Annotated in this window: 49 protein-coding genes and 2 pseudogenes (1 of these 51 cut by a window edge); 23 read left to right on the top strand and 28 right to left on the bottom strand. The window is 64.7% G+C overall.

Annotation, left to right across the window (positions count from 1 at the left end; all coding sequences use genetic code 11):
• A protein-coding gene (locus tag IVB29_RS32680) for a tripartite tricarboxylate transporter substrate binding protein (protein WP_247507522.1) crosses the window boundary here: on the top strand, window positions 1–221 show its end. It extends 814 nt beyond the left edge of the window; the window shows 221 of its 1035 coding nt (coding positions 815–1035); the start codon falls outside the window, past its left edge; it ends in the stop codon at window positions 219–221.
• Between the two features lie 145 nt (window positions 222–366).
• On the opposite strand, the gene IVB29_RS32675 is transcribed toward IVB29_RS32680, so the two are convergent.
• The 3 genes from IVB29_RS32675 to IVB29_RS32665 form a co-directional block, all read right to left on the bottom strand.
• A complete protein-coding gene (locus IVB29_RS32675; protein WP_247507521.1) occupies window positions 367–1956 on the bottom strand; it encodes a winged helix-turn-helix domain-containing protein in 1590 nt (529 codons plus the stop codon).
• Window positions 1957–2275: 319 nt separating this feature from the next.
• Window positions 2276–3352, bottom strand: coding sequence for a M48 family metallopeptidase (locus IVB29_RS32670; protein ID WP_247507520.1), 1077 nt, complete (start codon window positions 3350–3352; stop codon window positions 2276–2278).
• Between the two features lie 25 nt (window positions 3353–3377).
• The gene (locus tag IVB29_RS32665; protein ID WP_256466929.1) at window positions 3378–3776 is read right to left on the bottom strand and encodes a DUF2846 domain-containing protein; all 399 of its coding nucleotides are present in this window, start codon (window positions 3774–3776) and stop codon (window positions 3378–3380) included.
• Between the two features lie 259 nt (window positions 3777–4035).
• On the opposite strand from IVB29_RS32665, the gene IVB29_RS32660 reads away from it, so the two are divergent.
• Window positions 4036–5355 carry an aminotransferase class V-fold PLP-dependent enzyme gene (locus tag IVB29_RS32660; RefSeq protein ID WP_247507518.1) on the top strand — a complete coding sequence of 440 codons (1320 nt, stop codon included), beginning with the start codon at window positions 4036–4038 and terminating at the stop codon, window positions 5353–5355.
• A gap of 60 nt (window positions 5356–5415) precedes the next feature.
• Here IVB29_RS32660 and IVB29_RS32655 read toward each other — a convergent pair whose 3' ends face one another.
• On the bottom strand, window positions 5416–6711 hold the full coding sequence (locus IVB29_RS32655) for an MFS transporter (protein WP_247507517.1): 1296 nt from the start codon (window positions 6709–6711) through the stop codon (window positions 5416–5418).
• A gap of 86 nt (window positions 6712–6797) precedes the next feature.
• Here IVB29_RS32655 and IVB29_RS32650 point away from each other — a divergent pair, with 86 nt between their 5' ends.
• Window positions 6798–7394, top strand: coding sequence for a TetR/AcrR family transcriptional regulator (locus IVB29_RS32650; protein ID WP_247507516.1), 597 nt, complete (start codon window positions 6798–6800; stop codon window positions 7392–7394).
• 54 nt (window positions 7395–7448) lie between these two features.
• Here the strand turns inward: IVB29_RS32650 and IVB29_RS32645 are convergent, their stop codons facing one another.
• Window positions 7449–9743, bottom strand: a complete 2295-nt coding sequence (locus IVB29_RS32645; protein WP_247507515.1) for an MHYT domain-containing protein — start codon at window positions 9741–9743, stop codon at window positions 7449–7451.
• Between the two features lie 371 nt (window positions 9744–10114).
• Complete coding sequence (locus IVB29_RS32640) at window positions 10115–10252, bottom strand: hypothetical protein (RefSeq protein ID WP_247507514.1); 138 nt, start codon at window positions 10250–10252, stop codon at window positions 10115–10117.
• Between the two features lie 115 nt (window positions 10253–10367).
• Here IVB29_RS32640 and IVB29_RS32635 point away from each other — a divergent pair, with 115 nt between their 5' ends.
• Entirely contained in the window at window positions 10368–10784 is a 417-nt protein-coding gene (locus tag IVB29_RS32635; RefSeq protein ID WP_247507513.1) for a hypothetical protein, read from the top strand.
• Between the two features lie 26 nt (window positions 10785–10810).
• On the opposite strand, the gene IVB29_RS32630 is transcribed toward IVB29_RS32635, so the two are convergent.
• Window positions 10811–11833 carry an LLM class flavin-dependent oxidoreductase gene (locus tag IVB29_RS32630; protein WP_247507512.1) on the bottom strand — a complete coding sequence of 341 codons (1023 nt, stop codon included), beginning with the start codon at window positions 11831–11833 and terminating at the stop codon, window positions 10811–10813.
• 5 nt (window positions 11834–11838) lie between these two features.
• Window positions 11839–12792, bottom strand: coding sequence for a LysR family transcriptional regulator (locus tag IVB29_RS32625; protein ID WP_247507511.1), 954 nt, complete (start codon window positions 12790–12792; stop codon window positions 11839–11841).
• Between the two features lie 119 nt (window positions 12793–12911).
• Here IVB29_RS32625 and styA point away from each other — a divergent pair, with 119 nt between their 5' ends.
• Complete coding sequence (styA, locus tag IVB29_RS32620; RefSeq protein ID WP_247507510.1) at window positions 12912–14162, top strand: styrene monooxygenase subunit StyA; 1251 nt, start codon at window positions 12912–12914, stop codon at window positions 14160–14162.
• A 6-nt stretch (window positions 14163–14168) separates the two neighbouring features.
• Entirely contained in the window at window positions 14169–14672 is a 504-nt protein-coding gene (gene styB / locus IVB29_RS32615) for a styrene monooxygenase NADH-dependent flavin reductase subunit StyB (RefSeq protein WP_247507509.1), read from the top strand.
• An 18-nt stretch (window positions 14673–14690) separates the two neighbouring features.
• On the opposite strand, the gene IVB29_RS32610 is transcribed toward styB, so the two are convergent.
• From IVB29_RS32610 to IVB29_RS32590, 5 genes and pseudogenes are all read right to left on the bottom strand, one after another.
• Complete coding sequence (locus IVB29_RS32610) at window positions 14691–15332, bottom strand: class I SAM-dependent methyltransferase (RefSeq protein ID WP_247507508.1); 642 nt, start codon at window positions 15330–15332, stop codon at window positions 14691–14693.
• A 61-nt stretch (window positions 15333–15393) separates the two neighbouring features.
• The gene (locus IVB29_RS32605; protein WP_247507507.1) at window positions 15394–15852 is read right to left on the bottom strand and encodes an Rrf2 family transcriptional regulator; all 459 of its coding nucleotides are present in this window, start codon (window positions 15850–15852) and stop codon (window positions 15394–15396) included.
• Window positions 15853–16071: 219 nt separating this feature from the next.
• Complete coding sequence (locus tag IVB29_RS32600; protein ID WP_247507506.1) at window positions 16072–16449, bottom strand: Rid family hydrolase; 378 nt, start codon at window positions 16447–16449, stop codon at window positions 16072–16074.
• A 487-nt stretch (window positions 16450–16936) separates the two neighbouring features.
• A complete protein-coding gene (locus tag IVB29_RS32595) occupies window positions 16937–18958 on the bottom strand; it encodes a YgiQ family radical SAM protein (protein ID WP_247507505.1) in 2022 nt (673 codons plus the stop codon).
• Between the two features lie 96 nt (window positions 18959–19054).
• Window positions 19055–19501: pseudogene (locus IVB29_RS32590) on the bottom strand (3-keto-5-aminohexanoate cleavage protein); the annotation flags it as partial.
• A gap of 168 nt (window positions 19502–19669) precedes the next feature.
• Between IVB29_RS32590 and IVB29_RS32585 the strand changes: the two are divergent.
• Together IVB29_RS32585 and IVB29_RS32580 are read left to right on the top strand one after the other, a co-directional pair.
• Window positions 19670–19960, top strand: a complete 291-nt coding sequence (locus IVB29_RS32585) for a hypothetical protein (RefSeq protein WP_247507503.1) — start codon at window positions 19670–19672, stop codon at window positions 19958–19960.
• A gap of 194 nt (window positions 19961–20154) precedes the next feature.
• A complete protein-coding gene (locus IVB29_RS32580; RefSeq protein WP_247507502.1) occupies window positions 20155–20319 on the top strand; it encodes a hypothetical protein in 165 nt (54 codons plus the stop codon).
• 6 nt (window positions 20320–20325) lie between these two features.
• On the opposite strand, the gene IVB29_RS32575 is transcribed toward IVB29_RS32580, so the two are convergent.
• Both IVB29_RS32575 and IVB29_RS32570 read right to left on the bottom strand, forming a co-directional pair.
• Window positions 20326–20991, bottom strand: a complete 666-nt coding sequence (locus IVB29_RS32575; protein WP_247507501.1) for a GntR family transcriptional regulator — start codon at window positions 20989–20991, stop codon at window positions 20326–20328.
• An 8-nt stretch (window positions 20992–20999) separates the two neighbouring features.
• Entirely contained in the window at window positions 21000–22412 is a 1413-nt protein-coding gene (locus IVB29_RS32570; RefSeq protein ID WP_247507500.1) for an FAD-binding oxidoreductase, read from the bottom strand.
• Window positions 22413–22591: 179 nt separating this feature from the next.
• On the opposite strand from IVB29_RS32570, the gene IVB29_RS32565 reads away from it, so the two are divergent.
• Window positions 22592–23476, top strand: coding sequence for a dihydrodipicolinate synthase family protein (locus IVB29_RS32565; RefSeq protein WP_247507499.1), 885 nt, complete (start codon window positions 22592–22594; stop codon window positions 23474–23476).
• 9 nt (window positions 23477–23485) lie between these two features.
• Here IVB29_RS32565 and IVB29_RS32560 read toward each other — a convergent pair whose 3' ends face one another.
• Genes IVB29_RS32560 through IVB29_RS32545 form a run of 4 tightly spaced genes read right to left on the bottom strand, consistent with a single transcriptional unit; the run spans window position 23486 to window position 26127 of the window.
• Window positions 23486–24715: an MFS transporter gene (locus IVB29_RS32560; protein ID WP_247507498.1), complete on the bottom strand. Its 1230-nt coding sequence runs from the start codon at window positions 24713–24715 to the stop codon at window positions 23486–23488.
• Entirely contained in the window at window positions 24712–25041 is a 330-nt protein-coding gene (locus IVB29_RS32555) for a hypothetical protein (protein WP_247507497.1), read from the bottom strand. Before IVB29_RS32555 ends, IVB29_RS32560 begins: the two co-directional genes overlap by 4 nt.
• On the bottom strand, window positions 25038–25619 hold the full coding sequence (locus IVB29_RS32550) for an isochorismatase family protein (protein WP_247507692.1): 582 nt from the start codon (window positions 25617–25619) through the stop codon (window positions 25038–25040). Before IVB29_RS32550 ends, IVB29_RS32555 begins: the two co-directional genes overlap by 4 nt.
• Before the next feature lie 55 nt (window positions 25620–25674).
• Window positions 25675–26127, bottom strand: a complete 453-nt coding sequence (locus IVB29_RS32545; protein WP_247507496.1) for a MarR family transcriptional regulator — start codon at window positions 26125–26127, stop codon at window positions 25675–25677.
• Window positions 26128–26551: 424 nt separating this feature from the next.
• On the opposite strand from IVB29_RS32545, the gene IVB29_RS32540 reads away from it, so the two are divergent.
• From IVB29_RS32540 to IVB29_RS32510, 7 genes are all read left to right on the top strand, one after another.
• Window positions 26552–28882, top strand: coding sequence for a TonB-dependent siderophore receptor (locus IVB29_RS32540; RefSeq protein WP_247507495.1), 2331 nt, complete (start codon window positions 26552–26554; stop codon window positions 28880–28882).
• A gap of 2 nt (window positions 28883–28884) precedes the next feature.
• A complete protein-coding gene (locus tag IVB29_RS32535; protein ID WP_247507494.1) occupies window positions 28885–29907 on the top strand; it encodes an extracellular solute-binding protein in 1023 nt (340 codons plus the stop codon).
• Complete coding sequence (locus tag IVB29_RS32530) at window positions 29900–31093, top strand: PepSY-associated TM helix domain-containing protein (protein WP_247507493.1); 1194 nt, start codon at window positions 29900–29902, stop codon at window positions 31091–31093. Before IVB29_RS32535 ends, IVB29_RS32530 begins: the two co-directional genes overlap by 8 nt.
• 74 nt (window positions 31094–31167) lie before the next feature.
• Window positions 31168–32400 carry a rhodanese-like domain-containing protein gene (locus IVB29_RS32525; protein WP_247507492.1) on the top strand — a complete coding sequence of 411 codons (1233 nt, stop codon included), beginning with the start codon at window positions 31168–31170 and terminating at the stop codon, window positions 32398–32400.
• Window positions 32401–32499: 99 nt separating this feature from the next.
• Window positions 32500–33744 (top strand): phosphoglycerate dehydrogenase, encoded by a 1245-nt coding sequence (serA, locus tag IVB29_RS32520; protein ID WP_247507491.1) that lies wholly within the window; start codon window positions 32500–32502, stop codon window positions 33742–33744.
• 110 nt (window positions 33745–33854) lie between these two features.
• Complete coding sequence (locus tag IVB29_RS32515; protein WP_247507490.1) at window positions 33855–34874, top strand: patatin-like phospholipase family protein; 1020 nt, start codon at window positions 33855–33857, stop codon at window positions 34872–34874.
• A gap of 3 nt (window positions 34875–34877) precedes the next feature.
• Complete coding sequence (locus tag IVB29_RS32510) at window positions 34878–36332, top strand: GntP family permease (RefSeq protein WP_247507489.1); 1455 nt, start codon at window positions 34878–34880, stop codon at window positions 36330–36332.
• An 18-nt stretch (window positions 36333–36350) separates the two neighbouring features.
• On the opposite strand, the gene IVB29_RS32505 is transcribed toward IVB29_RS32510, so the two are convergent.
• The 4 genes from IVB29_RS32505 to IVB29_RS32490 all read right to left on the bottom strand — a co-directional run bounded on the left by IVB29_RS32505 (window position 36351) and on the right by IVB29_RS32490 (window position 40827).
• Complete coding sequence (locus IVB29_RS32505) at window positions 36351–37460, bottom strand: hypothetical protein (RefSeq protein WP_247507488.1); 1110 nt, start codon at window positions 37458–37460, stop codon at window positions 36351–36353.
• Window positions 37460–38116 carry a 5-bromo-4-chloroindolyl phosphate hydrolysis family protein gene (locus IVB29_RS32500; RefSeq protein ID WP_247507487.1) on the bottom strand — a complete coding sequence of 219 codons (657 nt, stop codon included), beginning with the start codon at window positions 38114–38116 and terminating at the stop codon, window positions 37460–37462. The genes IVB29_RS32505 and IVB29_RS32500 overlap by 1 nt, the downstream gene beginning before the upstream one ends.
• Window positions 38117–39706 carry a VWA domain-containing protein gene (locus IVB29_RS32495; RefSeq protein ID WP_247507486.1) on the bottom strand — a complete coding sequence of 530 codons (1590 nt, stop codon included), beginning with the start codon at window positions 39704–39706 and terminating at the stop codon, window positions 38117–38119.
• Between the two features lie 65 nt (window positions 39707–39771).
• Entirely contained in the window at window positions 39772–40827 is a 1056-nt protein-coding gene (locus IVB29_RS32490; RefSeq protein ID WP_247507485.1) for a toxic anion resistance protein, read from the bottom strand.
• 297 nt (window positions 40828–41124) lie between these two features.
• Here IVB29_RS32490 and IVB29_RS32485 point away from each other — a divergent pair, with 297 nt between their 5' ends.
• Window positions 41125–42783 (top strand): tannase/feruloyl esterase family alpha/beta hydrolase, encoded by a 1659-nt coding sequence (locus IVB29_RS32485; protein WP_247507484.1) that lies wholly within the window; start codon window positions 41125–41127, stop codon window positions 42781–42783.
• A gap of 25 nt (window positions 42784–42808) precedes the next feature.
• Here the strand turns inward: IVB29_RS32485 and IVB29_RS32480 are convergent, their stop codons facing one another.
• The 4 genes and pseudogenes from IVB29_RS32480 to IVB29_RS32465 form a co-directional block, all read right to left on the bottom strand.
• The gene (locus tag IVB29_RS32480) at window positions 42809–44071 is read right to left on the bottom strand and encodes an AAA family ATPase (protein WP_247507691.1); all 1263 of its coding nucleotides are present in this window, start codon (window positions 44069–44071) and stop codon (window positions 42809–42811) included.
• A 261-nt stretch (window positions 44072–44332) separates the two neighbouring features.
• A pseudogene (locus tag IVB29_RS32475) lies at window positions 44333–44449 on the bottom strand (ATP-dependent Clp protease adaptor ClpS); the annotation flags it as partial.
• A 189-nt stretch (window positions 44450–44638) separates the two neighbouring features.
• Window positions 44639–46252, bottom strand: a complete 1614-nt coding sequence (locus IVB29_RS32470; RefSeq protein WP_256466925.1) for a DHA2 family efflux MFS transporter permease subunit — start codon at window positions 46250–46252, stop codon at window positions 44639–44641.
• Window positions 46200–47447 (bottom strand): HlyD family secretion protein, encoded by a 1248-nt coding sequence (locus IVB29_RS32465; RefSeq protein ID WP_247507483.1) that lies wholly within the window; start codon window positions 47445–47447, stop codon window positions 46200–46202. The genes IVB29_RS32470 and IVB29_RS32465 overlap by 53 nt, the downstream gene beginning before the upstream one ends.
• Before the next feature lie 91 nt (window positions 47448–47538).
• Here IVB29_RS32465 and IVB29_RS32460 point away from each other — a divergent pair, with 91 nt between their 5' ends.
• From IVB29_RS32460 to IVB29_RS32440, 5 genes are all read left to right on the top strand, one after another.
• Entirely contained in the window at window positions 47539–48213 is a 675-nt protein-coding gene (locus IVB29_RS32460) for a TetR/AcrR family transcriptional regulator (protein ID WP_247507482.1), read from the top strand.
• Between the two features lie 45 nt (window positions 48214–48258).
• Window positions 48259–48741 (top strand): MarR family winged helix-turn-helix transcriptional regulator, encoded by a 483-nt coding sequence (locus tag IVB29_RS32455; protein ID WP_247507481.1) that lies wholly within the window; start codon window positions 48259–48261, stop codon window positions 48739–48741.
• Window positions 48738–49508, top strand: a complete 771-nt coding sequence (locus IVB29_RS32450; protein WP_247507480.1) for an enoyl-CoA hydratase — start codon at window positions 48738–48740, stop codon at window positions 49506–49508. The genes IVB29_RS32455 and IVB29_RS32450 overlap by 4 nt, the downstream gene beginning before the upstream one ends.
• Before the next feature lie 132 nt (window positions 49509–49640).
• Window positions 49641–51722, top strand: a complete 2082-nt coding sequence (locus tag IVB29_RS32445; RefSeq protein ID WP_247507479.1) for a methyl-accepting chemotaxis protein — start codon at window positions 49641–49643, stop codon at window positions 51720–51722.
• A 123-nt stretch (window positions 51723–51845) separates the two neighbouring features.
• The gene (locus IVB29_RS32440) at window positions 51846–52784 is read left to right on the top strand and encodes a dihydrodipicolinate synthase family protein (RefSeq protein WP_247507478.1); all 939 of its coding nucleotides are present in this window, start codon (window positions 51846–51848) and stop codon (window positions 52782–52784) included.
• A gap of 243 nt (window positions 52785–53027) precedes the next feature.
• Here the strand turns inward: IVB29_RS32440 and IVB29_RS32435 are convergent, their stop codons facing one another.
• The gene (locus tag IVB29_RS32435; RefSeq protein ID WP_247507477.1) at window positions 53028–54623 is read right to left on the bottom strand and encodes an ABC transporter substrate-binding protein; all 1596 of its coding nucleotides are present in this window, start codon (window positions 54621–54623) and stop codon (window positions 53028–53030) included.
• 199 nt (window positions 54624–54822) lie between these two features.
• Between IVB29_RS32435 and IVB29_RS32430 the strand changes: the two genes are divergently transcribed.
• A complete protein-coding gene (locus tag IVB29_RS32430) occupies window positions 54823–56478 on the top strand; it encodes an ABC transporter substrate-binding protein (protein WP_247507476.1) in 1656 nt (551 codons plus the stop codon).
• Window positions 56479–56604 lie beyond the last annotated feature (126 nt).

Below are 56604 nucleotides of genomic sequence, written 5' to 3'. Positions count from 1 at the left end.
GGTACGGATTGTACGCTCCGGCCAAAACGCCAGCGCCCGTGATTGCACGCCTGAATCAGGCGGTCGCAAAGGCCGTTCAGTCCGGTGGTTTCAAGCAACTGGAGGCAAACGAAGGCCTCATCATGGTTGGCGGCGCTCCGGAACAGCTCGATCGCTATGTCGGGCAGGAGGAGGAACGCTGGCGCAAGCTGGTCAAGGACGCGAACATCGAGGTGCAGTAAGCTTCCGCTCGGCGATATCTTCCCCGTCAGCCTCAAGGCGATGGCTGCAATAGCACGACAAGCGGGTTTCGACCTTGAACACGCTGTTGTCGGTCAAGCGGCCGCCGGTGACGAATCCCTGCCTCTGATGGCCGGCCGGTGCGGATCACTCAGGCAGTCCGGCGCGCCGCAATCCTTCGCCGTAGCGCCAGGCATCGTCCGCACGGCGGTAGGGACCGTAGATCGCCTCCAAATTGGACACGCGTTCATCGGGATTGATCTGGAGCAGCCGGGCCACGGCCTTTCGCGCGGACTCCAGATTTCCGGTGAACGCATCCGCGGATGCACCGATGCGCAGCGCTGGCAACAGCTTTGGCGTGCCGCGCAGGGCCGCATTGGCCCAGGTCGAGGCCTCGGTGTAGCGGCCGGCGAAGAAATGGGCGTGCGCGGTTGCCACCTGCATCAGCGGCATCAGCGGATCGACCGGGCTGAGGCGCATCGCGTACATCAGATGTCCGACTGCGGCTTCGGGCTCGCCCATCCAGCTCTTGATGAAGCCGGCGAAATAGGACGCCCACATCATGTTGGGGTTGACTTGGAGCGCCTGCTCGATGCAAGCGGCGCCGGTGTCGAGATCGCGGACGACATAGGCGAGCGCCCCGGCGCTGGTTGCCAGCGCCAGCGCGTCGTCGCTGCCGAGGCGGATCGCATTCCGCGCCAGCCGGTCGGTCTCGGCAATGTCGCGCGCGAGATCGTCGGTCGGCCACCGGTTGGTCCGGTCCTTGACGTAGCAATAGGCGGCCATGCCGTAGGCGGACGCGAATTCCGGATCGAGCGCGATCGCGCGCCGAAACATCTGCAAGGCTTCGACATTGGCCTCGCGGATGGTGAAGCGGTAGATCGCCGCGGTGCCGCGCAGATAATATTCGTAGGCGCCAAGGCTCTCGGTCGGCTTGCGTTTGGCGCGCTCGATCGCGGAATGCTCGAGCTTCGGCACCAGCAGCCCCACCACCTGCCGCGCGATCTGGTCCTGGAGGTCGAAGATGTCCTCGAGCGCACCATCGAACCGGTCGGCCCACAGATGCGCGCCGGTCGCCGCGTCGATCAGCTGGGCCGTGATGCGTACACGGTCGGCCGATTTGCGCACGCTGCCTTCGAGCACGAAGCTGACGCCGAGCTCGCGGCCGATTTGTTTGACGTCGACGGCGCGGCCCTTGTAGGTGAAGCTGGAATTGCGCGCGATCACGAACAGCGAGCGGAAGCGCGACAGCGTCGTGATGATCTCCTCGACGACGCCGTCGGCGAAATAGTCCTGCTCGGGATCGCCGCTCATGTTCTGGAACGCCAGCACCGCGACCGCCGGTTGCGGCGGAAGCGGAAGCGCCTCTGTCGCCGCGCCAAACACCGGCGATACCGGCTCCGCCGCCACGGAATCCTGCGCACCGGCGCTCAGCGGACCTGCAAACCGGTAGCCGTATTTGGGCAAGGTCTCGATCCAGCGCTCGCCGCCTGCTTCTTCACTGAAGACGCGGCGCAATGCCGCGACCTGGACCGGAAGATTGCTCTCCTCGACGATGAGGCCGGCCCAGGCCTGTTTGATCAGCGCGTCCTTTGAGACCGGTATTCCCGCGCGCTCCACCAGCACGCGCAGCACGGCGATCGCGCGTTGGCCGAGCGCGACGGGCGCGCTGCCGCGAAAAAGAAGCGCAGCGTCAGCATCCAGCCGAAACGGACCGATGAAGTAACTCGTGGCCATGGCGCGATGCTTAAGAACTTTTTCAGAACGACACCATGATTTTCGGTGTGGCCGGGCCGAGATATGAACGCCCTGATTGCAGGCAACCCTCGCTGGCTGGATTCCGGTCGTAGAATCAAGCAGGTGCGACACGCCGTCCAGCCTCGTGCCGGACACGCGCTCGCATCGAGATATCCGGCGCGCGGGCAAATCTACGGCGTCGGTGGAAAAGACATGGTTGACCGGCTGGTCTGCCTCAGGGACCTTTGAAGGCGAGTTCTCGAACGTGACGCGCGGCTAAGCCGGCAAGGGCGTGGTGAACTACCAGTGGTAACGGCGCTCACCTGCCGACGGTGACCCAGGCCTGCGCCTTCTTCCGCCAATCCTCGTCGAAGCGGGCGACGATGTCGTTTGCCGCATCCGGCGAGAGAAGCCCGTCGATGGCTGATGTCTTGATCTCATCGATATCAGGGACGCCGGCGTATCCGAGATTGGCAAGCCGCTTGGCAAATGGCGGATGCGTTGCGTTCTGATCGTGCTCGCGCGTTAGACCGGCGAGTGCGGCTGCGCTCATCGGCTCCGGCGCCCTGATGTTCCCAAGCTGCTTGAAGACACGCTCGAACGGCGGGCGTGGCGCGTTGATGGCGCCCAGCATCTCCTTTTCCAGAGGGACGTAGACGAGATCGGTGAGGCGCGTGCCGCAAGCTTCCATCAGCACTAGGGCGCGCGCCATCCCGGCGCGTCCAACCTGTTCGGCTGCGCCCAGATCGGCGTGGAGCTCGTTCTGCCGTGACAGCGCGCGATATTCCCTGTCGAGCCATTCGATCATGGAGTGGAGCACGGCCCTCGCGATGCGTCCGGTAATGGTCCAGTCCGGATTGGCGTAGAAGAGCACGTTCTCGGACGCCGCGATGAAATCCGCAAGATTGACGCTTCCAGAAGTGTGCCGGAGCCGGGCATGGGCCACCTCATGGGCGATGATCGCGCGAAGGGCGGGCTCATCCAGGATGATCAGCAACGGCAGGCCGACGGTCATGGTGACGTGCCGCCCGAACAGCCCGGCATACCGGTTGACCTCGCCGATCGACGCGTTGAAATCGGTGTTGATCAGCAAACTGCGGTTCGATCGGATAAAGCTTGGGTCGAGCTCCGTCCACGCCGCCCACAGGCCCGGGGCGGCCTCCTCGTTCGCTTCGAAGCTCCGGTGCTTGCGCGAGGGCAGAAACAGAAGACCGATCGCGAGCGCCATTGCGGCTGTGAAAATGGCGAACACGATCGGCGCCGTGGCCAGCGTCGCGATGGCGTAGCGATCGAGCGCCGTCAACCAAATGGCCAGGATCACGCAGGCCAGCGCCGCGACCGGGAGGACGGCGTAGCGACCGAGACGCAGGATGATGTTCAGAACAAGGCGTGTCATCCGCGCGTTGGCGGATCGATTCGAATCACGCCTTGCCGCATGAGCCGCTGCTCTGATGCAGGCTGGCGACGTCGGCGCGGCCCTGGCCTTCGGTGACCTGGATCAGCGTGATCGCGCCGGGCGTCACGATTCCCATCTGCGGCTGGGCAGAGAGATAGGTCGTGCTGCCGGCGCGCAGATCGACGCCGACCTTCTCGCTGCCTTGCCCGAACAGATTGCTGCTCAGCGGCAGATTGTTGACGGCGACCTCGTGGCGGCCCGGAGGCAGATCGCACGACAAGAACCCCGCGGCCTGGCTGCCGCCAATCACGCGTCCGTCGACGGCGTAGTTGGGCATGACCGCAAATCCCAGGGCCGACGAGCGATAGACCACTAGGCGTGCCGTATTCGACTTGACGTTATCAGTCAGTGCCGTGCTGCCCATTGGACCCGATGCGCAGCCCGCAAGCAACGCGGCCACGACGACGACCCCCACACCCAAACGCATTCTCGCCCCACAATTCCAACTGTCCCCACGGCATCATTGGCCGGGGTGGTGGTTGAAGTCAATCGCGACCGCAGGTCGTGGTCGGTCCAGGCGCCGAGGTCACCGCCGAAACATAGTCGATCATCGAACTGTCACCGCTCCGTCATTCGCGCTCTATTGATCGCTGCTCCTTTCGCCGCGCATCGTGGAGACTGATATGCATCTGACTGAGACACTAACGTCCGACCGCCGGTCGATCCTGAAGGGTCTTGCGGCCGCAGCCGTCGCATCGCTGGCGACGCCGGCCATCGCGGCCGAAGCCCTGCCGCCGCAGCCGACCGGAACAGCGGCGGCCATCGCTACCGACAAGGCCTATTGGACGGCCGTGAAGGGCCTCTATGCGGTGACGCCCGATGTCGTCAATTTCGAGAACGGCTATTGGGGCATCATGCCTGAGCCGGTGAGGCGCGAGTTCATCCGCCAGTCCGACATGATCAATTATCAGAACACCTACTATGCGCGACAGCGCGCGGGGGCGGATTTCGAGGCTGTGCGCGCCAAGGTGGCGGAGGCGGTTGGTGCTGCGCCCGACGAGATCGCGCTCACCCGCGGCGCGACCGAAGCGCTGCAACTCCTCATCGGCGGCTACAACAGGCTGAAGCCCGGCGACGGCGTGCTCTATGCCGACCTCGACTATGATTCGATGCAGTATGCAATGAACGCGCTGAAGGGCCGCCGTGGCGTCGAGGTGGTCAAGTTCGATGTCCCGGAACCCGCCACCCGCCAGGCGGTGCTCGACGCCTATGCCCGCGCTATCGAAGCCAATCCCAAGACGAGGCTCCTGCTCCTGACCCATGTCAGCCATCGCACCGGCTTCGTCATGCCGATCGCCGACATCGCCCGCATGGCGAAGGCCAAGGGCATCGATACCATCGTCGACGCCGCTCATTCCTGGGGCCAGATGGACTTCAAGGTCGGTGAGCTCGAGGCCGATTTCGTCGGCTTCAATCTGCACAAATGGATCGGCGCGCCACTCGGGGTGGGCTTTCTCTACATCAGGAAGGATCGCCTCGCCGACATCGACCGCGACATGGGCGACGAGGACTTTGCCGAGACCGACATCCGCTCGCGGGTGCATACCGGCACGGTCAATTTCGCGACGGTGCTGACCGTGCCCACGGCCGTGGTGCTGCATCAGCAGATCGGCGCGGCAGCGAAGCAGGCCCGCCTGCGCTATTTGCGCGACTATTGGGTGAGCCGCGCCCGTGGATTCAAGGACATCGAGATCCTGACGCCGGACGAAGTCGGCTCGTACGGCGCGATCACGTCCTTCCGCCTCGCCGGCAAGACCAGCAAGGCCGACAACGACGCGACCGTGGTGAAGCTCCGGGACAGCCACAAGGTGATGACGGTGCGCCGCGCCGGGGTCGCCAAGGGCCAGTGCATCCGCGTGACGCCGGCGCTGTTCACCGATGAGGCCGATCTCGACCGTCTTGTCGAGGCGCTGGCCGTCGTCACGGGGACGAAGACCGGATAAGCCGTGCGATGACCGATTCCGGGGCAGCCGATTGGCGTGCCCCGGAACCGATGCGTCCGCTCACGCCGTGGCGAGCGCAGGCTCTACCGGCCGCCGGCCGATCATCAGCGACAGCACGGCTGCGACGAGGCCGGTCGCGCCTGCGATCATGAAGGCTTGCAGATAGTCACCCTGCGACGAGCGCATGAAGCCGGCGAAGAAGGCGGCACAGGCAGCCCCGAGCTGATGGCCCGCGACCACCCAGCCGAAGATCAGCGGCGCGTTCTTGTCGCCGAAGGTCTCGTTGGCGATGCGCACGGTCGGCGGCACGGTGGCGATCCAGTCGAGCCCGTAGAACGCCGCGAAGACCGTCAGGCTGACCAGGGAGAAATCCGAGTAGGGCAGGTAGATCAGCGACAGCCCGCGCAGGCCGTAATAGAAGAACAGCAGCTTGCGCGGATCGAAACGGTCGGTGAGCCAGCCCGACAGCGTCGTGCCGAACAGGTCGAAGAATCCCATCAGCGCGAGCAGGCTCGCGGCCTGCACCTCGAAAATGCCGTGGTCGCCGCAGAACGCGATCAGATGTGTGCCGACGAGGCCATTGGTGGTGAAGCCGCAGATGAAGAAGGTCGCGAACAGGAACCAGAAGGTCGGCGTCTTCGAAGCGCGCGCAAGGTTGCTGAGCGCGGCGACGAACGGGTTGCCCTGCCCCGGGCTAGCGGGCTGGTCGTCATGCGTGCTGCCATAGGAGCGCTGGCCGATCGACGCGGGCCGCTCCGGCACCAGAAGATAAATCAGCGGAATCAGCGCCGCGCAGCAGGCGGCCACCGTCAACACGACCGGTTTCCAGCCGCCCCATTCGACCAGTGCCGCAAGGCCCGGCATGAAGACGAGCGTGCCGGTCGCGGTGCTCGCCGTCAAAAGTCCCATGACGAGGCCGCGATTGGTGGTGAACCAGCGATTGACGATGGTGGCGCCGAGCACGTTGGCAACCGCGCCCGAGCCGATGCCGGAGAGCAGCCCCCAGGTCATGAACAATTGCCACGGCGCGGTCATGAAATAGCTCGCAGCGGTCGAGGCCGACATCAGCGCCAGCGCGCCCAGCACGGTCCGGCGGATGCCGAAGCGCTGCATCACGGCGGCGGCGAACGGGCCTGCGAGGCCATAGAGGAAGATGCCGATTGCGGCCGAGGACGAGACCAGGCTGACGTCCCAGCCGAAGGATTTCTGCAGCGGCAGCATCAGCACGCCCGGCGTCGAGCGCAGGCCCGCGGACGCCAGCAGCGCCAGGAAGATCACGGCGACGACCACGAAGGCGTAGCTCTGGCCGAATGGCCGCCGGGAGACGGCGGTGGATTGAATAGGAGCTGGGGGCATGTTACTTACCGGTACGTATTGCGATGCGGCATTAGTACGTACCGGTCAGTAACATTGTCAAGCCTATCTGGAAGGCAGCGGAGCCGATGAAGAAAAAAGTCCAAACGCCCGCGCAGGCGCCGCTCCGGGCCGCCGACCGGATTCGCGCCTCCGCAAGCGAGCTGTTCTACCGCGAGGGCATCCGCGCCGTCGGCGTCGACGAGGTCGTGGACCGCGCCGGTGTGACCAAGCCCAGCCTCTATCGCAGCTTCGCCTCCAAGGACGATCTCGCCGCCGCCTATTTGCGCGACTACGATGTGAGTTTCTGGGAGAACTTTGAGCGCCCTGGCGGCAAAACTTACAGCAACGCGCGCGACCACGTGCTCGCCTATATCAGCCAGCTGTCAGCGCGTGCTGTAGCCAAGGGCTATCGCGGCTGCGGCCTCAGCAATGCCACGGTGGAATATCCGTCGCGCGACAATCCGGCCCGCCAGGTCGCCGAAGCCCACAAGAAGGTGTTCCGCAAGCGCCTGCGCGAACTCGCAGCCGGCATGGGGGCGCGTCAACCGAACCTGCTCGGCGACGCGCTGCTGCTGCTGGTTGAGGGCATCTACGTCACGGGCCAGCAGTCGGAGGACGGGCCGGCGCAGTCGGCGCTCGCAGCGGCGAAGATGTTGATCGATGCGGGTGTGAAGGCGGGGTGAGGGGGGCCATCGCTGTTCTGTTCGTGCGCGGGCGCGCCACGCATCATTCGGCAGTCACGCGCTCTTCGGCCGAAACGCGACGATAGATCCGGTTGGCTCTTCTTCATGCATCGCGGCCTGGACGGCCTTCGCAAGCGCAGCCTGGTCGAAAGGCTTTGGTAAACGCGGCAGGCTGGATTGCGTGTCGCTGGGAATGTCCGCATATCCCGAGCTCAGGAGGATGACCGTCCCAGGGCGCTCCGCGGCGACAGCGCTTGCAAGCTGCAATCCAGTCATGCCGGGCATGGCATAGTCGGTGACAACCAGGTCGATGGTCCGCGTGCGGCGGAGCAAATCCAGCGCCTCCTCGCCCGAGCGCGCCTCGAGCACCGTGTGCCCAAGATCCTCCAGCATCACGGCCGTGTTCTCGAGCACCAGGAGGTCGTCGTCGACGACGAGCACGGCAAGCTGCCGGCTGGCCCGAGATACGGGTGCGGGAGCTTCCGCGCGCAGGTCCGGCACCGCGGTTTCTTCGGCGATCGGCAGCCAGATGTCTGCCGTCGTACCCTCGCCAGGACGGCTCTTCAAGACGAGCCTGCCGCCAGACTGCTCGGCAAGTCCGTGGACCATTGACAGACCGAGCCCGGTGCCTTTGCCGACGCCCTTGGTCGTAAAGAACGGCTCCTGAGCGTGCTTGAGGGTCTGATCGTCCATGCCGCAGCCGCTGTCGCTCACCGAGAGCGCAACGTAGCCGTTCGACGGAGGGCCGCCGCCGTCCCGTTCCTCGCGAGCCGCGATGGTAATCAGGCCACCGTCCGGCATCGCATCACGCGCGTTGACCGCCAGGTTGAGGACAGCCAGTTCGAGCTGGTTCGCATCGACCTTCACCTTCGGCAGGTCCATCGGAAACAACGTCTCGACCCGGATTCCGGCCTCGAATTTCAACAGTGACGCCATGCCATGCACCAGCTCGCGGACATCGACGACTGCCGGCCTGAGATCCTGTTTGCGCGCGAAAGCAAGCATCCGCTGGGTCAGGGAGGCACCCCGCTGCGCGCCTTGCATCGCGTTGTCCACCAGGCGCTGGATCCTCGGATCGCCCGGCGGCAGGCGCTTCTTCAAAAGCTCGAGGCTGCCGAGAACGGCCGCGAGCAAATTGTTGAAATCGTGGGCCACGCCGCCGGTCAGCTGGCCGATGGTCTCCATCTTCTGCGACATCGTCAGTGCTTCGCGCGCCCGATCCAGCGCTTCCTGCGCCCGTCTCCTTTCGCTGACATCGCGCACGATCTTGGCAAAGCCCGTGATTGCGCCGCTGTCGTTCCGGACCGAGACGATGGTTGCCTCCGCCCAGAACCGGCTGCCGTCCTTGCGCACGCGCCAGCCTTCGATGGCGCATTTGCCGTCGCGTTCGGCTTCGGCGAGCGCGCGGGCCGGGGCTCCGGCCGCACAATCCTCCTCGGTATGAAAGATCGTGTAGCTCGTTCCGACCACGTCATCGCCATAGCCCATCAGCCGGCGCGCGCCGAGATTCCAGTTGCCGACGCGCCCATCCGGATCGAGCATGAAGATCGCGTGGTCGGCGATGCCCTCCACCAGGAGCCGAAAGCGTTCTTCGCTGCGCCTCAGTGCGCCCGCCTCGCGCTGGGCGCGCTCCGCGGACGCCCTGTCATAGACCGCCGCGGCGATCCCGATGCTCAGGATCAGGATGGTGATGCCGGCGAGCACGAAGGCGAGTGGCGCTTGGCCGACGCCGACATGTTCCGCCCGCCCTGCCATCGGGTCCGCCGGCAGGAACATGGCGCCTTCCATCGCGGCGTAGTGCATGCCGGAGATCGCAAGGCCCATCACGAATCCGGCGAACAGCCGCTGGACCGCGCTGGTGTTGCGAAAAGCGAGCCACAGCGCCACCACCGAGGCGCTGATCGCGATCGCGATCGAGAGCACGACCCACCGGAGATCGTACGCCAGGAAGGCCGCCATTCGCATCGCGGCCATGCCGGTATAGTGCATGCCGGCGATACCAAGTCCCATAGCAAAGCCTGATGCAAGCAGGGCCTGCTTGCGTCGTCCGACGACGGCAAAGGCCGCGGCGGCGACGACAATGGGAATGACAAGCGAGAGCAGGGTCGGGAATGGATCGTACGAGATCTCGATTCCGGCCAGGTTGAAGGCCAGCATGCCGACAAAATGCATCGACCAGATGCCGCCGCCCATGGCAATCGCAGCGGCTGCGAGCCAGGACCGGCGAGCCCTTCCCGAAGCTGCACGCATCCGGGTCGCCAGGTCCAGCGCCGTATAGGAAGCGAGTGCCGCGATCAAAACCGAGAGCGCGACCAGAACGGGATCGTGAAGAGCCGTATGATGATGCATTTCGACTGACGCTAGCCGAACTTGCAGTCGCGTTCGCGGTCCCGCAAATTGTCCTCCCCCGACGGCGCCGACTTCATCCTCGGCACCAGGATTGTTCCCGCCAGACGTGACCGCGCCGATGACGGCCGCGGCATCTGCACGCTTCGTCAGTCGAGAATCAGTTGAGAACAATACCGGCCGACAGCCTGCAACGTAAAGATGGCAGCAAGTCGGCCGGCTCCCGCACAAGGTGCATGACGGGTGAACATGCAGGTTAGCGCCGTCCGGGTGCTGGAACGACGTGCGTGAAGCTGGCTATCCGGCAAGGGTGTCGTGAAGTATCCGCGGTGACGGCTCCCGCGATGTCATGCCGACACTGCGCAAACGCCAGGTCAGGCCGCCGATAACCGCAGGCGAGCCCTGAGCAATTCAGCGGCGATCTCGAATTCCGGAGCGAGCGCGTCATACTCGGCCTCGACCTTTGGGTCGGCCAGAAGGCGAGCCTTGAGCTTCTCGAACGGGATTGTCATGTGATCTCCTTGGCCTCGGCCGACCTATTTTATCAGATTTCGGTGTGGTTTACATTTCCAGCACCGCTGCCTCGCGCAAGGAGACGGACGCGTGCTCGAACATGTTCTCAGATTCATGACGCTCGGGACGGTCATCGTCGGCATGACGGCGATCTACGTAGCGCTCCACACCAACAACCGGCGTCTGGGCGCGGACATCTTCCTGCGATATTCCGACCGGGTCTCCGACCTGCGGCGCCGCCTGCCGGTCGCGGTGTTCCTCGAACAAGGGGCCGATGGCGGCCTCGAGGTGACGGCGGACGAGCGGCGGGCCGTGCATGAAATCATCCACGCGATCTTCGAGCTCTACGAGCTGAAGGTGCACGGCTTTTTCCCGGCGGAGATCTGGAAGATCAGGGAGCCCGATATCGAAAGGCTGCTGTCGCTGCCGGTGTTCCAGCAGGAGCTCGCAAGCCTTGAAGGCCGATATACCAAACACCCGCGTTTAGTGGCCTGGCTTGACAAGATCAGAGGTCAGCAAGAGCTGGCCTGACCTGCGCAACGGGTCAGGCGATTGCCTCACCGCCACCCCAGCGCCGGCGCGATATGCTTCAGGATCGCTTCGATCGCATGCGCGCAGTAATCGACACCGAGCTGGTTCGGGATCGTCAGCAGCAGCGTATCCGCCTCCGCAATCGCCTCGTCCTGCCGCAACTGCTCGATCAGTGCATCCGGCTCGGCCGCATAGCTTCGCCCGAAGATCGCGCGCGTACGCGGGTCGATGAAGCCGATCTGGTCTTCGCCGCCGCGCTCGCCGCCGAAATAGGCGCGGTCGCGATCGTCCATCAGCGCAAAAATGCTCCGGCTGACGGAGACGCGGGGCTCACGGCTGTGGCCGGCGTCCTTCCACGCGGCGCGATAGCCGCGGATCTGGGCAGCCTGCTGCACGTGAAAAGCTTCGCCGGTCTCGTCGTTTTTCAGCGTCGAGCTCTGCAAATTCATGCCGTGCTTCGCCGCCCACACCGCGGTCGCGTTCGAGCCGGCGCCCCACCAGATCCGTTCGCGCAGGCCCGGGGCATGCGGCTCGAGCCGCAGCAGTCCCGGCGGGTTTGGAAACATCGGCTGCGGATTGGGTTTTGCAAAACCTTCGCCGCGGAGCAGGTCGAGGAAGACCTCGGCATGGCGCCGCCCCATGTCGGCATCACTCTGGCCCTCGGCCGGCTGGTAACCGAAATAGCGCCAGCCATCGATCACCTGCTCGGGCGAGCCGCGGCTGATGCCGAGTTGGAGCCGTCCGCCGGCGATGAGGTCGGCGCTGCTTGCGTCCTCCAGCATGTAGAGCGGGTTCTCGTAGCGCATGTCGATCACGGCCGTGCCGATCTCGATTGTGCTGGTCCTGGCGCCGACGGCGGCGAGCAGCGGGAAGGGCGAGGCGAGCTGGCGCGCGAAATGATGCACGCGGAAATAGGCGCCGTCCGCCCCCAACTGCTCAGCCGCAATCGCAAGCTCGATGGATTGCAGCAGCGTATCCGCGGCCGAGCGGGTCTGCGACTGCGGCGAGGGCGTCCAGTGCCCGAACGAGAGGAATCCGATCTTTTTCATGAGCGTCATTTAATGATGGCGGGGACGGCGTCAACCGCCTGCGCTGGCGGTGCGGGTATGCGATGGAGCGGCGCGAAATGTTCAGCGCGTTCGACCAGGAGATCCAGAAAACGTCGCGCGCGCAGCGACATCCAGTGCGTCTCCGGATAGACCGCATGCAGGGGCAGCGCGGCGATGGTGTAGTCCGGCAGCACATGCTCGAGCTCGCCGCTGCGCAGCCCGTCCGCGGCATTCCAGTCGGGCAGGATGGCGATGCCGAGATGCTGCATCGTCGCCTCCTGCATCGCATCGGCATCGTCGACGTGAATCGGTCCGTTGATCGATGCGACGTGGCGGCCATGTTCGGAGTCGAAGACCCATTGCTGCGCCAGCGACATCCGCGAATACACGATGCACTGGTGTGAGGTCAGGTCATCCGGCGTCCGCGGCAGCGGGCGGCCGTGCAGATAAGTGGGCGTCGCAACCAGATGGCGCTGCACGGTCCCGAGCCGGCGGGCGACCAGCGTGCTCGCTTCCAGATGTCCAATCCGCAGCGCAAGCTCGATGCCTTCTTCGACAAGATTGACGAATCGCTCGCTGAAGCGGATGTCGACCCGCACCTCCGGATAATTCCGCACATACTCGGCGATGACAGGCATCATGTAGCGGCGTCCGAACGACGACGGAACGCCGATCCGGAGCGTGCCGGTCGGGCGGGGTGCTGCCTGTTCGACACTCGACCGCGCCATGTCGAAACTGTCGAGAATCTGCCGCGCGAGATCGTAGATGCGGTGCGCTTCCGCCGTCGGCTTCAGCGTGCGTGTCGTCCGCAAGAACAGCTGCGTTCCGAATTCGCTCTCCAGCATCGCGATACGCTTGCTGATGGCGGGCTGGCCGATGCCGAGCTCCTTCGCCGCAGCCGAGAAGCTGCCACCCTCCAGGGTGCGAACGAAAGCACGCAGGCAATCGATCCGGTCCATAATTCATTCCGATCTGGAATAAATTATATCCTATCTATTCCGTAGTGGGCAAGGCGGTGGATCGCTAGGCTCCCTCGAAACAAGCCGTGACAGGGCAGGAAATCAGGGGAGGGCATGACGTGGCACGCAACATCGGAATCGTCGGCGCGGGAATCGCAGGACTGCATCTCGCGCTCTACCTTCAGAAGCATGGCGTGGAGGCCACCATCATCACGGACCGGCCGCCCGAGGATTACAGAAATAGCCGGCTCCTCAACACCGTCGCGCATCACCACGTGACCCTCGCACGCGAAGACTATCTCGGTGTCAATCATTGGACCGATCCGAAGGACTATTATGATTACCACGACCATGTCTTCAATTTTCCGCAGCCGCTGAGCTTTCGCGGCGATTTCTCGAAGCCGAGCCGCGCCGTCGACTACCGGATCTATCTCCCCGCGCTGATGCAGGACTTCATGAAGCGTGGCGGCAGGATCGAATATCGCCGTATTGAAGAACGCGACATCCGTCCGCTGGTCACCCGCTTCGATCTGCTGGTCGTCTCGACCGGCAAGGGGCCGCTGGGCCAGCTCTTCACCTACCGTCCCGAGCACACGCCCTATTCGCAGCCGCAACGGCGGCTCTGTGTCGGGCTCTACACCGGTGTGCGGCAGCCCGATCCCATGAACGTCACGCTCTCGGTCTCACCCGGCCACGGCGAGATGATCGTGATCCCGACCATCACCTTCGGCGGCATCGCCAACGCGCTGCTGATGGAGAACGTGCCCGGCGGCGACATGGAGGAGCTGGCGACGCTCAGCTACGACGACAACCCGAAAAATTTTCTGAAGGTGCTGCTCGGAAAGCTGGAGAAGCATCATCCCACCACCTACGACCGCATCGACACCGCACGCTTCGACCTCGCGCAGCCGCAGGATCTCCTGCAAGGCGGCGTCGTCCCGACTGTGCGCAACACCATGGTCGAATTCGACGACGGAAAATGCGCGATCGCGCTGGGCGACGTCCATGCCATCGTCGATCCCATGATGGGCCAGGGCGCCAATGTCGCCTCCTACGCGGCCTTCGTGCTCGGCGAGGAGATCGTCAGCGCCGAGGCGTGTGATGCGGGCCTGTGCGAGAAGATCGATTTGAAGCGGCAGGACCGCGTACTGGCGGCCTCGCGCTGGACCAATGTGATGCTTCAGCCGCCCACGGAAGCCTTGGGCATGCTGATCGGCGCGATGAGCCAGAATCCAGCATTGGCCAACGAGTTCACCGAGAACTTCAATTACCCGGACCGGCAGTGGGATCGCATCTCCACGCCGCAGCGCATCCAGGCCTGGATCGACCGCATGTCGGCGCCGCCAGAGCCGGTCAGGGCGATTGCGTGAGGATCGATGCGGGCGAGGAATGACATGCCGCGCGCCAATCCCGCATCATTCCGCGAAGCCGCATCGCGCTTTGCAACCGGCGTCGCTGTGCTGACTGCGCTCGACGAGCACGGCCGCGTCTGCGGCATGACCGCGAACAGCTTCGTCACCGTCAGCCTGTCGCCGCCGACCGTGCTGGTCTCCGTCATGCCCGGCCGCATGCACCGCGCGATCTCGGCGACCGGCCGCTACTGTGTCAACGTGCTGCCGGATCACGGAAGGGACCTGTCGCGGCATTTCGCGAGCCAGCCGAACACGGGCGCCAGTCCGGATTACGAGATCGTGGACGGCTTGCCGCGCTTGTCCGACTGCATGGCCTGGTTCGCCTGCGAGGTCACACGACAAATCGATGTCAGCGACCACACGCTGATCATCGCCGAAGTCTCGACCTGCGACTACCGCGACACCACGCCGCTGGTGTTTTTTTCCAGCCGGTATCATCGCGGGGCGGGGGTGCCGGTGGATCGGTGATGCCTGAGCACTTCAGGCCTAGGCCACCCAGCCGCGGAACGTGAAGCCGGCGTAGAACAGGGTCGGGTCGGAGAAGCCTGCGTCGCGCAAGATCACGACGTCCTGTTCTGGTGCAAGAATGCTCAACTGGCCGTCGACCGCCTTTCGCGCGGCGGCCGCCTTGTCGGGCTCGACTCCGGCTGCGGCCAGAAAGGCAGAATACCGCGAGAGCCAAACCGGCCGTTCATCGTCGTCGCCGGGGATGCTGAAATGGGCCGCGACGAACGGCGCGCCGGGATTGAGGCGGCGGCGGATTTCGGACGCTATTCGCAGCCGTTCCTCGACATCGACGAAATGCAGGGTCAACAGGCACGTCGCGCCGTCGAACGGCCCCTCCGGTGCATCGTCGATATAGCCTTGGTGCAGACGCGCGCGCGATGCGAGCGGACCCAGCGTCTCCTTCGCCAGATTCAGCATCGCGGCGGACGGGTCCACGCCATCGAAGGTCCAGCGCGGCCGCGCTTGCGCAAAGGCATTCAGCTCCAGGCCGCCGCCGGCGCCAAGAACGAGTATTCGCGCATCTTCACGCGCACGCTCGCCCAGAAGGATCGCCGCCATGGACAGCATCGAATTGTAGCCGGGAACGAACCGCGGCGGTCCTTCGGTGTATTTCGCCACCATTTGCGGATCGGAGAATGCGCTTTGAACGTTGGTCAACATGTTGTCCTGCTCGTGAATTTCGTCACGCGTGATGCGTGCTCATGCCCTGAAGCTTTCGGGAACCGAGGCGCTTGCGCAGATCGTCGCCCAGCATCGCCAGCGTCACCTCGCCAAAGCGCGCCAGCAGCAACGCCTCTGCATCGCCAAATGCCTGATCGAGGGCGGCGTTGACGGCCTGCTCGACGAGGCAGCCGGGTGCCTCCGTCCGGTTGCCCATGGCCAGAAGCGTGGGACGGCCGAGCGCGATGTAAACGTCGCGCAGCGTCACCTTGGAAAGGTCGCAAGCGAGCGTCCAGCCGCCGCCATGCCCCTTCTCGGAGCGGACATAACCGAGGTCCCGCAGGCCTGCCATGATGCGACGGATCACCACCGGATTGGTGTCCATGGCTTTCGCCAGGGTCTCGGACGTGAAGGAGCCCGGCTGATTCGCCATGTGCAGCAGGACGTGAAGTATGCCGGATAGACGACTGTCGCGTTTCATGTAACTTTATATGTTGCATGATGCCGCGAAGTCAATCACTCTCAAATCAGAGGCCAAGTCATGGCCAGCCCAGTTCGAAAATCTGGAGCGAAAGAGGTCTGCTCTCCGAGATCAAGAATGATCGGTGCCGCAATCGCCGTGAGGTGGAGCACGATCCATTTTTTTTCCGGCGGGTCGAGCCGGCGCGGAACAGCCTGCGCGCAGGACGCGACACCGTGGTCAGTCGTGGATGATCGCCATTGCTTCGATCTCGACCCGTGCGGAAGCTGGCGTGAGGGCGCTGACCTGAACGAGCGTGCTCACGGGACGGATTTGATCGAAGACCTCGGAATGAGCGCGAGCAACATGTTCGGTGTCGGCCAAGTCTAAAACGTACACCACCGTGCGTACGACGTGGTGCATTCCTGCGCCGGTCCTGGCCAGTGCGTCGGCTATGATCGATAGCGCGGCCTTGGCTTGGGTGTAGGCATCGCCGCCGAGCTGCGGCGTGCGGGCCGTCGTACCCGACACAAGGACCTGGTTTCCGACGCGGACGGCGCGCGAGTATCCGTATGTGTCTTCGAAATCGTAACCCGACGAGACGTTCTGTCTTGGCAAGCGAGTGCTCCTGCATGGTTCGGTGGGCGCTCGACATTCATAGCCCACGCTGCGCTGGTCCGCGTCAAAGCGGCGCTCGAGGCTCTATAGATACTTCAGCAAGCGGGACTTCTGCGGGGGCCGCCGAGCGGATCTGCCTCGTAATCCCGCGAGGCCGAGCGGAATAGCTTGCGCGCGGGACGCGGTGTGAAGCCTGAGGATATCGATCTGAGGCGCGGTCGGCCTCCGCGTTACGCAACGCCCAATGATGCCATCATGCGCCTGTTTTGCCCGACGGGTCAACTGCTGTTTCGTAAAAACAGAAAATTAATGGCGTTTGCGAAGGGATCGCGCTTGGAGAAATGCAGAGGCGCGATGACAAATCATCCCAGATCTGGCCGAGCTTTAAGTCTTTGATTTTGCTGCCGCCCGCTACTGTGCATGGGGTTGTTTTCGATATTTTTTTGCAGCGGCTCGAATGCGTCGGACCTCATCCGGCTCTCGCCCGCTACTTCATCACCCGCAGGTTCTTGGTCGTGAACCGCTGCGTCTTGTCGCCGGGGCGCAACGGTCGTCGCGTGCCGGCGGCCTTGCCGGTGCCGGGGGGCTGGTGTGCTGGGACCAACTGGTCGGGGCGGGAGCCGATCAGGTCGGCGCGGCCCATCGCTTTCAGAGCTTCCCGCAGCACCGGCCAATTGTCGGGGTCGTGATAGCGCAGGAACGCCTTGTGCAGCCTTCGCTGGCGCAGCCCCTTGATCGCCTCGACCTTGTCGCTGCCGCCGCGGCGCACGCCGCGCAAGGGGTTGACGCCGGTGTGGTACATCGCGGTCGCGGTTGCCATCGGCGAGGGCAGGAAGGTCTGCACTTGGTCGGCGCGATAGCGGTTCTTCTTGAGCCAGAGCGCGAGGTTCATCATGTCCTCGTCGGTCGTGCCCGGATGCGCCGCGATGAAATACGGGATCAGGTAATATTTCTTGCCGGCCTGCTCGGCCGCAGCGTCGAACATCCGCTTGAACTTGTCGTAGGCGCCGATGCCCGGCTTCATCATCTTGTCGAGGGGCCCGCGCTCGGTATGCTCGGGCGCGATCTTCAGATAACCGCCGACGTGATGGGTGACGAGCTCCTTGATGTATTCGGGGCTCTCGACCGCGAGATCGTAGCGCACACCCGAGGCGACCATGACCTTCTTGATGCCCTTGGTCTCGCGCACCTTGCGATAGAGCCGGATCAGATCGTCATGCGAAGTGTTGAGGTTCGGGCAGATCTCCGGGAAGACGCAGGACGGCCGGCGGCACGCGGCCTCGACCTTCGGGTCCTTGCATGCCATCCGGTACATGTTGGCGGTGGGGCCGCCGATGTCGGAGATGACGCCCGTAAAACCCGGCGTCTTGTCGCGGATTTTTTCGATCTCGCGCAGGATCGAGCCTTCCGAGCGGTTCTGGATGATGCGGCCCTCGTGCTCGGTGATCGAGCAGAAGGTGCAGCCGCCAAAACAGCCGCGCATGATCGTCACCGAGAACTTGATCATGTCCCAGGCGGGAATCTTCGCATCGCCATAGGACGGATGCGGCGCGCGGGCGTAAGGCAGATCGTAGACCGCATCCATCTCCTCGCTGGTCAGCGGGATCGGCGGCGGGTTGAGCCAGAGATCGCGGTCGCCGTGACGCTGCACCAGCGGCCGCGCATTGCCGGGGTTGCTCTCCCGATGCAGCACGCGTGAGGCGCGCGCATAAGCTTCCTTGTCCTGCTCGACCTGCTCCAGCGCCGGCAGCCGGATCACGGTTAAGCCTTTGGTCCGCGAAGCACCCTCGTCGGCGGAGTCGAGATCGTCGGCGTGCAGTTCGGAATAGTCTTCGGGCACGCGGCGGAACAGGGCGACGCCCCTGATGTCGTCGAGCGCGCGGGGCGCTTCGCCGGCGGCGAGCCGCTGCGCCACCTCGACGACGGCGCGCTCGGCGTTGCCATAGAGCAGCAGGTCTGCCTTGGCGTCGGCCAGCACCGAGCGGCGCACCTTGTCGGACCAGTAATCGTAATGCGCGATCCGGCGCAGCGAGGCCTCGATGCCGCCGAGCACGACCGGCACATCCTTGAACGCCTCGCGGCAGCGCTGCGCATAGACGACGGTGCAGCGGTCCGGCCGCTTGCCGCCTTCGCCGCCGGCTGTATAGGCGTCGTCGCTGCGGATGCGGCGGTCCGCGGTGTAGCGGTTCACCATGGAATCCATGTTGCCGCCGGTGACGCCGAAGAACACTTTTGGCTTGCCCAACGCCTTGAACGGCTCGGCCGAGTGCCAGTCCGGCTGCGAGATGATGCCGACCCGAAAACCCTGCGCCTCGAGCAGCCGGCCGATGATCGCCATGCCGAAGCTTGGATGATCGACATAGGCATCGCCCGTCACCAGCACGATGTCGCAGGCATCCCAGCCGAGCGCGTCCATCTCGGCGCGGCTCATCGGGAGGAACGGCGCCGGCTTGCGCGGGCGTGCCTGGGCCATCAGGGGCTTTTCGGCGGTGATGATTTGGATGTCCATGGGGCATACGCATAGGACTGCGCGCCCCCGAATACAACCGACGGGTACGTGAAGAATCGCGGTTCCGCGGCCGGCCATCCGGCCCGCGCGGGCCCGTTAACTGTTCGCGAGCACCCGCCGGACCTCGGCAGTCGTGGCCGGTCCGCCGCCGTGCTCGTCGGGGATCAGCGGCGTGACGTCGAGGCCGAGGCCGGAGACCACCCAGGGCGCACCACGCGCTTTCTCCTCGGCCAGGGTGACCAGCGCCGCAAGGCCATAAGGCTTTGGCGGAAAGCAGAACGCAAACTGCTGCGAGAACATGAAGCGGTAGATCGGCATCTTCACGCCGCTCCCGCGGGCCAGCGCCGCGCCAACGCGGATGAAGCCGGGCTCGTAAATCGCGAAAGCGGGATGGATGCCGTGGCGCGCGGCAACGCTGAGCCCGTGGCGGATGTGGGTCTCCGGATTGAGATAGGTCTCCGCCGGCTTCGCCTCTGCATTGGTCACGGTCAGCGTAAAATTGACGCTGCCGGGATCGACCACCGCGAATTCGAGCAGGCCTCGTTCGGCAAGCCGCTCGCGCCTCCCTCATCCGTCCGCGTGAACGGTGCTTGTTTTGCAAGGCCGTATCACGGCCGCAGTGCGATGCCAGCGCCGTCAGCTGTGTGACGCCGTCCACATACCGGCGGGCTGCGCCGCGTCATCCTCCCGACAGTATCAAGGGAGAGATCCATGTTTTTTCTGATCGACGCGCTGCTGATCCTCGCGATGCTGTTTTTCCTGTTTCTGCCGATCTCCGATCGCAGGACGGTGCAGATGCGGCTCTGCATGGTTTGCGTGCTGCTGGCGGTGTTCTCGGTCTCGATCACGCGCACGCCTGTCGTGCCGGTGTTGCTCGCGAGCATCGCCTCGCCTCCCGGAGCAGTGCGCGTGCCGCATATGCATTTCAGCGATCCGTCTTCCGGATTCTCACCGCGGCCTGCGTCGGATATACAATTGCTCCACGGGCAGAGAAATTTCTGACGGCGATCATCGCGCAGCGTTCACTGCAACTAGTTCCATCAGTTCCAGATCATTTGCAGGAACCAACCTCGCCCGCGAACATTCTGACTTGAGGCACCGGCGCGAGCTCCGCTCGCGCGCGCCTCGGCATCCGGGCGCCAGTGCGCGCCATCGGACTTTTGCCTCGATGCTCGCTTTGGGGCGATGGGGGACTTGTGAGTACCGTCATAGAGAACTTGCTGGCGCGGAAACAGAAGCTCGTCGAGGAACTCGAGAAGGCGCAAGCCGTCGAAGATCGCGACAGGATCGAGCACCAGCTCGAGCAGATCAACACCGCGCTGGATTTTCTGGACCGGCCGGGATCGCAGGACGGGCGGTAGACGCGCTCAATCCAGTTTAAGCGCCTTGGCATAGGCCACGCCTGAATTGGTGATGTGCGTGGTCATCAGTGCTTCGTAGGCCGCAAACTCGCCGCGCGCGAAGAAATCGAGCAGCTTGCGGTGCTCGTCGAAGGACGTGCGGGTCCGCACGTCGATCGGTGAGGTCAGATTGGTGCGGAGCGCGGCAACGCGGCTAGATGCGAGCTGGTAGGATTCGGCGAGGTAGCGGTTGCCGCAATGGGCGAAAAGTCCCTCGTGGAACACGGCATCGGCACGGCCATAGGCGATGTTGTCCTTGGCTGCGACCGCCGGCTCCATTGCCGCGATCGCATCGCTCATTGTCTGCACCGCGCCATCACGATCGTGGCGGAAGGCAAGCTCGGCGGCCTTGGGTTCGAGCGCGATCCGGAAGGTGCAGAGCGCGGTGATGTCCTCCGCGCTCGGCGTAAAGACAAAACTGCCGACCTGCGGGCGGATCACCACGAGGCCTTGCGCCTGCAATTGGCCCATCGCCTCGCGCACCGGCGTGCGGCTGACGCCGAAGGAGTTCGCCACCATCTCCTCGGAGATCGCAGCGCCCAGCGCGAACTCGCCCTCGATGATGGCCTGGCGCAGCCGCTGCATCACGCGCTGCGACAGCGATTTCGGCGTATCGAGTTTCAGCGAGTGCATCTGCTCTCTCAGATCACCTTGCCGGGATTGAGCAGATGGTCGGGATCGAGCGCGGCCTTCAGCGTCCGCATCAGCGCGATCTCGGCCTCGCCCCTCGCATGGCCTAGCCACTTCTTCTTCAAGGTGCCGATGCCGTGCTCGGCGGAGACGCTGCCGCCCATCTCGCGCACGAGGCCATAGATGATCGCGTCCATCTCTTCCTTCGGCTGCTGCTCGATGGTGAGGCCGGTGACCCAGGACACCAGATGCAGATTGCCGTCGCCGATATGACCGTAATAGACGCTCTCGCATCCCTTGATGCCATCAGCGAGCGCGGCCTTGCAGCGCGTGACAAATTCGTCCATCCGCGCCACCGCAAGGCCGATGTCGTAGGAGATGTGCGGACCCAGCACCTGGCCGAATTCGGCGCAGATGTCGCGCACGCGCCAGAACGCTTGCGTCTGCGCCAGTGATTGCGCCACGGCGGCATCCGCGAGCAGTCCGCGCTCCATCAGCTCTTCAAGCCAGGCCTGGAAGCGCGGCGCGTCGATACTCTCGTCGGTGCCTTGCGCTTCCACCAGCACGTAGAGGCCCTGGCCTGCGGCGACCGGCGGCTTCACGCCGGCGCGATTCGTGATCACGTCCCAATAGTCCGGCCACATCACCTCGAACGCCGACAGCAAAGGCCCGAGCCCGCTGCGCGCGGCATCGAGCAGCGCGATCACCGCGGCATAGTCCTTCAGCGCGCAGAGCGCGGCCATGGTCGAGCGCGGCTTCGGAAACAGCTTCAGCACCACGCGGGTGATGATGCCGAGCGTGCCTTCCGAGCCGATGAAGAGATGTTTCAGATCGTAGCCCGCATTGTTCTTCATCAATTTGTTGAGGCTGGTGATGATGGTGCCGTCGGGCAGCACCACTTCGAGACCGAGCACCAGCTCGCGCGTCATGCCGTAGCGGATCACGCGATTGCCGCCGGCATTCGTGGAGAGATTGCCGCCGATCGCGCAGGAGCCGCGCGAGCCGAGATCGAGCGGAAAGAAGAAGCCGGCTTCATCCGCCGCCTTCTGGATCGTCTCCAGCGGCGTGCCGGCCCTGACCGTCATCGTCATCGACGCGCGATCGATCTCCTCGATGCCGGTCATGCGCTCCAGCGAGATCGCGACCCAGCCGGCTTCCGGCGAGGCGCCGCGACACAGCCCGGTCAATCCGCCCTGCGGTACGAAAGGCAGACGCGCCTGCCGGCACGTCAGAATCGCGTCGGCAACACCTTGCGCATCGAGCGGTCGGATCACTGCGCGCGGCGTTTGCGGCAGGCTCGCGCTCCAGTCGTTGCAATTGCGCGCCGGCACCTCGCTGCCAACGAGCACGGCGGCAGCTCCAAGCTTGTCGCGCAGGGCGCCGAGCAATTGGTCGGGACGCTCAATGGGGGTCACCATGTTCATGCGAGACCTCCTCTGGATTCGGCTGCGCCTCATGCGCGCCGTGACTGTGGAAAGGATTTGCGTCCATCTTGTATGTAAGGTACAAGATAAAAAGTAAAGCAAAAACAATGACTCGGGCAGCCGTCAAGATCGTTGAGGGATCAGCGGCTTAGTCCGAGGCTGCAACAAAGGGTGGTGTGATGACGGAGGCAATTCGCGGGTTCTGGGTGGCGTCGGCGACGCCGCTGGCGATGGATGGCAGTGTGGACACCGCAAAGCTCGCCGCGCACGCCAGGCAGCTCTTCAGCAAAGGTGTCGAGGGTGTCGTGCTGTTCGGCACCACCGGCGAGGGCACCTCGTTCAACGTCGCCGAGCGCGTCGCGACCATCGAAGCCGTGCTCAAGGCTGGTATTGCGCCGGAGCGGATCGGAATCGGCGGCGGCTTCGCTGCGATCAGCGACAGTATCGCGCTGACGCGCGCCGTGCTCGGCCTCGGCCTGCGTCACCTGCTGTATCTGCCGCCGTACTTCGATCGCAGTGTCACGCCTGAGGGCATCGAGGACGCCTTCGCCGCGATCATCGACAGCGTCGCGGACGATCGCCTGCGGGCCTATCTCTATCACATCCCGCAGGTCTCGGGCGTTGCGATCCCGATTAGCGTCGCCGCGAGCTTGCGCAAGCGTTACGGCAAAGTGGTTGCCGGCCTGAAAGACTCCAGCGGCGACTTCAAGCAGTTCCAGGCGTTCCGTGCCGCGGCACCCGAGCTCGCCATCACCGTCGGCAATGAAACCGATATCACCCGCGCGATTGCCGGCGGCGGTGCCGGCACCATCTGCGGCATGGCCAACATCGCGCCCGAGCTGGTCAAGGCGATGATCGACGGCAAGGACGTCGAAGCACGCATGCAGGCCGCGGTCGATATCGTGGTCAAGTCACCATCCTTCCTCGCGACGCTGAAGGCGATTCTCGCGGCGCAAACGGGCGATGCAAGCTGGGTGCGTGTGCGGCCGCCGCTGCGGGCATCGTCTGATGGCGCTGCGCTCAAGGCGAAGCTAGACCAGCTGACCAGCCCTGCCATCGCATAAGATCGCTTTTTAGCTGCGGCAATCGTCCAGGGCGCGGGCCGACATGGCGCGGACCGCCACGAGCGCTGCCGCAAAGCCCGCGATCGCGCCGATGCTGAGTGCCCAGCGGGGGCCGAGATGGTCCGCCACCCATCCGACGATCGGCGCGCCGATGGGCGTGCCGCCGAGCGCGACGCCGAGGCGTAGGGCCATCACGCGCCCCCTCATCCTCGGTTCGGTGGAGAGCTGCATCATGGCATTCGAAGTATTGGTGACCGTCAGTGCGGCGCCACCGATCACGACCAGAGCGGCGCCGAACAGCCAGGAACTAGGCGCAAGCGCAGCCAGCGTGCAACCCGCTCCAAAAGTCGCAGCCCCCAACAGCAGCGAGACGAACCGCGGCTGGGCGCGCCCTGCGGCCAGCAATGCGCCCGAGATCGTGCCGACCGCCATCGTCGACGACAGCAGGCCGAAGCCGCGCGCATCGGTGTGGAAGACGGTGACCGCCATGGTCGAGATGAAGATCGGGAAGTTCAGCCCAAACGTGCCGATCAAGAACAGCATGATCATGATCGCCCTGAGATCCCTGCGCGACCAGACGTAGTGAAAACCCTCCGTCATGCCGCCCTTGGTCCGGACGGCCCGCGCGTTCGGGCGAAGCTCCGAGCTGCGCAGCAAGGCGAGCGAGCTAAGGACTGCCATGAAGGATGCGGCATTGAGCAGGAATGCCCATCCGGTGCCGATCGAAGCGATGATGATTCCCGCGATCGCGGGCCCGATCATCCGCGCGGCGTTAAAGGACGTTGAGTTGAGCGCGATGGCGTTGGAGAGATCGCGGTCGCCGACGAGCTCGGCCACGAACGTCTGGCGCACCGGGGCGTCGAAGGCAGCAGTGCAGCCGAACAGGAAGGCGAACGCGTAGACGTGCCAGAGCTGCACCAGGCCGGTGATGGTGAGAAGGCCAAGGGCAAGTGCCAGCACGCCCATCGTCGCCTGTGTCGCGATCAGAAGTCGTCGCTGGTTGAAGTGGTCGGCCGCAAACCCCGTCCACGGCATCAGCAGGAGCTGTGGTCCGAACTGGAGCGCCATCACCACGCCCACGGCCGACGCATTATGCTGTGTCAGCTCGGTGAGAACGAGCCAGTCCTGGGCGGCACGCTGCATCCACGTTCCGGTATTGGACACCAGCGCGCCCGCCGCCCAGACGCGGTAGTTGTAGTTCCGCAGTGAGCGGAATGTGCCCGCGGTCGCCACGCTCACGAACTCGTTGGCGTATTGCCGCCGTGGAACCGGCCGAAGTGTCGCGCGCAAAACAGGCTGAGGAGCAGGGCGCCGCATCCGAGCGCGGCGACATCGCGCGTGTCCATCAGGGCGAACTCTCCGACCCGACAGACGAGGAGATACCCGACGATGACGTTGAAAAAGCCCCAGAGCACGTTGACCGTTGACGAGGATAGTCCTTCTCCCCGCGGCTGCGCGAACGGGCTCTGGAATGGCTCTCCTCGCAGGCCACTGACGAGATGCGGAATGGCATTCGCCAGAAATGCGCCGCCGAAGAAATAAGAAACGAGATGAAGCCAGTTCATGCCTGCGCGCTCCGTGTTGCCAATAATTCGATGATCGCCTGCGTCGTGCCGCTCTCGCCGAGCCGCGGAAAGACGTTTGCGATGCTGTAGTCGTGAGCCTCGCGACGCGGATCGGTCATCGCGTCGGTGGCAAGGGTGACATTGAAACCCGCCTCGTAGGCCTGGCGCGCGGTGGACTCGACGCCAGTGCCGGTCGCGACGCCGGCGATGACGACCTGCGTGACGCCGCGCGATCGCAGCTGGCTTTCGAGATCGGTGCTGGCGAATGCCCCCCAGGTCCGCTTGGTCACGGCGATATCGCCGGGCTGCTGATCGAGCTCTGGAATGAGAGTGGTCCATCCGTCGGGGAACGGACCACCGGCACGCGGCCGCTCGGTGCGGCCCGGCGCTCCGCCATCGACGTTGACCAGCGCGACCGGCAGGCGATGCCGCCGAAACGCAGCGGCCAGCGCGCAAGAGCGTTGCACGACATCGCCCACGACATCACCCATAGCATGGACGAGAGTCGAGCCGACGATGCCGCGTTGCAGGTCGACGACAATGAGGGCGGTGATCGGGTCGAGCGTCGTGAGAGCCATCATCGTATCCTTCCGGCAGCTGCCTGTTCCGCGCGGTGGATGCCGCGGAGCCGCGTCAATCGTCGACAAGCCGCTTGAGCAAAGAGACGGCGACCGCCAGTTCGTCTTGCTCCCGTAAAGAGAGCCGTGTCGAAATGGTGCGCGACAGCCAATCCTGCCGGGCGGCGCGGCCGACCCGGATCCAGTCGCGGCACGCCTTTGTCAGCGACAGGATGGTTTGGCGGCCATCCTCCGGATCGGGTGCGCCAATGACCAGGCCCGCGGCCTGAAGAGCCGCGACCGCGGTGCTCATTGATTGCGGACGCATTCCCTCGGACCGTGCCAGGCTCGATACCGTTGCAGGGCCATCCTTCTCCAGACGCAACAGGATCGACACCTGTGAGGGTGCCAGGTCGCCTTGACCTGCCTGTTCCCGCAGCCGGCGCTTCAGCTTTCCGACCAGCGACCGAAGGTCTTCAGCGAGCGCGCCGGCGCGTGCGGAGGGGCGTTGGTCCGATGAATTGATCATGCCGGATCGAATGGCATATAGACAGATAAACTGTAAAGATTATCTGTGTAGTAAGTCTGAACAAAATGGCGTGATCAGGGGCGCTGCTGTCGCGATGACGACATGGAGAAGTTGAGCGCGGTCGCCGGTTATCCGAATGATTGTGCGACATCGCGTCGCGTCGCCACGCACTCGCCGAAGATGTCGCGTCATCGATGACAGTGGTCAGCATCGACAATGTGCAGGCGTGCTCAACTCGTGTTCCAATCTCGACGCTGCGATTTCTGCCCATCAAAGCATCGCAATCTGGATCGATGCGTCGTCATCCGATCGTGCTCACACTTAGAACGATTCAACACTAGAGTGATTCAACGCCGCTTACGGTTCTCTTCGCATACAGCGACTGTTACAGGCCCAAACTTCAACGTTCTTGACTTGAAGTGGAATGAAAGTGCGTGCCCATCTGGATGGCCAGCGTGTCCGCGGCCGTCGTCATCGTGCCGGCAAGAGCCGTGCAGGTCTTCTTATCGGTGCAGCGGTGTTGCTTGCCGAATCCCCCTTCAACACGACGAGCGCACTGGCGCAATCGGCGCTGCCGCCGGTGGCGGTTGAGGCTCCTGTGCAGCGGCCGAAGCCGGCGCGCGCATCGGAGCAGTCTCCGCGGCGCACGCAAACCGCCGCGCGACAGCGCAATCGCAATCCCGCCCCCGCGGTGCAGACGCTCTCGGAGCGCGCAGCTGCTGCAGCTGCCGCACAGCAAGCCGCCAAGCTCGGCTACCGCGCGATGCCGAGCTCGACCACGCTGCGCAGCGGCGCTTCGCCGCTCGATACGTCGCAGGCCGTTAACGTCGTGCCCGAGCAGGTGCTGAAGGACCAGCTCCCGCGCAACATCGACGATGTGCTGATCAACGTCTCCGGCATCACCCAGACCAACACGCTCGCCGGCAGCCAGGACGCCGTGATCCGCCGCGGCTTTGGCGACAACCGCGACGGCTCGATCATGCGCAACGGCATGCCGCTGGTGCAGGGTCGCAGCTTTAGTTCCGCGGTTGAGAGCGTCGAGGTGCTGAAGGGGCCGGCCTCGCTGCTCTACGGCATCATGGACCCCGGCGGCATCGTCAACACCATCAGCAAGCGTCCGGAGCTGTATCAGCACGGTTCGGTCACGCTGCTTGGTTCGGCCTTCAGTGCCTCTAAAACCGGCGCCGATGGCCTGCTCGACGTCACCGGTCCGATCGGCGACCAGGGCCTTGCCTATCGCTTCATCGGCTACGGTGTCAGCGAGGACTATTGGCGGAATTTCGGCCGCCACCGCGAAATGCTGGTAGCGCCGTCACTGGCCTGGTACGGCCAGGACACCACGGTGCAGCTCAACTACGAACACCGCGAGTTCATCTATCCGTTCGATCGCGGCACGGCGTTCAACCCGGTGACCAAGGCGCCGCTGGCGGTGCCCTCCACGCGCCGGCTCGACGAGCCCTTCAACAACACGTGGGGCACATCCGACCTGATCCAGACCTCGATCGAGCACCGCTTCAATCAGGACTGGAAGCTCTACGCCGGCTACAGCTACAACACCGAAACCTTCAGCGCCAACCAGCTCCGCATCTCCACCCTCAACTTTACGACCGGCGTCGAGACGCGCAGCAATGACGGCACGCAGGGCTCGCTCAGCAATGTCAGCTATGGAACGTCCTATGTCTCGGGCGGGTTCTGGCTCGGCAATATGCGCAACGACGTGGTGTTCGGCGGCGACGGCCAGTATCGCACCATCTACCGCGACAATCTGATCCGGCAGGCGACCCCCGCCATCAATGTCTACAATCCCGTCTATGGGCTGGTCGGGCCGGGGACGACCGTGTCGAACCCCGACAGTGCCCAGACCGATAAGCTCGGCCAATGGTCGTTGTTCGTCCAGGACACGCTGCATCTAACTGAACGGTTCGCGCTGGTCGGCGGCGTGCGCTACATGGACTACGACCAGATCGCCGGGCGCGGAAAACCCTTCGTCACCAACACCAACGTATCCCAGGACAAGGTGCTCCCGCTCGGCGGCGCCATTTTCAAGCTGACCGACGAGATATCGCTCTATGCGAGCTACACGCAGTCGCTGAAGCCGAATTCGACAATTGCGCCGATCGGCGTCTTTGTCGATTCCAACGTCGCGCCGGAAGAGGGAGTGTCGTACGAGACCGGCATCAAGTTCGATCTGAACAAGCGCATTTCCGGTACGCTGGCGCTCTACGATCTCGACAAGAAGAATGTGCAGACGACGAAGACCAACAGCGCGAACGTAGTGGAACTCCACACCGTCGGCCGTGCCCGCTCGCGCGGCATCGAGTTGGATGTCACTGGCAGGCTCACCGACAGCTGGGCTTTGATCGGCAGCTATGGCTACACCGACGCGCGGGTGACGGAGTCCGAGGATGTCACGCTGCTCGGCAGGAAGTTGCAGAACGTCGCGCTGAACACGGCTTCGCTCTATCTGGTCTATGACTTCGGCACGGCTTTGCCGGGCCAGCTCCGTCTCGGCGGCGGCGCGCGCTATGTCGGCGACCGTCCCGGTGATGCCATCAACAGCTTCTTCCTGCCGTCCTATGTGGTCGCCGATATTTTCGCGACCTATGAGACGAAATACCAGAACACGCCGGTGATCTACCAGTTCAACGTCAAGAACCTGTTCGACACCGTCTACTATCCCTCCGCCGTCAACAACCTGAACGTCGCGATCGGCGACGCGCGTCGCGTGTCGCTGTCGGCAACGGTGAAGTTCTAGCGATGACCGTGCGGCAAAAAGCCACCGCGGCCCTGATCGCGCTGGCGTCTGCCTGCACTGCGGCCGCGAGCCGCGCCGAGGAGATCACGCTCTATTCGACCAGGGAGGCTGCCCTGGTCGAACCTGTCGTTGCAGCTTTCACGGCCGCCAGCGGTATCAGGGCGAAAATCGTCTTCGTCGAAGACAGCCTCGTCAAACGCCTGGTGTCGGACGGCGAGGCGTCGCTCGCCGATGTCCTGCTGACGATCGGGCTGGACAAGACGACCCAGCTCTCGGCCCGCGGCCTGACGCAGGCTATGTCGTCGGGGCTGATCGAGCAGGCTGTTCCGGCAAATCTCCACGGTGGCGGTGCGCAATGGGTTACGCTTGCCATCCGCCCGCGCGTCGTATTTGCGCGCAATGACAGCGCGCTCGCGGCGATCGACTATGAGGACCTCGTCGATTCCAAATGGCGGGGCAAACTATGCATGCGCTCGCCGCTGCATCAGAACAATGTCGCGCTGGTTGCGGCCTATCTCGTCCATCACGGCGAAGCCGCGACGGAGGCCTGGCTTGCCGGCCTGAAGGCCAATCTCGCCCACAAGCCCGATGGCAAGGACAACGACGTAATCCGCGAGATCGCGCAAGGCGTTTGCGAGATCGGCATCGGAAATACCGTGGCATTGGCGCAATTGCGTGACGGACGGGAAGGGGCCGACTGGCGCACCTGGGCGATGAAGGTCAAGACGGTGCCGACGACATTCACGGGCGGCGGCACGCATGTGAACCTCACCGGCGCGGCGATCGCGAAGCACGCACCGCATCCGGCCGGCGCGCGACAATTCCTCGAATTCCTTGTCACGCCGGCAGCGCAGCGGATTTTTGCTGCCGCCGAGCTGGAGTATCCCGTGCTCGCTTTGGCGGAGCGTGCGCCCGTCGTTGCCGAAATGGGCTCGTTCATCGCCGACGCGACGCCGATCGACCAGATCGCCGCACGTCAGCAGGCTGCGATCGCGCTGATCAAGAAGGTTGGCTTCGATGAGTAGGGTGGGGCATCACATCAAGGCCGCCCTCCACCAGGTCCATTCCATCGCTGGCCTCGTGCTCGCGCTGCTGCTGGCCCTGATCGCGCTGACCGGCGCTATCATGAGCTTCGAGGATGAGATCGTCGATCATCTGAACGCCGACATCATGCACGTCGCGCCACGGGCGGCGCCGGTGCTGATGCCGGACGAATTGATCGCGCGCCTGTCAGCCGCGCAGGACGTCGGCAAGGTCTCCGCTGTCACGCTGGCGAGCGACCCGTCCGCCGCGGTGCGTCTCCGCTTTGCCCGCGACGAGCAGGGCGCGCGGCCGTCGTCGCTCTATGTCGATCCCTATGATGCGCGCGCTCTCGGTACGCCGCGAGGTGAGGAGTTCTTTGCGACCGTCCGCAGGCTGCATCGCTGGCTGCTCATTCCCGGCGACGCCAAGGGCTGGGGGCGTCAGATCACCGGCATCGCCGCGCTCGGCCTGATCGTCATGCTCATTTCGGGCCTCGTGCTGCGCTGGCCCCGCCGTGCCGGCAGCGTGAGGATGTGGCTGAAGCCCAATCTCGGTCTCAGCGGGCGCGGATTGCATCGCTCGCTGCATGCGGTGATCGGCACCTGGGTGCTGCCGGTCTATCTGGTGATGACGCTGACCGGGCTGTGGTACGCGTTCGACTGGTACAAGGATGGCGTCGCCTGGCTGCTGTCGCGCCCGCAAATGGCCGCGGCGAAGATGCAGCCCAAGATGCCCACAAAGCAGCCGCGCGCGGCTGACCGCACTGAGCCGGCTCAGGCGATGGGGTTCGATCGCGCGTGGTCGACGTTCCAGCGCGAGGAGGGCGGCCGCTTCTCCAGGGCACTGCTGACGCTGCCCGCCGGTCCGGGTACGGTGATACGCATGCGGTCGTGGCAGAAGGACTCGAAGCTCGAATCCGTGCGCGATGAGTTCCGCATCGACGCTGTTACCGGTCTGGTGGTCTCCGCGGAGCGCTATGCCGACAAGACGCTCGGCGAGAAGGCTATTGCGAGCGTACTCGATATCCACTGCGGTGCGATTTTGGGCTGGCCCGGAAAGCTCGCCTTCATGATCGCCGCGGCGCTGATGCCGCTGTTCGCGGTCACCGGCATTTTGCTTTATCTGTCGCGCCGCAAGCTGCGGCGTCCGGCGCAGCCGCCGATCGGGCGCCTCGTTCCGGGCGAGTGAACGGACGCGAAGGCTAGCCAAGGCCGCCGCAATCGTTCAAAAGCCCATGGCTCGCTCTCGTCAAGGTCCGCGCCATGAAGCTTCCGACCGTCACCCCCGCCGACATCCGCCGCGCGCTGCTGCTCGGCGAGGAGATCGCGCTGCTCGATCTCAGATACGAGGCCGGCTTCGCCACCGGCCATCCGCTGTTCGCCGCCAACATGGCCGCAGACCGGATCGACATCGAAGCCGAGCTGCGGCTGCCGCGCAAGGGCGTGGCGATCGTACTCTATGATGACGGCGAGGGCCTCGTCGCCGTAGGTGCCGAGCGCCTCGTCGCCCTCGGCTACACCAACGTTCGCGCGCTCGACGGCGGACTGAAAACCTGGCGCGATGCCGGCTATCAAATGTTTGAGGACGTCAACTCTTACTCCAAGGCCTTTGGCGAACTGGTCGAGTCGCGCAGGCACACGCCGTCGTTCAGCGCCGATGAGGTCGCAAAACTGATCGCGGACAAGGCCAACATCGCTATCCTCGATGTCCGCCGCTTCGACGAATACGCGACCATGAACATCCCGGGCTCGGTCAGCGTGCCCGGCGCGGAACTGGTGCTGCGGGCAGGGCAGGCGGCGCCCGATCCTGAGACCACCATCATCGTCAACTGTGCCGGCCGCACCCGCTCGATCATCGGCACCCAGTCGCTGATCAATGCCGGCGTGCCCAACAAGGTGCGGGCGCTGCGCAACGGCACGATCGGCTGGACGCTGGCGCGGCACACGCTCAACCACGGTGCTGACCGGCGCGGCGCGATCGGGCCGTTCGACGGCGGCCCGGCCAATGCCCGCGACGTCGCCTATCGCGCTGGCGTCCGCCGCATCGGCGAAAACGAGATGACTGCGCTTGTCGCGCAGACGGATCGCACGCTCTATCGCTTCGACGTGCGCGACGCCGAGGAATATGCCGCCGGCCATCTTCCCGGCTTCCGGCATTATCCGGGTGGTCAGCTCGTCCAGGAGACCGACATGGCCGCACCGGTGCGCGGCGCACGCATCCTTCTGACCGACGACAAGGGCGTCCGCGCCGACATGACCGCATCCTGGCTCGCGCAGATGGGCTGGGAGGTCTATGTGCGCGAAGGCGGCTATGACGGCGCGCTCGAGATCAGTCCGCCGCTTGTGCTGCCGAAGCCCGACCCGGCCCACCGCTACCGGCGGCCCTACGAAGGCACCGACGTCGCCGAGCGCGCGATGCAGGCCTATCTCGACTGGGAGTATGGCCTTGTCGAGCAGCTCCGCCTTGACGGCACGCACGGATTCTACGTCATCTGACTACCGCCCCGCCATCTTCTCCCCGTATCCAAGCCCTATTGTGCTGCGCACCGTCCGCGGTCTATGTGCTCAGGCAAAGCCGTCACCTATGGAGATTCCATGCCAGCCCCAGGCCAAAACCCTGAGCGGAGCGCGAAGGCACTACTGCTCGAAGGCGTCAATGACAGCGCCGTCGATATCTTCCGGAGCGCGGGCTTCACCAATGTCGAGCGGCTGACCAAGGCGCTCGATGGCGAGGATCTACGCCGGGCGCTCAAGGGCGTGTCGCTGCTCGGCATCCGCTCGCGCACCCAGATCACCGATGAGGTGCTCGAAGCCGCCGATGGGCTGCTCGCGGTCGGCTGTTTCAGCGTGGGCACCAACCAGGTCGATCTCATGGCGGCGCGCAAGCGCGGCATTCCCGTGTTCAATGCGCCGTTCTCCAACACGCGCAGCGTTGCCGAGCTCGTGATCGGCGAGATCGTGATGCTGCTGCGCCAGATCTTTCCACGTTCGGTGTCGGCGCATGATGGCGGCTGGGACAAGTCCGCGGCCGGCAGCCGCGAGGTGCGGGGCCGCACGCTCGGCATCATCGGCTATGGCAATATCGGCTCGCAGCTCTCGACCCTCGCCGAAGCCATGGGCATGCGCGTGATCTATTACGACCGCACCGACAAGCTCCGCCATGGCAACACCGAGCCGGTCGAGAAGCTCGACGAACTGCTGGCACAGAGCGACGTCGTCAGCCTGCACGTGCCGGAGACGCCGGAGACCGCTGGCATGATCGGCGAAAACGAGCTGCGGGCGATGAAGCCGGGCTCGTTCCTGATCAACAACAGCCGCGGCACCGTGGTCGATCTCGATGCGCTCGCTCGCTCTTTACGCGACGGCCATCTCGCCGGCGCCGCGATCGACGTGTTTCCGGTCGAGCCGTCCTCGAACGCCCATCGCTTCAAGAGCCCGGTGCAGGGCCTCGGCAACGTCATCCTCACCCCGCATATCGGCGGCTCGACCGAGGAGGCGCAGGAGCGCATCGGCGGCGAGGTCGCGCGCAAGCTGGTCGATTATTTCATCACGGGCTCGACCATGGGCGCGGTGAACTTCCCGGAGGTGCAGCTGCATCTGCGCCCCGCCGGCGCGCGCTTCAGCCATGTCCATCGCAACGTGCCGGGCATGCTGCGGCGGCTGAACGAGGTCTTCCTCCAGCGCGACATCAACATCGTCGCGCAATATCTGGAGACCGCGGGCGATCTCGGCTACGTCGTGCTCGACGCCGATCTCGCGGGGCAGGATTCGGCGACGCTGCTCGCGCAGATCAGCGCCCTCGACGGCACGGTCGGCGCGCGACTGGTGTTCGAACACTAAACTGGCCCACGTTCCGGTTGCATTCTGCGGCTATTGCTCCCACACTGCGGTCGAATTCGACATGTTCCACATCATGTCGAATTTGAATTTCAGTTGCGTGAGTGCCGCCCATGGAACGGGACACCGTACTGATCGATCTCGCGCTTCAAGGCGGCGGTTCGCACGGTGCCTTCACCTGGGGCGTGCTTGATCGCCTGCTGGAAGAGAAGTGGCTCAGCATCGTCGCGATCTCCGGAACATCCGCAGGTGCGATGAATGCGGCGGTGCTGGCGGACGGGTGGACCGCCGGTGGCGCCGAAGGCGCGCGCGATGCGCTTGAAAAATACTGGCGCCGCGTGTCGAAAACCGCCGCCTTTAGTCCGCTGCAACGCTCGCCGCTTGATCGGCTGATGGGACGTTGGACGCTCGATACGTCGCCCTTCTACATCCTCACCGATCTGATGTCGCGCGTGCTCTCGCCCTACGATCTCAATCCGAGCGGATACAATCCGCTGAGCAAGGTTCTGGCCGAGAGCGTCGATTTCGCAAGGCTCGCGCGCTCGCCGATCAAACTGTTCATCACCGCGACGCGGGTGCGGACCGGCCGAGGGCGCATCTTCCGCAATGCCGAGATCACCGCCGAGGTGCTGCTGGCATCGGCCTGCCTGCCGACCATGTTCCGTGCGGTCGAGATCGAGGGCGAGCCCTATTGGGACGGCGGCTTCGCCGGCAACCCGACGATCACGCCGCTCATTCGCGAAAGCGACGCGCATGACACCATCCTGGTGCAGATCAATCCGACTGAAACGCTGGAACAGCCGAGGACGGCTGCGGAGATCCTCAATCGGTTGAACGAGATTTCCTTCAACTCGCCGCTGATGAAGGAGCTGCGCATGATCGCGCTGCTGCGGCAGGCCGCCGACCCCGGCAGCGGCGAGGGCGCGCGTTGGGCGCAAATGCGAACGCATCGCGTCAAGAGCGACATGCTGGCGAAGTTCGGCGCGTCATCGAAGCTCAATGCTGAATGGGAATTTGTCTCGATGCTGCGCGATGAAGGGCGTCAGGCGGCGCAGGCGTTTCTCGACGAACATGGCAACGACGTCGGCCAGCGTTCGACGGCCGATCTCGACGTCCTCCTGGCGGAGTGCTGAGGCGTGGGGCTTCTCGGCATTCTCGTCGGCCTCGGCCTGCTCGTCCTGTTCGCCTTCCGCGGCTGGAGCGTGCTGCTGCTTGCGCCGTTCGCCGCACTTGTTGCCGCGCTGTTCGGCGGCGAGCCATTGCTGGCCAATCTGACGCAAATCTACATGGCGAATGCGGCCGGTTTCCTGGCGCAGTTCTTCCCGATCTTCCTGCTCGGCGCCGTCTTCGGCAAGCTGATGGACGACAGCGGCGCGGTAGCCTCGGTGGCGGGCTTTATGGCGCAACGCCTCGGCGAGCGCCGCGTGATCCTCGCGGTCGTGCTGGCCGGCGCGATGGTCACCTATGGCGGCGTCAGCCTGTTCGTCGCGTTCTTCGTCATCGTCCCGATGGCGCGCTCGCTGTTTCGTGCGGCTTCAATTCCGCGGCGTCTGATCCCGGCCGCGATCGTGCTGGGCACATCCACCTTCACCATGTCCGCTCTGCCGGGCACGCCATCGATCCAGAACGCGATCCCGATGCCGTTCTTCGGCACCACTCCGTTTGCCGCGCCGGGGCTGGGCATCGTCGCCTCCCTGATCATGCTCGGGACAGGATTGTGGTGGCTGCGTCGGGCCGAAGCCAAAGCCCGCCGCGCCGGGGAAGGGTATGGCGAGGACGTGCAGGGCGCGGCCGAACGCGCTGCCGATGACGAGCTGGTCCGCGAACGCGCGACGACCGCGCGCGAGTTCGATCCGGCCGAGATCCGGCATGGACGCCGCAGCGAAGCGGCGTCTCCGGTGGCGAGCGCCATCCTGCCACTGGCCGTCGTCGTGGCCGTCAATCTCGTGATGTCGCTGCTGGTGCTGCCGCGGCTCGACGTTTCGTATCTGAGCGAGCAGCGCTTCGGTGGAACATCGCTCGCCGCGGTCGCCGGCGTATGGTCGGTCAGTGTCGCGCTTGGCGCCGCCATCGTCGCGACCATCGTGCTGAACTGGACCCGGCTTCCCTCGCTGCGGCAGACCATGGACGCCGGTGCCAATGCATCGGTGCTGCCGGCGCTCAGCGTCGCAAGCCTGGTCGGATTCGGCGCGGTCATCGCGGGGCTGCCGGCTTTCGAAACGGTGCGCGACTGGGTGCTCGCGATCGAGGGCGGCCCGCTGGTGTCGCTCGCGGTCGCAACCAACATCCTTGCGGCGCTGACCGGCTCCGCGTCCGGCGGCCTGACCATCGCGCTCGACGCCCTCGGCCCGACCTATGTCGAGCTTGCCTCGCACACCGGCATCGATCTTGCGCTGATGCACCGCGTCGCGGTGATCGGCTCGGGGACGCTGGATATCCTGCCGCACAACGGCGCGGTGGTCAGCCTGCTCGCGATCTGCGGCCTGACGCATCGTGACAGCTATTTCGACATCGTGATGGTCGGTATCGTGTCGTCGCTGCTGGCGCTGGTGGCCGTGATCGCGCTGGGCGAAGCGCTGGGATCGTTTTAATCGAGGGAACGCCGCCGCCTATGCCGCCAGCCGGTCCAGCAGCGCCAACATCACAGGCGCATCCGGCATCGGCAGCACGGCGTCGATCCGTTCGAGCAGGCGCGATTGCAACAATGCGTTGCGTGCCTTGCCGATGGTGCCGAGCGGCCCACGGAAGCCGTGGTCTTCCCAGGCCATTTCGAGCAGGCTCTCGCTCATCAGGGCCTCGATCAGCTCGTCGGCCTGGCGCTCGATGCTGATGAGCGGATGGCCCGAGAACACCGTGGGCTGCGGGTAGAGGATGACGGGCTTGGCCGGCGCATTGGCCTCGAGCCGTTTCCAGCGCTCCGCGTCCTGGAGCACCCATTCGACGAGCTGGTTTTCATAGCCGACGATCAGCGGCTGCGCGCCCGGGCCGCCGGCGACATAGTCGTCGAACAATTTGCCCGACGACGGCGGCTTGAAACCCATGCGACGGAAGATGGTGGCGACATCGCCGTCGATCTTGCTCAGCGTCTCCGGCATCACCACGTCGCCCGACAACAGGCTCGCCGCAAGGCCAGCGAACATGAAGCCCGAATTGGACTTGTTCGGGTCGGTCGAGACCACGCGGGCGCGACCGAACAGGTCCGCGACGCCGATCGAAGACCAGTTTTCGCCGGCGATGATGGCTTTGAGCAGCTTCGATAGATCTACCGTGTAGCGCGGCCCGCCGGCAGGCTGGGCGATGCCGCCCTTCACCAGGCCCTCGGCAATGCGATCCCAGGAATAGAGCACGATTGGCGAGTTGAAGATCACCTGGTCGCGCGAGATCTTGACGCCCGACGACCGCGCCACTTCGACCAGCACGGAGGACGACGGCCACAGGAATTGGGGTTTCTGGTCGAGCAGCGCGCGCTCGCGGACCATTTCGACCGAGCCGGCGCGGCGGCCGTCGAGGATCAGTCCGAAGCGGCGCTCCAGCACATTCTTGACGCGCGCATTCGCGAGAAAACCTTCCTTCTCGCCACCGGCAAAGCCGAACAGCCGCTTGGCTTCGCCGAAGCGGCCGGCGATCTCGGGATGCTCGCGCAGATAAACGTAGCCGCCGGTTGCTGCCGCGCTCGCGGCGACAAGACCGATGCCGAAGGCGCGGCGCGAGATAGCCATCAGGAAGTTCCTCTCTTGGTCTCGACCGGGGCGGCCCGTTGCGCTGGCCCGAGATCCTCGTCGAGCGAGCTTTTCAACAGCTTCAGCTCGATGTCCAGCTTGTCGAGGTCGGCGTCCTGGAGATTGGCGGCATAGCGGGTGAAGGCAACGTCCAGCCGGTCGATCATGTCGCCGGTGGCGGCAAGCCGCGCGGTGTCGGGCACAGTGCTCTTCTCCAGCGCGCGATATGCTTCGGCGATCTCGGCCGCACGCGGCAGGTAATAGGTCAGGAACCGTCGCACCCGGTCGAGCCGCAGCGGATCGCGCTCGATGGCAGCGAAGATGTCGCGAGCGATCGTCACCAGATGACGGATGCGATCGGCGACCGCGCGGGTGCGGATTGCGGACGCGGTATGCTCCATTTGCTCGGCCAGCGGCTCGGCTTCGGCGAGCAGCTCGTTTGCGAACTCGATCTTGCCGCGCGCGACGCCACTGGCTTCCAGCGCGGCAAACCGGTTCCTCGGCGCCAGTGCAACGACGATGCCGCCACCCGCGGCCGCGCTGATCGCAAGCGCGATCCAGAACGGCATGGCGAGACCGATCGCCAGCGACGGCAGCAGCACCGCGGCCGCCACTCCACCGGCGATCCAGCCAAGCCCGGATGGCATTGCGGCCATTCAGTTGTACCCTCGTACGGCGCGGAACGCGTCGGTGAGACTCTTGCTGCCGTCGAACACGCGGCCTCCGGTCAACTTTGCCAGATTGTCGAGCTGGGCACGATCGACCTCGGCGCCGAACGTCACGCCGAACACCGGTACACGGTGTCCGTCCACACGCCAGGCGCTTTCGAATGTCGACATCGATCCCTGGCTCTTGCCATCCGTCATGATGACGATGGCCGGCAGATGCTGGCCGTCCTGGAGCATCGGCTTCATCAAGGCGAGCGCCTGCGCGCCGCAGGTATAGAAATCGGTGCCGCCGTTGGCACGCAATTCGAGCGCGCGCGCGAGCAGGCCGGTCTGCTCGCTGTCTTCACCGCTGGCGCGCGCCGTCCACAGAACATGATCGCTGAATGGCAGGATCAGAATCTGATCAGACTTCGTCCATTGCACCAGCACCTCACGCGTCCGCGCGGGTGTGAGCAGGAAGCGCATGGCGTCGAGCAAGCTGGTCTCGCCGGCGCCTTGCATGCTGCCGGAAACATCCAGGCACAGCGCGGTCAGCGACGGCCGGCGCAGCGCCTCCTGATAGATCAGCAGCGCCTTCTGGATCACCGCCGGCTCCGGCGGCCGGATCACGGTCACCGGCCGCGATGGATCGAGATTGGTTTTTGGATCGGCGGCAAGCGGCGTGGCGCGGCCGATCTCGACGCGCCGGCCGGTCTTGGCGATCCTGCCTTGCGCGTCGCCGCTCAGCAGGAAGGCCTGCAGGCCAGTGAAGAAGCCTTCGACGTCCTTGCCGCGGCCGCGATCGACGAAGCCGAGCGGCGAATCGGCGACGGCCACGCCGTCGGCGGGATAGATCGCATAGAGCGGTTCGTGATTGTCGGCGATCAGCCTGTCGTTGGTTTCCTTGATGACGGCTTCGTAGTTCCAGATCGCCTGGTAATGTGCGCCGCTGCGCTCGCCGTCGCGGTAGAGATCGGCGAGCCAGCCGCTCGAGCCTGCGCTGCGCTCAACGCCCTTCAGCAGGCCGCGCGCCGTTGCCAGCACCTCGGGCTTGTCGAGATCGCCGGCCTCGATCAGGTCGGGCTTGCCGATGCCGGCCGCCAGCATTGCGAGATAGGCCGCGGCTCCCGAATTCGACTGGGTCGCCGAGGTCATCAGGAATTTCAGCTTGCCGCCCTCGACCGCGGCGAGGATGTCCTTGGCGGTGACCTTGGCGCCGATCCAGCCAAGTGACTCCGCCTTGGAACGGCGGACGCCGAGGATAACGGGCATCTGTACGATCGACTTCACCATCTTCACGCGCCTGGTGGTGTCGAACATGTCGATCCAGATCGAGGCGGCCGGCCAGACCGCGTCGGCGCCGGGATCGCCGGCCTTCAGCGCAAGCGCAATGTCGAGCGAGCCCTGATAGCGCATGGTGCAGGTCACATTGCGCGACTTGCAGAACTCCTGCACCAGCGGTTCGAGGATGTCGTTCTCCGAGCCCGAGAGGATCGTGAATTGCGGCCCTGGCCCGCCGCAGCCCGACAGCAGCGCGGTCATCAGCGGCACGGCTGCGAGCAGCGCCAACGGGTGCCGCAGGAAACGGACAATTCTCATGGGCGAGCCTTCATGCCGCAGTTCTTATGCAGACGCTTCATCGAGAAACCGTTGCGTGAGACGCATCAAGGCGCCTTGGAGATCGCGGTCTTCAATTCGTCCGTCAGTTCCGCCATCCGGTGCTCGATCTCGGCGCGCTTGGTGCGGCCCTGCTCCTGCACGGTGAGTACACCGGCGATGGTGTCGATCAGGTCCCTGTTGGTCTTCTCCAGGGTCTGGATATCGATGATGCCGCGCTGCGACTGCTTCTCGATCTCGATCGCCTGGGTCTTCATCATCTCGGACGCCTGGCGCATCATCTCGTTGGTCGCATCCGTGATGGTCTTTTGCAGCTCCAGCGCCGACTTCTGCCGGTTCAGGCCGAGCAGCAGGATCATCTTCTGCTTCCACACCGGGATCGTCAGCTCGGTCGTGGCCTGCAAATTCTCGATCAGCGTCTCGTCGCCGGACTGGACGATGCGGATTTGCGGCAGCTGCTGGATGCCGATCTGGCGCGCCTGCTGGAGATAGAAGACGCGTTTTTCGAGCCGGTCGAGCGCCTGGACCGCGTCCTGATAGGTCTGCGCAGCCAGTATGGCGTCGCTGCCGGCGGCTTGCGCCTTCGCGTTCCGCTCCATCTCGACGAGCTTGCCGCCACGAAACTCCTCGGTGAAGGCCTTGCCGGCGGCGATGTGCGCGTCGAGCTGTCCGAGTGAACCTCGGGTCTGTTCGTAGAGATCGTCGAGCATGGCGATGTCGCGGCGCAGGACCTCCTTGTTGCGGTCGAGCTCGACGCAGACGCGGTCGATCTGCGAGGCGACGTCGTTGAACTGCTCGGTGAAGCGGCGCAGCCGCGCCTCCGCCGACGAGAACAGGCGGGTCAGAAAACCCTTGTCCTTGAGATCGGCCGGGTCGAGCCCGCGCGCCTTGCCGAGGATGTCGGTCAGCAGCTTGCCGGTGGCGCCGAGCTCGCGGTTCTGAGTCTGGGCGAGAATGCGGTCGGCGAATTCGACCACAGAGCGCTGGGCCCGCTCGCCGAACGTCACGAGGCGCGAGCGATCCGAAATGTCGATCTCGGACTTGATGCGTGTGACCGCGGAGGCATCCGTCGGCAACGCCGGGAGATTGATCGTTTCGCTCACCACTCGCTCCTTGTTCTCTGCGGTCATGATAGCATGCCGACCCCGCCGGCAGGTAACTCCAGGTCGTATGACAGATTGATGACAGCCTGTGGATTTGGTCGTTGGCGATGCCGCCCGAGTTCGCGGCAGGGCAAGATTTCGCATGGAATTCAAACTTCTACGGGGCGTAGGCAGGGCCGGTCCGGCGTCCCGGAGGTTTCCGTTGATGGCGGTCGCACCATCAGTCGCGGAGATTGACGGCCGGCACGTCCTGCATTGAATTGTCCGCCTGAACGATAAGCAACAGGGATGGAAACGATGGCGCGCAGGATTGCGAAGCTGAGCGTGTGGCTAGGTGCCGTGGCCGCGATGGGGGCGAGCAGCGCGTTCGCCGTGACGCTGGCGGAGGATGCGGACACGGTTTGCAAAGGTCTCGCCGGCGGCGCCGCTGCCGTGAAGATCGATTCCGCGACGTTGCTGGCACCGTCCTCTCTGGCGGTTGCCGAACGCGGGCCGACCCCGTCGGGCCGTGTCATCCCCGCCAATCCCGCTTTCTGCAAGCTGCTCGGTCATATCGACCCTGTCGACCCCAAGGCGCCGCCGATCAAATTCCAGGTTAATCTGCCTGTCGAATGGAACGGCCGCTCGGTGCAATATGGCGGCGGCGGGTTTAATGGCGTGCTGATCACCGGCCTGGGGTTGCCGCCGGCCTATCCCTTCGACAAGCCGTCGCCGCTCGCGCAGGGCTTCGTCACCTATGGCACCGATTCCGGCCACGAGACCAGGCCGGGCGAGCTGCCGCAGCTGTTCGCGCTCAACGACGAAGCGTTCGAGAATTTTGCACACCGCGCCTACAAGAAGGTGCGTGATGTGGCGGTCACGCTGATGGAGCGCGCCTACGGCAAGAGGCCCGAAAAAATCTACTTCATGGGCTCGTCCGAAGGGGGACGCGAGGGCTTGACCATGGCCCAGCGTTACCCCGACGATTTCGACGGCATCTTCGCCCGCGTGCCCGTGATCAACTGGGTCGGCCTGCAGCATGCCGGCACGCGCGCGGGTCTTGCGACCATGGGGGAGGGCTGGATCAATCCCGTGCAGGTCAGGCTCGTCGGCGATGCGGTGCGGGCGGCATGCGACAAGGCCGACGGCTCCGACCGCGCGCTGGTGCACGATCCCGTCGGCTGCAAGGCGGCGTTCAAGGTCGAGACGCTGCGTTGCGCGACTGGCCAGAGCGGTGATCAGTGCCTCACCGAGGCGCAGATCAAGGCCGTGAACACGCTGCACGCGACTTACAAATTCCCGTTCACGCTTGCCAATGGCCTCGACGACTATCCGGGCTGGGGCGTCTCGGGCGAGGACACGCCGGCGGCCGGGCCAACCGGCGGCTGGACGGCGTGGTGGCTCGGCACCGCGCCGCCGGCGCAGCCGCCTGCGCCCAACAACGGCATCGCCTGGATCTATGGTGCCGGTGGCACGCAATACGTGTTCGCGCGCGATCCGAAGCTCGACGTCACCACCTACAAGGTGGAGGACCACAAGGCGCGGCTGCTCGAGGTCTCGGGCCTGATGGATTCGACCGATCCCGATCTCAGTGGTTTCCGTGCCCGCGGTGGCCGGCTGATCATGCTGGAGCACATGGCCGACTACGCGCAAAACCCCTATGCCGGCATCCGCTATTTCGAGAGCGTCGAGCGCAAGCTCGGCAAGGCCGAGACGGCGGAATTCGCGCGGCTCTACACCGCACCCGGCGTCGACCATGTCGGCTCCGGTGCGCCGGCCAATGTCGACATGCTGAGCGTGCTGGTCGATTGGGTCGAAAAGGGCAAGGCGCCCGGCGATCTCGAAGTTGCCGAGCAGAAGGTCGAGGCGCCGTCGTTTGCGGTGTCGCGGTCGCTGCCGTTGTGCCGCTGGCCGGCCTGGCCGCATTATAAGAGCGGCCCTGTCACAGAGGCGGCAAGCTTCACCTGCGCGCCGTAGCAGGCGCGGCACCTCGGACGAGGCGTCAGCCGGTAGCCATCGCCTGCGCGCCGCCCAGTAACCGTGCGTTGAGCCGGCCGCCGGAGAACAGCATGTCGTCAAGTGCCTCGTCGATGTCGGCCGAGACGACGGAATTGCCGCCGTCGCGCGCGATGCTCGCCTGCGCCAGCCGCCGCATCAACTCCTTGATGAACGCGCAGCTTGTGCCCTCGCTGCGGCGGGCCGCCTCGGCGACGACCGCATCGACGAGCGGCAATCCCTTGCCGTAGAGCCGCGCCAACTTGCCGCGGCCGGTCTCGTCGGGAAGCGGCACTTCGATCGCCTGATCGATGCGACCGGGGCGGCCGGCGAGGGCGCCTTCGAGGTCCTCCGGACGGTTGGTGGTCAGGACGAACAGGATGTCCGCATCCTCCTTCAGCCCGTCCATCTCGTTGAGTAGCTTGTTCAGCATGGATTCTTCGCACGGTCCCATGTCATCGCGATCGCGGGCGATCAGATCGACATCCTCGATCACGACCATCGACGGCTGGAGCAGCCGTGCCAGTCCCATATAGGCGCCGAGCAGGCCGATCTGCTCGGCGGTGATGATCAGCGTCGTATGCCCGGGCAAATGCGTCGCGAGATAGCGGATCGTGTGGGTCTTGCCGGTGCCCGGCGGCCCGTACAGCAAAATGCCCTTGCGGGTCGACTGTCCGAGCCGGCGCAACTGTTCGCGGGTGTTGACGAAACTCAGCACATTGCGATCGAGCAGCCGCAGGGTCTGCTCCGGCAGGATGACTTCGTCCCGCGCGACCGCCGGCAATCGATGCACTGTGATCCCGCGCGAGCGCCCGCGATAGTCGGAATCGGCATCGAGCGACAGGATCTTGCCGCGATAGGTCCGCGCGGCCTGTACGGCCTCTTCCAGTTCACGAAAGCATTGCTGGACGAGAGCCGCGCCCGCGGTGCCCGACGGTACCAGGATCTCAATCCGAATTCCCGGCTCCCGGCTGTACTCGCGGTGTGCGCTTAGCAAAACCGCATAGCGGAGATGATCCTGCTCGCATAGCCACAGTCCGTTATCGAGACACTTGACCGGGCTCTTCTCGCCGACGTCGACGTCGGAATATTGCAGCGGGGCAATCGCGACCGCATAGCGGCCGTCCTTGAGGAGCCGCGAAATCGACAGCGTTTCGTAGCGCTGTTCCTCGTTCAGTCCGAACAACCGGATGGCCTTGCCGAACAGCCGATCTACCGCCGCCTGGACATCGACCCGCATATGGCCGGGAAATTGGCGGATCGTCGTCACGAGCTTGCTGCGTGAGGTGCCGGCAAAATGCCAATCAAGAACGTCGCAAGCAAAGTCGAAATCTTCTTCCTGTTCGCTCGAGGGCTCGCCCGCGGCACGCATGCATTCGCTGCACAGCCAGACGGTGCGATTGCCGATACGAACATCCGTCTGTCCCTCGGGTTTGCCACACAGTTCGCAAGCAGTCTCGATCACCTCAAGCGTGACCTGCAATCGGTGGCCGGCCTGGCCGATGGATTGTTGCGCGGATTTGAAAAGGACTTCGGCGACGGATTGCGGGTAAGGCCCGCAGACCGCCCTTTCCTTTTGCTCGATCTGAGTGATCAGCGCACGCGCTTCGCGCTCCGATTTGCCGAAGACCTGACGGAGCAGATCCATCACGAACTGATCCGGCGTATCGTCGTCATTATGAATGATGAGCTGGCTCTGCTGGGTCGCGCCACGCATACTATTCATCACGAAAGGTCTCCTGGACAATCTATGATTGAACAGAACGAATAGGGAACACAAAAAGAAGCGGCCGTCAAGCGTGACGGCCGCGACAAATTGCAAACAATGGACGAGGTCTTAGTGCGCCGGCCCGCCCGCCGCCTTCGCCCGTCGCGTCAGCAACACCGCGATTGCGGCGATTACCAGCACCGCGCCGATCACCGCAAACGCGTCGGAATAGCCCATCACCAGCGCTTGGCGTTTCACCGTCTTGCCGAGCGCGATGATGGCCTGCTCGCGCGCGGCATGGGGGTCCGGTACGCCGTGAGCCATGAAATAGTCCGTCATCTGCGCGATGCGGGCGCGGACTTCCTCCCGGCCGAGGGTGACCGACTGGCCGATGATGTTGGAGTGGAACTGCTCGCGCTTGGTGATGATGGTCGCGAGCGTCGCCGTACCGATCGCGCCGCCGAGATTGCGGAACATGTTGCTGATGCCGGAGGCCGCGGCTGCATCCTGCGGCGCGATGCCGCCCGTCAGCACCGAGGTCAGCGGCGTCAGCACCATGGCTTGTCCAACCGCGCGGACGATGTTCGGGACCCAGAGCTGGTCGCCGGCATAGTCCGGTGACATCGCAATGTTCATGAAGCAGCTATAGGCGAAGATCAGTAGGCCGATGATCGCGATGTAGCGCGTGTCGAAGCGCTTCATCAGTATCGGGATCAGCGGGATCAGCACGAGTTGCGGCAGGCCGGTCCAGGCCAGCACGTTGCCGATCTGCTCGGCGTTGTAGCCCTGCGCCTGGCCGAGATAGGCGGGCAGGATGTAGACCGAGCCGAACAGCGCGAAGCCGACCATGGTCATCGCGATGGTGCCGAAACCGAAATTGGGCTGCTTGAGGAGGCGCAGACGGATCAGCGGCTTTTCGATCGTGAGCTCGATCGTAACGAACAGCGTCAGGCTAACGGCTGCGATCACTGCCAGCTTGACGATGAAAGGCGATGAGAACCAGTCGTCCTTGTTGCCTTCCTCGAGCACCGCCTGCAGCGCCGACAGTCCGATCGCCATCGTGAAAATGCCGGCCCAGTCGCCCTCCTTCAGGAGGCCGAGCTGCATCTTCTGCTTCTCAAGCGTCAGATAGAGTGCGGCCACCATCACGGCGGTCGGGATCACGTTGACGAAGAAGATGGTGCGCCAGCCGTAGGTCTCGGTGAGGTAGCCGCCGATGGTCGGGCCGATCGCGGGGGCAAAGGTGACTGACAGCGCGAAGATCGCGAGGCCGACCGGCTGCTGCGGCTTCGGCAGCTTGGTCAGCACCAGCGTGAACGCCATCGGGATCAGCACGCCGCCGGCAAAGCCTTGCAGGCCGCGCATCGCGATCATCGAGGGAAGATCATGGGTGAAGGCGCAGGCGACCGAGAACGCGGCAAACAGCGTCGCACTCGCCAGCATGTAGCGGCGGAACGAGAACACCCGGCTCAGATAATCGGTCAGCGGGATCACGATGATCTCGCCGATCAGATAGGACGTCGAGATCCAGGAGCCGTTGTCCGCACCGGTGCCGATGCCGCCCTCGATGTTGGCGAGCGAGGCGTTGGTGATCTGGATGTTCAGGATCGCCATGAACGAGCCGATCATGGCGGCGAGCACGGCGACCCAGACCGCGGCGCTCGCGCGATTGGGATCGGCAACGGGGCGATCAGGCGTCGCGGCCGGTGTTGCTGGCGTCGAAAGTGAGAGGCTGTTTGACATGGCACGACCCTCCGGAGACGAGCTTCGCTTTGGGCGCCGCGGCCGCGTTGGCGGCCGGCGCAATCGAACGTGTTGCAATGGTCGGGATCACCGACATGCCGGGCCGCAGCGCAATCGCGGGGCCATGCGCGGCGTCGAGCGCGATCTTGACCGGGATGCGCTGCACCACCTTGGTGAAATTGCCGGTGGCGTTGTCAGGCGGCAGTAACGCAAACTCCTGGCCGCTCGCGGGTGCGATGGAATCGACATGGCCGTGCACCACCTGGCCCGGGAACATGTCGACCTCGATGTCGACCGCCTGTCCCGCCTGCACGTGCGTGAGCTGCGTCTCCTTGAAATTGGCGACGACATAGGCGCCATCAGCCGGCACGATCGACATCAGCTGCGTGCCCGCCTGCACGAACTGGCCGATGCGCAAGGAACGGTTGCCGACGACGCCGTCGATCGGCGAGACGATCGTGGTGTAGCCGAGATTGAGCTCCGCCTGCTGCTGGATTGCGGCTGCGCGCGCGGCGTTGGCCTTGGCTTGCACGATCTCGGCCTTGAGGAGATCGACCTGCTTCTGCGCGGAGATCAGGTTGGCGTTGTCGCGGGCGATCGTCGCGTCCGCGCCGGCGTCGCGTGCTTGCGCCTGCTGCGCGTTCTGCACGCTGCCATAACCGGTCGCGGCAAGGTCGGTGTAGCGCTTGTTCTCCTGCTTGGCGAAAACCTTTGCGGCATTGTCGACGTCGATGGTCGCGCGCGCCGCGGCGATCGCGGCGTCCTGAACGTCGAGCTGCGCTTCCTTGCTCGTCACCGTCGCATTCGCGGCGGCGACATCGGCCCTGGCCTGGTCGAGCGCCACCTTGAAGTCGCGGTCGTCGATCCGGGCCAGCACCTGGCCGGCCTTCACATGCTCGTTATCGGCGACGAGGACCCGGTTGAGATAGCCGCTGACCTTCGGCGCGATCGTGGTGTTGTCGGCCTTCACATAGGCGTCATCGGTGGAGACGAGGTACTGCCCGACGGTCCAATAGTCGTAGCCGTACCAACTTGCGCCGGCGAGCGCGACAGCCGCGGCCCCCATCAGCAACAGCTTGCGGAGATTGAGCTTTTGTCCGGAGGCGCGGGTCGGCGCGGCGGGCAGAACGCCCTCTAGCGCGGTCGCGGGAGTGGCGGTTTGGGCAGCAATAGCTGGGGTGGTGTGGACGGTCATGGCCGACTCCCCTGAATTAGGAAACTTGATAATTTCCAAAATGAGACTAGCTTTGGATTTGTCAATGGAATGACAGGCGTCATTTAAAAGCATGGCTCAGGCAAAATCGGAAAGTGCAAAACCGGAAAGCGAGTGCCGTCCGCGCGGACGGCCGCCGGTGCGCAGCGACGAGGAGACGACGCGGATCGTCCTCGAAGCCGCGCGGCACACGTTCGCCGTCGAAGGCTATGCGGCGACCAGCACCGAAGAGCTGGCGCGCCGCGCCGGCATCTCGACCAAGACGCTCTATCGTCTGTTCCCGGGCAAGGCCGCGTTGTTCGAGGCGATGTGCGCCGACAGGCTCGAGCGGCTGCTGTCTGCGGTCGATCTCCAGGCCAGCGACGAGGTCGACATCGAAACCGGCCTGCGCGCTGCGCTGCTGGCCTGCGCCGATCTCGCGCTCGATCCGGAGGTCGTGGCGCTGCAGCGCATGGTGCTGCAGCAATCCGCCACATTTCCCGAGCTCGCTGCAAACTTCTACCTGAACGGCATTTCGCGCACTGCCAAGGCACTTGCCGGCTGGCTGCGCCTTCAGGTCAAGCGCAAGCGGATCGTCATCGACGATGTCGAGGAAGTGGCCGGCATGCTGATCGGCATGGTCGCGTCCGCACCACAGCGTGCCGCGATTTACGGCGGCATGCCGCTGCCGTCACGCAAGCAGATCGAGCGTCGCGTGCAGACCAGCGCGGCCCTGTTTTTGGATGGGTGCCGCGCCAAATCGCCCTAAGGCGCCCCTTTTGACAATCCGATCCGCATCGACTATCTATTTCGCATGCGAAATAAAGACGCCGGGGCGAGGCCTCATCGGCTGATCTATCTGCTAAGCGTCGCGCAACGCCGGTTGCAGCGCTGGATGGCGTCGCAGCCCGAGAGCGAGGTGACGCCGGCGCAAGCCGGGCTGCTGTTCATCCTCGGCAGGCAGGACGGCGTCCTGATGGGCGAGGCGGGCGCGGCGCTCGATATGGGGCCAGCCGGCATTTCAGGCCTCGTCGATCGCACGGCAGCGGCCAAGCTGATCGAGCGGCGCGCCGATCGCGAGGACGGCCGCGCCTGGCGGGTGTGGCTGACGCCGAAGGGGCGCAGCGCGCTGGCGCAGGCGAAGACTTCGGCCGCGACGATCAACGCGGCGCTGACGGACGGATTTACTGCTGCGGAGATCGACATCGTCGCGCGTTGGCTGACGAGCATTCAGGACAAGTTTCCAAGATCTTCAAATGAACAGCCTTCAGACGAACACCAAGGAGCAGAGCCATGACCGAGCATGTCCGGATCGAGAACAGCAACGGAATTATCACCCTCACCCTTGCGCGTCCCGACAAGAAGAACGCGCTGACCGATGCGATGTACGGCAAGCTTGCCGATGCCATCGAATCCGCCGAGGCCGATCCGTCCGCCCGTGTGATCCTGATCCGCGGCGAGGGTGACATGTTCACCGCCGGCAACGATGTCGGCGAGTTCGCGGCCGTCGCAGCGGGCAAGTCGGAAGGAAGCCGCAACGTCGTGCGCTTCATCCAGTCGCTGGCGCGTTGCACCCGGCCGCTGGTGGCCGCGGTGCAGGGCCGCGCCGTCGGTGTCGGCACCACGATGCTGCTGCATTGCGACCTCGTCGTGCTCGCCGACAACGCGCAATTGTCTACGCCCTTCGTCAGCCTCGCGCTGGTTCCTGAAGCCGCCTCCAGTCTGCTGATGCCGGCCCGGATCGGCTATGCCCGCGCCTACGAGATGTTCGCGCTTGGGGAGACCGTGCCGGCGAAGTCCGCGCTGGAATGGGGCCTCGCCAATCGCGTGGTTCCGCTCGACAGGCTCGACGCCGAGGCCCTCGCGCTGGCGCAGCGTCTGGCCCGCCAGCCGGCCGGCGCGCTCACCGCGACCAAGAAGCTGATGCGCAACGGCGAGGCGCTGGTCGCGCAGATGAATGCGGAGGGCGAGCAGTTCGCGCAGCGCCTGCGCACCGCCGAAGCGCGCGAGGCGTTTACGGCTTTTGCGGAGCGTCGTCCGCCGGATTTCACCAAGGTTGCGTAAGCGAGGTTGCCTGGGAAGGTCGCGGGGCGCCCGAATGGATGCAGGCGGAATCGCTCCCATTCAATTAAAACCTTAACGAAACATTGGCATGTCGCGATGCAAGGTGGCCTCTCCCGCGACCTCTTGTGACTCATGGCAATGTTTAAGAAATCGGTAAGCTCGCTTCTCCTGACCTTGATGGCCCTGCTGGCGGTCGGTGCGCTGGCCTCTACGGCAATCCAGATGTTCGGCGCCTTCGGCCGCTACAGCGACAGTCTCGAGACCGCGCGGCTTGCCGCCGCCGACAAGGCGATCTTCCAGGGCGTGCTCTCCCTGCGCAACAATCGCGGCGATGCCCAGAGCGCGATCCTCGGCGATGACGATCCGCGCGCCAAACTGGAGGCGGCGGAGAAGGCCGAGCAGGGCGGCTATGACGCCGTCGGTGCTGCGCTCTCGACCGTCGAATTTGCCCGCCGTGACGAGCTCGCCAGCACGCTGAAGCAGCGCTGGAACGATGCCGCGCCGCAATTCCAGTTGTTCTACGACGAGGCCAAGCGCCCGCGCGCCGAGCGCAAGATCGAGCGAACCAACTCCTGGTACGATGCCGTCACCAAGGTGATCGATACGGCCAACCTCGCCTCCACCGCGGTGTCGAACCGCGCCTGGATGAACGATCCCTACATCGCCCGCATGATCCAGGTCCGCCGCTTTGCCTGGCAGGTGCGCGACCGCTATGGCATCCATTGCTCGGTGCTGCGTTCGAACGTCAACAGCAGCAAGCCGCTCGACGACACCCAGAAGCGATCGTTGGCGCAATGGGACGGCACCATCGCCTCCGGCTGGGCCGGCATGGGCGAGTTGCTGGCAGCACCTGACGTGTCGGCGGAGCTGGTCACCGCAGCGAAGGACGCGCAGGCCAAGACCGACGGCGTGCTGAAACAGATCGGCGAGCTCACCAAGAATTTCGACGGCAGCGGCAAGCCCGCGATGCCCGCCTCGGAGTGGAACACGCTCTGCCAGTCGCCGTTCGCGTCCATCGTCGGGGTCGCGACCAAGGCGCTGGACCAGTCGATCGCGCGCGCCGAGTCGGTTCAGGGGACGGCGCTCACCAAACTCATCGTGCAGTCGCTCGCGTTCCTGATCGCTCTCGCCGTGACCATGGCCGGCGTCTACGTCGTGCGCAATCGCCTGATGCGCCCGGTTCGCGCCATCCTCGACGCCATCGCCCGCATCGGCGCGCGCGACTACGCGACGCCGGTTCCGCAGTCCAGATATCCCGACGAGTTCGGCACCATGGCCTCGGCGCTCGAAAGCCTGCGCGAAAGTGCTGCGACCGCCGAGCGTCTCGGTCAGGAGCGCGAATCGCAGCAGGCATTGCAAATCGCCCGCTCCGGCACCGTGGACGATGCCTGCCGTACCTTCGATGATACCGTGCAGGCGGTGATCCACAGCGTCGCTGCGTCGGCCAGGGAGCTCGATGCCACCGCGACCGACGTGCGCACGCTGGTGTCGGAATCGAGCAGCCAAACCGCGGCGGTCTCTGCTTCGGCCGAACAGGCCACCAACAATCTCGAGACCATTGCGGCTGCGACCGAAGAGCTCTCGGCGTCCGTCGGTGAGATCTCCGCGCAGGTGCAGTCGAGTGCCCGCGAAGCCCGCGAGGCCGTGTCGCAGGCCGAGCGGACCAACGCGACGGTCGAGATCCTCGACCAGACCGCAAGCCGCATCGGCGAGGTCGTGAAGATGATCAACGCCATTGCCGGCCAGACCAATCTTCTGGCGCTGAACGCCACCATCGAGGCGGCGCGCGCGGGTGAGGCCGGCCGCGGCTTTGCCGTGGTCGCCGGCGAAGTCAAGAGCCTCGCGGCGCAGACCGCGACGGCAACGGAAGAAATCTCACGCCAGGTCGCGGAGATCCAGGGCGCAACCGGCCAGGCGGTGACCGCGATACGCTCCATCGGCGGCGCCATCAGCGGTATCGACGAGAAGATGACGGCGATTGCCGCCGCCGTCGAGCAGCAGCGCGCAGCCACCACCGAGATCTCGCGCAACTTCCAGCAGGCGGCGCAAGGCACCCGCGAGGTCACCGACACCATCGGCAGCGTCGCAAAACTCAACGAGGAAACCGGCAACGCCGGCACAGTGCTGTCGGAGTCCGTGAAGAAGATGTCGGCCGACGCCGATCGTCTCCGCGTCGCGGTCGAAGGCTTTTTGGGAGCCGTGAAGACCGCGTAACTCTCGCATTCCTGTTCCAACGGCGCGCGGATCGGCATTGCCGCCGATGCTCGCGCCGAGTACATCTGTCGCGCCGCACGAGCGCGGCGCAGATGTGCAAGAATATCAGGGATGGAGAGTTCGATGCCGGTCACCCCACACAAGGCCCAGCGCCCCTATCGCGGCGTGTTCCCGGTCGCGCCCACCATCTTCGACGAGCGCGGCGAACTCGACCTCGAGGGCCAGCGCCGCTGCATCGATTTCATGATCGACGCCGGCTCGCACGGCCTCTGCATCCTCGCAAACTTCTCCGAGCAGTTCGTGCTCACCGATGCCGAGCGGGAAACCGTGATGCATGCGGTGCTGGAACATGTCGCGGGACGGGTTCCCGTGATCGTCACCACAACGCATTTCAGCTCCGCCGTGTGCGCGGCGCGCAGCCAGCAGGCGGAAGCTGCGGGCGCCGCCATGGTGATGGTGATGCCGCCCTATCACGGTGCGACGTTTCGCGTTCCTGAAAAGGGCGTCGTCGAGTTCTTCAAGGTACTCTCGGGCGCGATCAATATTCCCATCATGATCCAGGATGCGCCGGTGGCGGGAACGCCGTTGTCGGTCGAGCTGCTCGCCCGGCTGGCGCGCGAACTCGCCAACATTCGCTATTTCAAGATCGAGGTGTCGGGCGCGGCTTCAAAGCTCCGCAGCCTGATCGAGGCGGGCGGCAAGGATATCGAGGGTCCCTGGGACGGCGAGGAGGCGATCACATTGCTCGCCGATCTCGACGCCGGCGCGACCGGCGCCATGACCGGCGGCGGCTATCCCGACGGCATCCGCCAGATCATCGATCCGTACTTCGCAGGGAAGCGCGAGGAAGCGAAGGCCGCTTACGAGCGCTGGCTGCCGCTGATCAATTACGAGAACCGCCAATGCGGCCTGATCGCCTGCAAGGCCATGATGCAGGCCGGCGGCGTCATCAAGTCGGACGCCGTGCGGCATCCGCTCCAGCCGCTGCATCCCGCGACGAAAGCGGGGCTGCTGGAGCTCGCCAAGGAGCGTGACGCGCTGGCGTTGCGGTGGGGGAAGTAAGTCGCTCCGCCGTCATTGCGAGGAGCCCTTGCGACGAAGCAATCCAGAATCTTTCCGCGGAGAAAGTCTGGATTGCTTCGCTCCGCTCGCAATGACCAAGTCCGTGGAGACAACTTCCGTAGACAACTCCTGTAGGGTGGGCAAAGGCGCGTAAGCGCCGTGCCCACCATCTCTCCTCGGATTCGCTTAAGCCGGGTGGGCACGCTGCGCTTTGCCCACCCTACGGCACCTGTGCTTGCCGCCTCACTCCACCCCGATCGTCGTCAGATCCTGGAACCAGTGCTGCGCCTGCACGAACTGCTTCACCTTCGGCGACAGCGCATGCGGGTTGGTGTCGTGGACGACCCACACCAGCACGGCATCGTCGACGATCAACGCATGCGCCTGCGCGATCAGATCATCCTGCTTGGCCGTGTCGAACGTCTGCTTGGCCTCGTTGATCAGTGCGTCGACCTTAGGGTTCTTGTAGCCGCCCCAGTTGACGCCGACAGGCGCGATCTGGTCGGAGGCGAAGAAGCGGACGATGGCGTAGAGCGGATCTGAGGTGACATAGGCGATGTTGTTGGCGGTGATGCCGGCGTTCATCTCGTCGGCCGCGCCCTTGCGCCAATGCGTATAGAGCGTCTCGAGCTCGACCACCTTGAAGTCGATGTCGATGCCGATCTCCTTGAAGCTCTGTTGCAGGAATTCGTTCATCGGCAGCGACAGCATCTGGCCGGTGCCGCCCTGTGCGATGATGAAGGTGGCCTTCAGCGGTTTTGCTTTGGAGTAGCCGGCCTCCTCGACCAGCTTCTTCGCTGCGGCGAGATCATATTTCAGCTCGAAGGTCGGCTTGCCGAACCACGGGCTCGAGGGATCGACCTGGCCCTTGGCTGGTTTTGCCAGCCCGTTCATCAGTCCAACGACTTCGTCGCGGTTGATCGCGAGATTCAGCGCCTTGCGCAGGCGGATGTCGGCCCAGGGCGAGCCCGGCAGCACGCTGAGATGATAATTCCAGACATGCGGCGTGACGTTGTCGACGATCTTCATGCCGGCGGCTTTCAACTGCGGCACGGCGTCCGGCGCCGGCGTCTCGATCAGGTCCACTTGCCCCGCGAGCAGGGCGTTGGTGCGCGTCAGCGCTTCCGGCATCGGCACCAGCACGATCTTGTCGACCTTGGGAATGCGCTTCTTGTTCCAATAGTCCGGATTCTTCGAGAGTTCGGCGAGCTCGCGCGGCACCAGCTTGGTCAGCTTGAATGGGCCGGTGCCCGAGGGCTGGCTCGCAAACTTGTCCCAATCCTTGCCGAGCTTCTCGTACTGCGCCGGGCTCGACACCAGGAACCACAGCATCTGATAGGGGAAGAAGGAATCGACCGCCTTGGTGGTGATCTCCACGGTGGAATCGTCGATCTTGGCGTAGCTCGCGACTGAAGGCAGGCGGGTCTTTACTTGCGCGCTCTGCCGCTTGTCGAATTGCGGCGCCTTGTCGTTGAGCACCTTGTCCAGATTCCAGATCACCGCGTCGGCGTTGAACTCGCTGCCGTCGTGAAACTTCACGTCCTTGCGCAGCGTGAAGCGCCACTTCTTCTTGTCGGTGTCGTCCACCTTCCACTCCGTGGCGAGGCCCGGCACCAGCTTGCCCGGACGGTCGGCGACGTCCATCTCCCAGGCGACCAGCGGATCGTAGATCGTGTAGGCCGTGAACTGATAGGCGCCTGCGCCGCGATCGGGCTGGCCGGTCGTCAGTGGAATGTCCGCCATCGAGATGCCATAGCGCACCACCGTTTCGGCGCGCGCCGAGATTGCGGAAATCGCCAAAACAAGCACGGCGAGACAGGTCGATAGTCGGATACGCATGGCCAAAGCTCCCAGGGAAAATCGGAGCCAAACCTGCAATCTTGATGCCAGAATAGGCAGGACAGGGCGTTTACCGCGGCATGATCACAAGGACTTGTCGTCGCAGGGGCAATTTGCAGAATAAGTTTCCTCATTGGCATAGCCATTGCATACGATTGCATCAAAATTAGTCATCGAAAGCCGGAAAAGGACTGAGGTAATGCTTATCAAGACAACGACGCGCGCGGCGCTGATTGCGGTGCTGGCCCTGACCACTGCTGCCGCCTGGCCGCGCGTCGCGAGCGCAGAAACCGTGCTGCGCATCGGCATGACCGCTGCCGATATTCCGCGCACGCTCGGCCAGCCCGATCAGGGCTTTGAGGGCAACCGCTTCACCGGCCTCACCATGTATGACGCGTTGACCGGCTGGGACCTGTCCTCCGCCGACAAGGCGAGCACGGTCATCCCCGGCCTTGCCACAGAGTGGAAGGTCGACGATGCCGACAAGACCAAATGGACCTTCAAGCTGCGCCCCGGCGTGACCTTCCATGACGGCTCGCCATTCAATGCCGACGCGGTGGTGTGGAACGTCGAAAAGGTGCTGAAGCAAGACGCGCCGCAGTTCGACGCCAGCCAGGTCGGCGTCACCGCGTCGCGCATGCCGACGCTGGCCTCCGCCAAGAAGATCGACGACATGACGGTCGAGCTCACCACCAAGGAGCCCGACAGCTTCCTGCCGATCAATCTCACCAATTTGTTCATGGCGAGCCCGGCGAAGTGGCAGGCGTTCTACGACAAGGCCGAAGGCGCCGATGCCAAGGCGAAGTCGCAAGGAGCATGGACGGCGTTTGCCAAGGAGGCCTCTGGCACCGGCCCGTGGAAGATGGCGGGCTTCACGCCGCGCGAGCGGCTCGAGCTCGTGAAGAACGCGGCCTATTGGGACAAGGCGCGCGTGCCCAAGGTCGACAAGATGGTGCTGCTGCCGATGCCGGAGGCGAACGCCCGCACCGCGGCGCTGCTCTCAGGCCAAGTGGATTGGATCGAGGCGCCGGCGCCGGACGCGCTGCCCGAACTCAAGCAGCGCGGCTTCAAGCTCTACGCCAACGAGCAGCCGCATGTCTGGCCGTGGCAGTTCTCGCGCGTCGAAGGTTCGCCCTGGAACGACATCCGCGTGCGCAAGGCGGCCAATCTCTGCGTCGATCGCGAAGGCCTCAAGGACGGCCTGCTCGCCGGCCTGATGGTGCCCGCGACCGGCACCTTCGAGCCCGGCCATCCCTGGCGCGGCAAGCCGACCTTCGAGATCAAGTATGACAAGGCGGCTGCGCAAAAGCTGATGCAGGAGGCCGGGTACGGTCCGAACAAGAAGCTCGAGGTGAAGACCCAGACCTCGGCCTCCGGCTCGGGCCAGATGCAGCCGCTGCCGATGAACGAATATCTTCAGCAAGCGCTCGCCGAATGCTATTTCGACGTGAAGCTTGACGTGATCGAGTGGAACACGCTGTTCACCAACTGGCGCCGCGGCGCCAAGGACCCCAGCGCCAACGGCGCGAACGCGACCAACGTCACCTATGCGGCGATGGACCCGTTCTTCGCGCTGGTGCGCTTCCTGCAATCGAGCATGGCGCCGCCGGTCTCGAACAATTGGGGTTTCATCAACAATCCCAAGTTCGACGAACTGGTGAAGAAGGCGCGCCAGACCTTCGATCCCGCCGCGCGTGACGCCGCGCTCGCCGAACTGCACGCGGCCTCCGTCGACGACGCAGCCTTCCTCTACGTCGCCCACGACGTCGGCCCCCGCGCCATCAGCCCGAAGGTCACCGGCGTGATCCAGCCGAAGAGCTGGTTCATCGACTTCTCGCTGGTGTCGATGCAGTAGTTCGCGCCGCATACTCGCTGCACCCTCTCCCCTTGCGGGAGAGGGTGGCTTCGCTTTAGCGAAGCCGGGTGAGGGGTTCTCTCCGGGAATGCGGACCTCTCAACCGACGCAGTATCATCCGCGGAC

This window comes from Bradyrhizobium sp. 1 (assembly GCF_023073315.1).
Taxonomy (GTDB): domain Bacteria; phylum Pseudomonadota; class Alphaproteobacteria; order Rhizobiales; family Xanthobacteraceae; genus Bradyrhizobium.
The sequence above is the reverse complement of the archived record's forward strand: the minus strand, read 5'-3'. Positions and strand labels throughout refer to the sequence as shown.

What these genes read in the sequence shown, in the direction of transcription:
- IVB29_RS32675 (WP_247507521.1), bottom strand. Translation starts at nt 1,956, where the DNA reads ATGGCCACGAGTTACTTCATCGGTCCGTTTCGGCTGGATGCTGACGCT.
- IVB29_RS32670 (WP_247507520.1), bottom strand. Translation starts at nt 3,352, where the DNA reads ATGACACGCCTTGTTCTGAACATCATCCTGCGTCTCGGTCGCTACGCC.
- IVB29_RS32665 (WP_256466929.1), bottom strand. Translation starts at nt 3,776, where the DNA reads ATGGGCAGCACGGCACTGACTGATAACGTCAAGTCGAATACGGCACGC.
- IVB29_RS32660 (WP_247507518.1), top strand. Translation starts at nt 4,036, where the DNA reads ATGCATCTGACTGAGACACTAACGTCCGACCGCCGGTCGATCCTGAAG.
- IVB29_RS32655 (WP_247507517.1), bottom strand. Translation starts at nt 6,711, where the DNA reads ATGCCCCCAGCTCCTATTCAATCCACCGCCGTCTCCCGGCGGCCATTC.
- IVB29_RS32650 (WP_247507516.1), top strand. Translation starts at nt 6,798, where the DNA reads ATGAAGAAAAAAGTCCAAACGCCCGCGCAGGCGCCGCTCCGGGCCGCC.
- IVB29_RS32645 (WP_247507515.1), bottom strand. Translation starts at nt 9,743, where the DNA reads ATGCATCATCATACGGCTCTTCACGATCCCGTTCTGGTCGCGCTCTCG.
- IVB29_RS32640 (WP_247507514.1), bottom strand. Translation starts at nt 10,252, where the DNA reads ATGACAATCCCGTTCGAGAAGCTCAAGGCTCGCCTTCTGGCCGACCCA.
- IVB29_RS32635 (WP_247507513.1), top strand. Translation starts at nt 10,368, where the DNA reads ATGACGCTCGGGACGGTCATCGTCGGCATGACGGCGATCTACGTAGCG.
- IVB29_RS32630 (WP_247507512.1), bottom strand. Translation starts at nt 11,833, where the DNA reads ATGAAAAAGATCGGATTCCTCTCGTTCGGGCACTGGACGCCCTCGCCG.
- IVB29_RS32625 (WP_247507511.1), bottom strand. Translation starts at nt 12,792, where the DNA reads ATGGACCGGATCGATTGCCTGCGTGCTTTCGTTCGCACCCTGGAGGGT.
- styB (WP_247507509.1), top strand. Translation starts at nt 14,169, where the DNA reads ATGCGGGCGAGGAATGACATGCCGCGCGCCAATCCCGCATCATTCCGC.
- IVB29_RS32610 (WP_247507508.1), bottom strand. Translation starts at nt 15,332, where the DNA reads ATGGTGGCGAAATACACCGAAGGACCGCCGCGGTTCGTTCCCGGCTAC.
- IVB29_RS32605 (WP_247507507.1), bottom strand. Translation starts at nt 15,852, where the DNA reads ATGAAACGCGACAGTCGTCTATCCGGCATACTTCACGTCCTGCTGCAC.
- IVB29_RS32595 (WP_247507505.1), bottom strand. Translation starts at nt 18,958, where the DNA reads ATGGACATCCAAATCATCACCGCCGAAAAGCCCCTGATGGCCCAGGCA.
- IVB29_RS32585 (WP_247507503.1), top strand. Translation starts at nt 19,670, where the DNA reads ATGTTTTTTCTGATCGACGCGCTGCTGATCCTCGCGATGCTGTTTTTC.
- IVB29_RS32575 (WP_247507501.1), bottom strand. Translation starts at nt 20,991, where the DNA reads ATGCACTCGCTGAAACTCGATACGCCGAAATCGCTGTCGCAGCGCGTG.
- IVB29_RS32570 (WP_247507500.1), bottom strand. Translation starts at nt 22,412, where the DNA reads ATGAACATGGTGACCCCCATTGAGCGTCCCGACCAATTGCTCGGCGCC.
- IVB29_RS32565 (WP_247507499.1), top strand. Translation starts at nt 22,592, where the DNA reads ATGACGGAGGCAATTCGCGGGTTCTGGGTGGCGTCGGCGACGCCGCTG.
- IVB29_RS32555 (WP_247507497.1), bottom strand. Translation starts at nt 25,041, where the DNA reads ATGAACTGGCTTCATCTCGTTTCTTATTTCTTCGGCGGCGCATTTCTG.
- IVB29_RS32550 (WP_247507692.1), bottom strand. Translation starts at nt 25,619, where the DNA reads ATGGCTCTCACGACGCTCGACCCGATCACCGCCCTCATTGTCGTCGAC.
- IVB29_RS32545 (WP_247507496.1), bottom strand. Translation starts at nt 26,127, where the DNA reads ATGATCAATTCATCGGACCAACGCCCCTCCGCACGCGCCGGCGCGCTC.
- IVB29_RS32540 (WP_247507495.1), top strand. Translation starts at nt 26,552, where the DNA reads ATGAAAGTGCGTGCCCATCTGGATGGCCAGCGTGTCCGCGGCCGTCGT.
- IVB29_RS32535 (WP_247507494.1), top strand. Translation starts at nt 28,885, where the DNA reads ATGACCGTGCGGCAAAAAGCCACCGCGGCCCTGATCGCGCTGGCGTCT.
- IVB29_RS32530 (WP_247507493.1), top strand. Translation starts at nt 29,900, where the DNA reads ATGAGTAGGGTGGGGCATCACATCAAGGCCGCCCTCCACCAGGTCCAT.
- IVB29_RS32525 (WP_247507492.1), top strand. Translation starts at nt 31,168, where the DNA reads ATGAAGCTTCCGACCGTCACCCCCGCCGACATCCGCCGCGCGCTGCTG.
- serA (WP_247507491.1), top strand. Translation starts at nt 32,500, where the DNA reads ATGCCAGCCCCAGGCCAAAACCCTGAGCGGAGCGCGAAGGCACTACTG.
- IVB29_RS32515 (WP_247507490.1), top strand. Translation starts at nt 33,855, where the DNA reads ATGGAACGGGACACCGTACTGATCGATCTCGCGCTTCAAGGCGGCGGT.
- IVB29_RS32505 (WP_247507488.1), bottom strand. Translation starts at nt 37,460, where the DNA reads ATGGCTATCTCGCGCCGCGCCTTCGGCATCGGTCTTGTCGCCGCGAGC.
- IVB29_RS32500 (WP_247507487.1), bottom strand. Translation starts at nt 38,116, where the DNA reads ATGGCCGCAATGCCATCCGGGCTTGGCTGGATCGCCGGTGGAGTGGCG.
- IVB29_RS32495 (WP_247507486.1), bottom strand. Translation starts at nt 39,706, where the DNA reads ATGAGAATTGTCCGTTTCCTGCGGCACCCGTTGGCGCTGCTCGCAGCC.
- IVB29_RS32485 (WP_247507484.1), top strand. Translation starts at nt 41,125, where the DNA reads ATGGCGCGCAGGATTGCGAAGCTGAGCGTGTGGCTAGGTGCCGTGGCC.
- IVB29_RS32470 (WP_256466925.1), bottom strand. Translation starts at nt 46,252, where the DNA reads ATGTCAAACAGCCTCTCACTTTCGACGCCAGCAACACCGGCCGCGACG.
- IVB29_RS32465 (WP_247507483.1), bottom strand. Translation starts at nt 47,447, where the DNA reads ATGACCGTCCACACCACCCCAGCTATTGCTGCCCAAACCGCCACTCCC.
- IVB29_RS32460 (WP_247507482.1), top strand. Translation starts at nt 47,539, where the DNA reads ATGGCTCAGGCAAAATCGGAAAGTGCAAAACCGGAAAGCGAGTGCCGT.
- IVB29_RS32455 (WP_247507481.1), top strand. Translation starts at nt 48,259, where the DNA reads ATGCGAAATAAAGACGCCGGGGCGAGGCCTCATCGGCTGATCTATCTG.
- IVB29_RS32450 (WP_247507480.1), top strand. Translation starts at nt 48,738, where the DNA reads ATGACCGAGCATGTCCGGATCGAGAACAGCAACGGAATTATCACCCTC.
- IVB29_RS32445 (WP_247507479.1), top strand. Translation starts at nt 49,641, where the DNA reads ATGGCAATGTTTAAGAAATCGGTAAGCTCGCTTCTCCTGACCTTGATG.
- IVB29_RS32440 (WP_247507478.1), top strand. Translation starts at nt 51,846, where the DNA reads ATGCCGGTCACCCCACACAAGGCCCAGCGCCCCTATCGCGGCGTGTTC.
- IVB29_RS32435 (WP_247507477.1), bottom strand. Translation starts at nt 54,623, where the DNA reads ATGCGTATCCGACTATCGACCTGTCTCGCCGTGCTTGTTTTGGCGATT.
- IVB29_RS32430 (WP_247507476.1), top strand. Translation starts at nt 54,823, where the DNA reads ATGCTTATCAAGACAACGACGCGCGCGGCGCTGATTGCGGTGCTGGCC.